We start from the raw sequence: 57,671 nt of genomic DNA on the forward strand, positions 1-57,671 counted from the left end.
GCCGGTCTGGAGATACTGCTGCACCGCGTCCAGCCCGTGTCCCGCCGCGGCGGCCACCTCATGAACAGGCACGTCGGGCGCCACCGTCCGGATCTGGGCCATCCACCGCGCGGGGTCGTTCACCAGATCCGTCTTGTTCAGCAGCACGACCGGCTGTGCGCCGCTCACGTGAACGGCCGTGACGTAGCGGCCCAATCGGGGCAGATCCAGGTCAGTGCCGGGTGTCGTGACGATGAACACCACGTCCACGTTCGCGGCGATGATCTGCTCGGACATGCCACCGTTCACGGCCCGCGTGAACTGCGTGCGGCGCGGCAGCAGTTCCACGATCCGCAGGGTCGGCTCGCCAGGGAGCCGTTGGACGATGAGCCAGTCGCCGATGACCGGCTGGGGCGGCTGCGCTCCGGCCGCCTGTCTGAGGGTGCCGGCCAGCAGCGCCTCCTCCGGCCCGCGGGCGGTCCAGACCTGATAGGTTGCGCGTTCAACGCCCACCACCCGGCCCAGTTCATGTTCAGCCTGCGAGGCCGGGGGAAGGGCGGCCAGGAACGTGCGGGCGGCATCGACAAAAAAGTCGGTCAGACCCAGGTCCTGAAGCGAGCGGCTCACGGACGACATGGGGACGGCGCACCGAGGAAAGCGCGGGATGTTCGAGGAAGCCACATATCCTCAGGGTACGCCACCGCCAGAATGCAGGCGGAAGCGTCACCGGGCGATTTGCTCATTCGGGCTCCAGCGGGTCGCGGTGGGCCGCCGCCTGCCGGGCCTGCGTGATGGCCTCGCGGTGCTGCTCGGCCCATTCCCACACGCCACAGAAGGCGGCGCTGAGGCTCCGCCCGATGTCCGTGAGCTCGTACTCAACGCGTGGTGGGACCACCGGATAGATGGTCCGGACGACCAGCCCGTCGCTTTCCATCTGCCGCAGCGTTTTGGTCAGCATTTTCTGGCTGATATCGCCCACCAGGTCTCCGAGGCGCGTGAAGCGCAGCCGTCCGTGCTCTTCCAGGGTCTCCAGAATCAGCATGGTCCATTTGTCCGCCACCCGTCCGATGATCTCCCGCACCAGGGCCGCCAACGCCGCGTCAGCCGGCGTTGGGGAAGGCGCCGGGTCTGCGGCCGCGTGGTGGGTGTGGTCCGTCCGTGTCTCCAGCATGGCTTCACTCTCCCTCAGGTAAGTATAGAACTTTCGGGTGCCTACTTTCCAACGGTAAGTGTGGAGGCTAAGCTGATCAGCAGGAGGAACAGCATCATGCAGATCACCGGAAACACCATGCTCATCACCGGGGGCGGCTCCGGCATTGGCCGCGCGCTCGCGGAAGCCTTTCACCAGCTCGGCAATACGGTCATCATTGCGGGTCGTCGGCAGCAGGCGCTCGATGAGGTCACGGCCGCCAACCCAGGCATCATCCCGGTCGTCCTGGACGTGAACGATGCCCACGCCATCCATGAGGTCGTCGGCCACCTGGTGCAGACCTACCCCGCGCTGAACGTGCTGGTGAACAACGCCGGCGTGATGCGCGCCGAAAGTGTCCATGATCTGCCGGGGATGCTCCGCGTGGCTGAGGAGACCGTCACCACCAACCTGCTCGGGCCGATCCGGCTGACCAACGCGTTGCTCGGCCATTTTCACCAGCAGGCGCAGCAGGACCCCCATCACCGCGCGGCGATTCTGAACGTCACGTCGGGCCTGGCGTTCGTTCCCCGGGCCGACACGCCCACGTACAGCGCCACCAAGGCGGCCCTGCATTCCTACACCGAAGGGCTGCGGGCGCTCCTGCGCGGCACCACCACCCAGGTGATTGAACTGATCCCGCCGCTCACCGCGACCGAACTGACGCCGGGCCAGTCGGCCAACCCACGGGCGTTGCCGCTCGAGGCCTACATCCGTGAGACGATGGCGCTGCTGCAAAGCCAACCGGACGCCACCGAGATCATCATCGAACGGGTCAAGTTCCAGCGGTACGCCGAGCGCGAGCACCGCTATGACGAGGCGTTCCGCACCATCAACCCGTGAGAGACGGCCACTGGAAGTGGGCGTCCGAACCCGGATACCGCTCATTGCTCAGATGACGGCGTGGCGGGCAGGAACCAGGACGAGGCAGGATGAACCGGCGTCAGCCTGGGGCCGGGTCCGTCAACCCTGGACGTCGATTCTGAGCTGTTGCACCACGTGGCCTGCCGGACAGATCAGGCGACACTGAATCGCCGGCTCTGCGGTCCGGACAGCCGCACCGGGCGGCTCTGACTTCAGCACGGCGCGGTGCCGTTATCCCACCTGGTCCGCCGGCGGATCATCCATCAGGGTCACCAGGCGCTCTGCCGCGTCAAACCCTTTCACGACGTACGCGTGCGCGCCCATCTGCACCGCCTGCGCCGCCACGACCGGGTTGTCCTGGCCGCTCAGCACCACCACGGGCGCCCCTTCCACCAGCGCCAGGGCCCGCTCCAGCAGCTCCAGCCCCCACCCGTCCGTGATGTCGAGATCCAGCAGCAGCAGCTCGTAGGGCCCGGCCGTCCAGCACTGCACGGCGTGGGCGAAGGTCTGGGCGTGTCCCACCTGCCACTGCACGCCGGCCAGCTCCAGCAGTTCCGTCAGCAGCAGGGCGTCCGGCAGGTGGTCCTCGACCAGCAGGACCCGCTTCACCCTCGGCCCCAACAGCTTCCCGGAGGCTGCTTCACCGTGGAAGTTCCCTGGCGCCACGTTCGGGGCGGAAGAGAGGCCGTTCCATCGCGGCGCATGTCCGGCACGGTGGCGCTGAGCTGACCCTCGGCCCAGCCTCCTGCGTCGGCGGGACGGCAGGCCCTGAGCCGTCCCTTCCAGCGCACGTTCATGGTGTGGGGCCTTTTGGCAGGGTCAGAAAGAAGGTCGTGCCTTCGCCCTGGCGACTCTCCAGCCACAGCTGGCCGCCGTGCCGTTCGACGATCTTCCGGGCGATCGAGAGGCCGATGCCGCTGCCTTCGTAGCGGTCACGGTTGTGCAGCCGCTGGAAGATGGTGAAGATCCGCTCGAAGTACACTGGCTCGATGCCGATGCCGTTGTCCCGCACCGCAATCCTGACGTGATCCCCCAGGTCCTGCGCCTCCACCTGCACCAGCGGCGCCCGGTCCGCGTGGCGGAACTTCAGGGCGTTGCCGACCAGATTCTGAAACAGCTGCCGCAGCTGCGTGCCCTCGCCGGTCACGCGGGGCAGCGGACCCACCTGCACCTGCGCCGCGCTGAGCTGCACCTGTGCCTGCAGGTCCTGCTGCACCTGCGTCAGGATGACCTGCAGGTCAACGATGTCCTGCCGGGGGACGCCCGCCCCCACCCGCGAGAAGGCCAGCAGGTCCTGCAGCAGCGTCCCCATCCGGGCCGTCGCGTCGCCGATCACCCGGATGTACATGTCGGCCTTGTCGTCCAGCTGCCCACCGTACTTCATCGCCAGCAGCTGCGAGAAGCTGGCGATGGTCCGCAGCGGCTCCTGCAGGTCGTGGCTGGCCACGTACGCGAACTGTTCCAGCTCCTGGTTGCTGCGCTCCAGGTCCCGGGTGCGCTGCATGAGCTGCGAGGCACTCGCCGCGCGTTCCAGGGCCAATGTGAGGCTGCGGGTGGTCGACTCCAGCACCGCGCGGTCGACGCCGGTCCAGGCCCGCTGCGCGAACAGGACCGTGATGAACACGCCCACCACCTCCCCCTGTCGCAGGACCGGCAGGGAAGCGGTGGTCCCGACGTGCTGCACCATCGACTCGGGCGTGTCGCTGCCCCGGGCGTACTGGTCCTGGTACAGCGCCTGCCTCGTGAACCACGGCACGTCCACGCTGGGCGTCTCGCCCACCGGGGGGCCGGCGTCGATGAACGCCTGCAGGTCCGGATGGCCGACCGTGCCCACCTGCACCCGGTTGCGCCAGCGCGCCCCGTCCCGCTCGTAATACAGCGCGTAGCCGTCGCCCAGCAGCGACATCACCACCTCCTGCGCGCGCCGCACCAGCTCGTGGCGGTCCGCGTCGGCGCTCAGGTCCCGGGTCAGGTCGGCGAAGCCCTCCAACGCCCGGGTGCGCGCCTCGAGTTCCGCGTTCCGCTGCTCCAGCTGCCGGGCATTCCCGGTGCGCTCCAGCGCGAGCGTGAGGCTGCGCCCCAGTGCGTGCATCAGGGCGCGGTCGCGGGACCGCCACTGATCCCCGACCCGCAATCCCACCGTGAAGATGCCCAGCACCTGACCGTCCACCACCAGCGGGTAGATGCACACCGGTCCGAACATCTCGGTGTGCTCGACGCCGTCCCGCTCCGGGTCCCACCCGTCGATGAACACCGGTTGCCGGCTCTGGAACGCCTGGGCGAAGGACGGCACGTCAAGGGGCAGGCCCGCTCGGATCTGCTGCACAAGCACCGTTTCGAGGTTCGGCGTCCACACCCGCGCCTTCCACAGCGGCCCCTCGCGTTCGTAGTAAGCGCTGCTGTACGCCTTGAAGTGCGCGTCCATCACCTCGAACGCCTTGCGGCTCAACGCAGACACGTCCGTCTCGTTGGCGACCAGCTCGGTAAAGGCCGTGAACACGTCCAGCGCGGCAGCCTGATCGTCGAGCTGCCGGCTCCGCTCCTCCAGGCCCAGCAGGTGGACCTGCCGTTCCAGGGCGAGTTCAAGCGTGCGGCCCACAGCGCGGACGACCGCCTGATCGCGCGGCACCCACTCGCGGCGCCCGCGGACGACCAGGCTCAGGATGCACGTCACCGCGCCGTTCACGGTGATCGGGACGTGCGCGGCCAGTCCATCCGCCCCGGCAATCTGCCGCTGCTGCACACTCTCGTAGGTGGTGAACACCGCCCGGCCCGCCTGCACCGCGCTGGCGACGAACAGGGCACTGCCGGGCATACCGGCGGTCAGACGGGTAACCGCGTCAGGGCTGAGATCTTCGCTCCAGGCCCGCAGTGTCCACCGCTCAGCGTCCGGCTCGGAGTACATCACGCTGCTGTCCGGGAACTGCGCGCGCAGCGCCGCGATCGCCAGCTGGACGAGCGCCGGCCGGTCGGTGCCCTCGCCCACGGCCTCGCTGAAGGCGACGAACGCCTGATAGGCGGAGGCGTCCTGCTCCATCGCCTGACGGCGGTCATCGAGCTGACCTTGCAGGGTGCGGGTGAGCGTCGCCCGGCTCAGCGCGATGGCGCACTGGGCACCCAGGGTGCGCAGGAAGTAACGTTCCTGCCGCGTGAAGCGGTGCGGTTCACTGAAATCCAGCACGATCACGCCCAGCGGCCGCTCACCCAGCAGCATCGGGAGGACGGCGGTGGCCACGGGCGTGGCCGCCCCGGAATGCCCTTCCAGGTCCGGGTAGGCGCGGGTCAGCTCTCCCTGATGCTCGAAGAACAACGGCTGCTGCCGCCTCAACGCGTCCACGCTGGGCCCGTCCCCGTTCAGCGGCCTGTCCTGCCAGATGGTCGGCGCTCCCGCCTCTGCGCCCCGGGTGGCCATACGCTGCAGGTGCTCCCCATCCGCGCTGACCAGCAGCACGGTGCCTGCAATGGCGTTCAGGGCATGCAGGGCCGGCTCCAGGATGATGTCGAACACCTCCTGAGGCGTGGAACTCGCGGCAAGTTGCTCCGTTACACGCTGCAACTGGGCGATCAGCTGATCCGGGGCGGTCTCCGCCCCGTCGCCTTCAGCGTGCGGCACGGCACTCCGCTTCCGAGTTCCGGGTGCCAAGGGCAGCGGTGTCCAGTCCGCTGGCCCGGCGCGGGACGGCCGGCCAGGTGCTGGAAGATCTGAACAGATCCTGAAACGTGTATGGACCATCAGCCGCGCCGAGATGGCTTGGTTGCTGGGCTGAGGGCCGCGGCCGGTTACGGTCGGGGTGGCGCGGCGACCCGGTGTGGACAGGAGCCCGAACGCAGGCGGGTGAGTTCACTTCTCTGAGATGACCTTTCAGAGCAGGGGCCAACCGACATGCGGTCCGGGGCAGAGGTCGAGACGGCGACCTCCGGTCCTGGTTGCCAGGCCGCGCGTGATCCTCACCTTTCCTTGCCGTCACTGGCACGCCCGCGTAGGGGGTAGCAGAGCGTGTGTTCTGTGCTGGGCCATCCGATTCGCTTCCCTTTCCGTCCGCCGATTGCTCCGGCCGAGCATAGCAAGTCCCTCAACATCACCGGGTGGGCACTTGGGCGCCATCAGGACACGGTTAAGACTGCTCCAACGTTGGCACAATCTGGTGCATCCCCTGACCTGCCGGGCCGGCACTGAGCGGCAGCAGCGGGCAGGGGTCGGCCAGTCGGACGCGCATCGCGGTGGGTATCTTCAGAACCGCCAGGGGCAGCAAAACCAGCGATGATGACAGCCATTGAGGCTGCCGCAGCGTCTCTTACTCGCCCAGGACAGGCTTGGATGGCCCTGCTGATGTCCAGAGCTCCTTCTGGTGCCGTCCTACGGGCAACGGGCCTTCAGCCCTCCACACGCCCATACCGCGTGAGCAGCAGGTCGCTCAGCGCCTGCCATTCGGCCTGCTTCCCGGCCGGCAGCTGACGCCCGACGGTGGTTAGAAAAGCGCCCAGGTCGCGGGGCGTCAGGGTGGCCGGGGTATGGCCCAGCTGACCGGCGGCCTCGGGGATCAGCACCTCGGCCATCGGGCCGATCAGGCGCGTCAGGTTCCAGTGCAGGTCCTCGGCAAACGCCTCTCCCAGCGGGGCGTCCTGCGGGGCCGCCCGGCCCAGGGCCAGGGCCAGGGTGTCTCCGCCCACCACCGTGCCCATCATGGTGTCGAAGGCGGCCAGGGCCCCGGCCGCATTGCGGTCCAGGATGGCCCCCACCAGCGCCTCGTGGATCACGTAGAGCTCGCCGAACCGCCCCTCGGCAATCAGCTGATGGCTGACGTAGCGCAGCACGTGCGACACCGGGGTGTGAATGGCATGCAGCAGCCGCACCATCACCGGGTTGCCCGCCGCCCGGGCGATGGCAAAGTGCAGGGCCAGATCCGCCTGTACGAACCGTTCGGGGTCGCCGCGGGCCTCCTTCATCTGGGCCAGCACCTGCCGCAGTTCCTGCTGGTCGTCCGGCGAGGCCCGCTGGGCCGCCTGGGCGATGGTGTAATGCTCCAGCGCCTGCCGGGTCTCCAGAAAATCGAGGGCTTGCTGCTCGCTGGTGACCGCCCCCAGCCACAGGTTCACGCTGGGCGGCTGCTCGGCGGCTTCCAGGATCAGGGTGCCGCGTCCCGGCCGGGCGTCCACGAGCCCCGCCGCCGACAGGATACTGATCGCCTCACGCACCGCTGAGACGCTGGTGCCGTACTGCTGGGCCAGTTCGCGCTGGGTGGGCAGCGTATCGCCCGGGCGCAGCTTGCCCTGGTGCAGCAGGCTCTGGATGTGATGGGCGATGTTCTCGCCCAGCGACAGTTTCTCCTGTGGGTCGAGATTGAAGGGCGAGGCGGTCATGGGTCCCGCCTCCCGCCGGGCGGCACCGGCCCCGACTTCAGGGCTCCCGGGTGCGGCCTCAGGCGGCTCATGGCCAGCGCCAGGCTGGTGCGCAGGCGATCGAGCGCCTGGGCCAACTCGCTGAGTTCAGTGATCGAGCGGCCCGCGAGCGCCAGCGACACCGGCTCGCCCAGCTCCCCCAGGCTCAGGCGGTCGGCGGCCCGCGTGAGCTGAACGATCGGCCGCACGATGCGCCCGGTGGCGCGCCACGCCAGCCCGGCCGCCAGCAGGGCCGCCAGGAGGCACGCGCCGACCACCAGCCACTGCTGCCGGCCCAGCAGCCGTTCGATCACCGCGTTGTTGACCCCCACCCCCAGCTCGAAGATCAGTGGTCCGGCCGGAGCCGCGTCGCCGGGCAGGCGCACCAGCCGCTGTCCCTGGCGGTTCTCGTAGACGCCCACCCGGACCACCTGATAGACCCGCTCGCCCGGCGTCATGGCGGCAGCTACCCGGTTCAGCCGCTCGCGCACCGCCGGGTCCTGCACCTGCTGGGCGGCCTGCCGGTACAGCTCGGCCCGCCGGTCATCAAACACGAAGCGGTGGTCGCCGGGGTCGGCGGCTTCCGCCGCGTCGTAGGCGGCGCGTAGCGCCCAGTCGGTCTCGGGGGACTTGGACCGGAAGAACCTGAGGCTGTCTCCGGCGGGCCGCACGTCCACGAACGCCACGTTCTCCGCCGTCACCGCTGCCTGCAGCTGCGCCGCGACCTGCGAGAGGTCCGACACGTCCAGGGTGGTGGCCAGGATGCGCGCCACGGTCCCGGCCAAGCTGTCATCAACGGCGCGCAGGGCACTCATCCGCTGGGCACCCAGCAGCAGCGCCACGAACAAGCCCACCGCCATCACCGGCAGCACCGTGATGGCGAGCAGGCGGGCCAGCAGCCCCCGGCCGGCCGGCGTGGCGGTCGACCTGAGCTGGGCGGCCTTGGCCTGCCCTTCCTGGGTCCGGATGGTCTGGAACACGCCTCATGGTAAGCCCAGGCGCGCCCCTCACACCACTCAAAACATTGAACCGAGTTCAATCATCTGAACAACGGACCGATTGACTTAATCAGGCGTTGGCGCATACACTCATTCAAATTCAATCCAGTGTTCTTTCCGCTCCCAGCGGCGCTCTGTGGTGTCTGTTGGGCTCGCCTCCCGTGCTGTCTTTACCTAAGGAGTCCCATGCGTCACCTGACTGCCGTTCTCGCCCTCGGTCTGTTGAGCGTCACCCTCGCGGAGAAGGTGGCCACCCCCATCCCTATTGGCATCGCGGTCGCGCAGACCAGCAACACGGCGCTGCTGGGCCAGGAGCAGGTGATCGGGGCCCGCTTCGCCGAGAAGTACATCAATGCGCGCGGCGGCATCAACGGCACGCCGATCAAGCTGGTGTTCCAGGACACCGGCGGTGACGAGGCCGGGGCCATCAACGCCTTCCAGAACCTGATCACCAAGGACAAGGTGGTGGGTATCGTCGGGCCGACCCTCTCCCAGCAGGCCTTCAGCGCCGACCCGATCGCCGACCGCGCCAAGGTCCCGGTGGTCGGCCCCAGCAACACCGCCAAGGGCATTCCGCAGATCGGCAACTTCGTGGCCCGCGTCTCGGCGCCGGTCTCGGTGGTGGCGCCCAACGCCGTCAAGCAGGCGCTGAAGCTCGACCCCAAGATCAAGAAGGTAGCCGTGCTGTACGCCCAGAACGACGCCTTCTCGACCTCGGAGACCACCACCTTCCAGCAGACCGCCAAGGACCAGGGCCTGACCGTGGCGACCGTGCAGAAGTTCCTGACCACCGACAGCGACTTCACCACCCAGGTGACGGCCGTGCTGAACGCGGGCGTCGACCTGGTGATCGTCTCGGGCCTCGCCAACGACGGCGGCAACCTTGTCAAGCAGCTGCGGCAGCTCGGCTACAAGGGCAGCATCATCGGCGGCAACGGCCTGAACACCAGCAACATGTTCCCGGTCTGCCAGCAGTACTGCGACGGCATCATCATCGCGCAGGCGTACAGCCCGGCCCAGCCGAGCGCCAACAACCAGCTGTTCGTCAAGGACTACACCGCCCAGTACAAGAAGGCCCCGCCGCAGTTCGCCGCCCAGGCCTTCACCGGCGTGCAGGTGGTGGTGGACGCCCTGCGCGTCATCGACCGCAAGAAGAAGCTCGGCGAGTGGGAGCTCGCGGACCTGCGCGTGGCGCTCAACACCCAGATTCTGGCTGGCAAGTACAACACCCCGCTGGGCGCCATCTCCTTTGACAAGGAGGGCGAGCTGCAGCAGCAGGACTTCTACGTGGCGCAGATCAAGATGAAGGACGCCAAGACCGGCAGCTTCGTCTTCCTGAAGTAAAGAGCGGCCGGTGGCCTGCTCCCCGGCCCAGGCGTCGCGGGGAACAGGCCACCTTTCTTGAAGCGCCTCGTCCCTTCGGAGGACTATGACGGACCTGCTGCAGAACCTCATCAACGGGCTGGCCATCGGCAGCGTGTATGCCATCTTTGCGCTCGGCTACACGCTGGTCTTCTCGATTCTCGGCATCATCAACTTCGCGCACGGGGCGGTGTTCACGCTCGGCGCGTATTTCACCTACACGCTGGTGGTCGGGCAGTTCGAGAACAACGGGCTGATCAAGGGCCTGAACCTGTTTCCCGTCGGCTCACCGTTTCACGGCAGCGCCTGGGCCTTCGCGGCGGCGGCATTGATCGGGGCGGTGCTTTCAGGGCTGATCGCCGTGGTGATCGAGCGGCTGGCCTTCCGGCCGATGCGGTCACGCGGCGCCGACCCGCTGCTCGCCCTGGTCAGCAGCCTGGGGGTGGCCCTAGTGATCGTCAACCTGATCCAGATTCTGGTGGGCGCCGAGAGCTACAGCTTCCCCGGTGACATCTACGGCGACCTCAAGCCGGCCATCATCTTGCATGTGGGCGGCAAGCTGGTCGTGGTGCGCACCGTGCAGGTCATCATCTTTGCGGTCAGCATGCTGCTGCTGCTGGTGCTCGGGTACGTGATCGGGCGCACCCGCGTCGGCAAGGCGCTGCGGGCGGTGGCCGAGAATCCCGGCACCGCGTCGCTGCTCGGCATCAGCGTCAGCCGCTTCATCGTCATCACCTTCTTCCTGTCGGGCTTTCTGGGTGGCCTCGCTGGCACGCTGGTGAGCACGGCCTTCAGCGTGGCCGGGCCGTACTTCGGGGTGGCCTACGGCCTCAAGGGGCTGGCCGTGATCGTGCTCGGCGGCCTGGGCAGCATTCCCGGCGCGGTGGTGGGCGGGCTGGTGATCGGCCTGTTCGAGGCGTTCGTGCCGGCCGAATACAGCGCCTACAAGGAAGCGGTGGCCTTCGCGCTGCTGTTCGTCATTCTGCTGTTGCGCCCCCAGGGTCTGCTGGGCCGCGCGCAGGTCCAGAAGGTCTAGGGCATGGACTTCCTGCAGACCTACGGCTTCCTGATCGTGACGATGCTCCAGCAGGGCCTGCTGGGCCTGAGCCTGTACTTCCCGCTGATGGCCGGGCAGCTGAGCCTCGCCTCGCCGGGCTTCTATGCACTGGGCGGCTACATCGCGGCCATCATCCTGACGCAGCCGCAGTTCGCCGGCTGGCGAGACGCGCTGGGCAACTGGGTCTTTCCGGTCACCTGGCTGCTCGCAGCGCTCGCCTCGGCACTGCTGGGCCTGATCGTCGGGGTGCCGGCGCTGCGGCTGCGCGGCATCTACCTCGCGCTCGCCACCATCGCCTTCGTGCAGATCCTGCAGGTGCTCAGCCTCAACCTCAGCATCACCGGCGGGGCCATCGGGCTGTTCGGCATTCCGCAGGCGTTCGGGTTCGGTGACCGCTGGCAGTACATCTGGATTTTTCTGCCCACCGTGATCGTGGTGCTGCTGTTCGCGCACAAGTTGCAGGGCTCCCGGGTGGGCCGCGCCTTCCGCGCCATCCGTGAGGACGAGCTGGCCGCCGACGCGATGGGCATCCCGCCCACCCGCTACAAGGTGATGGCCTTCGTGATCGGCGCGGTGCTGGCCGGGGTGGTGGGGGCCATGAGCGCGCCGTTCCTGAACACCTGGAACGCCCGCCAGGGCACCTTCGACGCCTCGATTGCCTTCCTGGCCTACACCCTGATCGGCGGCAGCCGCAGCATGTGGGGCCCGCTGCTGGGCGGCGCGCTGCTCGCCAGCCTGCCGGAACTGCTGCGCGGGCTGGCCGACTGGCGGCTGGTCATCAACGGGTTGGTGCTGGTGGTGGCGAGCCTGTACCTGCCGCAGGGCATCGTGGGGGCGCTGCTCCGGCTGCGGCGCAAGGCCCCACCGAAACGGCCCGCCACCGGCCCGGCCCCCCTGGGAGACACGCCATGACGGCTGTGGAACAGGAAGCGGTGCTGAGCGCCAGCGGCCTGACCCGCCGCTTCGGTGGGCTGGTGGCGGTCAACAACGTGTCGTTCGAGGTGCGGCGCGGCGAGATCTTCGGGCTGATCGGGCCGAACGGGGCCGGCAAGACCACCCTGTTCAACCTGATGACCGGCCTGACGCCGCCGTCCTCCGGGCGGCTCAGCTACGCGGGCCAGGACATCACTGGGTTCGCGCCGCACCGGGTGGCGGCCCTGGGCATCGGGCGCACCTTCCAGAACATCCGGCTGTTCCGGATCCTGAGCGCCCTGGAGAACGTCAAGATCGCTCAGCACGCGCGCACCCAGGCCGGCCTGCTGCGCGGGCTGACCGGCCGGGACCGGGCCGAGGAACGCAACGTCGAGGAACGGGCCTGGGCGCTGCTCGACCTGGTCGGCCTCACCGATCGCGCCGGGGAAGAGGCGGGCAACTTCAGCTACGGCGATCAGCGGCGGCTGGAAATCGCCCGCGCCCTGGCCCTGCAACCCCGGGTGCTGCTGCTCGACGAGCCCGCCGCCGGCATGAACACCAGCGAGAAGGGTGAGCTGACCGGCTTTATCCGGCGGGTGCGCGACGAATTTGACCTGACGGTGATGGTGATCGAGCATCACGTGCCGCTGGTGATGAACCTCTGCGACCGGGTGGCCGTGCTGAACTTCGGTGAGCTGATCGCGGTGGGCGACCCGGCCAGCGTGCAGAAGGACCCGAAGGTGATTGAGGCCTACCTGGGCGGATGAAGGCCTCCACCCGCTGCCGGTCGAACAGGGGAGAGCGCCTTCTTCCCATCCCCTCTCTGAAGGAGATTCACGCGTATGGCTCTGCTGGACATTGAAAACCTGAGCGTCAACTACGGGGCCATCCAGGCGGTGCGCGGCCTCTCGCTGAGCGTCGAGGAGGGCGAAATCGTGACCCTGATCGGGGCGAACGGAGCGGGCAAGACCAGCACGCTGCGGGCCGTGTCGCGCATGCTGCGCGCCCGTGAGGGCAGCATCCGCTTTGCCGGGCGCGAGCTGAGCCGCCTGCCGCCCGACGAGGCGGTGCGCCTGGGCGTCGCGCAGAGTCCGGAAGGGCGGCAGGTGCTGGCCCGCCAGAGCGTGCAGGACAACCTGGAACTTGGCGCGTACACCCGGCGCAACGCGGCGGAGATTCGCAGCGACATCGAGCAGCAGTACGCCCGCTTCCCCCGGCTGCGGGAGCGGCGGCACCAGATGGCCGGCACCCTCTCCGGCGGGGAACAGCAGATGCTCGCCATCGCCCGCGCCCTGATGAGCCGCCCCCGCCTGCTGCTGCTGGACGAACCGAGCCTGGGCCTGGCCCCGATCATCGTGCTGGAGATCTTCGGCATCATCCGGGAACTCAACGCCCAGGGCGTGACCATGCTGCTGGTGGAACAGAACGCCAAACTCGCGATGCAGAACAGCCACCGCACCTACGTGATGGAGGCCGGGCAGGTCACGTTCAGCGGGCCGTCCCAGCAGATGGTCAGCGACGAGCGGGTGCTGCACGCCTACCTGGGCGGCTGAAGAACCGGTGAGGCTCTGCCCGTGCCCGGTGTGGCCGCGTAGAATCGTGCGGTGAACGAGCGGGCGCTGGTGCTGGGGGGAGGCGGGTCGTCCGGCCAGGCCTGGTCGATCGGGGTGACCGCCGGCCTGTATGACGCTGGGCTGGACGTCCGACAGGCCGATCTGATCATCGGAACGTCCGCCGGGGCGACAGTGGCGGTTCAGCTCAGCGGCGCGGACGAGCCGCCGTCGCTGCTGGCGTCCATCCTGGCTGCGCCGGGTCCGGTCACCGCTGGGGGCCGTGTCCCGAACCGGCCGGTGATCGAACAGCTCGAGCGAACCGGCCGGATCATCGCCGCCGCCGAGGATGCGCCCGACATGCGCCGCCGGATGGGCGCGGCGGCGCTCGACCTGGAGGCCGCGGCGGACGGCTCCTGGGCACCGCGCTGGCGCGCCATCGTCGCCGCCCGGCTGCCCAGCGCGCACTGGCCGGCAAGGCCCCTGCTGATCACGGCGGTGAACGCCCGCACCGGTGAACCGGTCGTGTTCGACCGTCACAGCGGCGTGGACCTCGCGGACGCGGTGGCCGCCAGCACGTCCAGCGGCCTGCCGTACCCCATCGGGGGCCACCGCTACATCGACGGTGGGTACCGGCGCAACGAGAACGCCGATCTGGCTGCAGGATACGCGCGGGTGCTGGTGCTGTCCCCCTTCGGTGGCCGGTCGCGGCACCCGCTGGAGTGGGGCCTGCACCTCGCCACGCAGGTTGAGGACCTGCGCGCGGGCGGCAGCCGCGTGGAACCCATCGTCCCGGACCCCCAGGACGAGCACTTGTTCGGCGCCCAGGCCATGGACCTGTCGCTGCGGGTGCCGGTCGCCCAGGCGGGGTACCGCCAGGGACACGCCCTGGCCGGACCGCTCACTGAATTCTGGCGCTGACGCCTGTGCGCCGGTGACGTGGGCCTCCAGGTGCAGCCGCAGTGAGGTGCGCGGTCACGGGTCTCCATGCCGGGCCCACCGTCACTGGGTCCGCAGCACCGGTGCATCCTGCCTCGTCAGGTGATTTTGTCCACCTGAGTGGGTGCTTTTGATGGTTTCGGGCCTGCGCCTGAGCACCTACAGTGCAGGCATCTCGATCTGCGCCAGACAGGGGTGGACCGCGACACGCACCACATGGAGGGATTCATGGCGACACTGACACCGGAACAGACCGCGGCATACCATGAGCAGGGCTATCTGCATGTCCAGGGTTTCCTGAGCCCGGAAGAGGCCAGGGCCCTGCGGGAGGAATGCCATGCGCTGGCCACGCGGCTGCAGGCACAGCGCAGCATCGAAGCGACCTGGGGCAGCGCCCAGCAGGTCACCATGGTCAAAACCCAGCTGCTGCACTGCCATGACGTGCAGTTCCACGCCGCCGCCTTCACCCGGCTGCTCGCCGACCCCCGTATCGGGGGCGCCGCCGCGGACCTGATCGGCCCGAACGTGGAACTGCACCACAACAAGATGTTCATCAAGCCGCCGGAGAAAGGCTCGCCGTTCCCCCTGCACCAGGACCACCCGTTCTTCCCGCACGAGAAGCACAGCATGATGGCGGTCATCCTGCATTTCGATGACGCGCCCGAGGAGAAGGGCTGCCTGCGGGTGGTGCCCGGATCACACCACCAGGGGCCTCTGGAGCACATCGAGACGGGCGGCTGGCACCTCTCCACCGACGAGTATCCGCTGGAATCGGCGGTGGCGGTGCCGGCCAGGGCGGGCGACGCGGTGTTCTTTTCATACCTGACGATTCACGGCTCGGGAGTGAACGTCAGCAACGAAGCGCGCACAACGCTGCTGATTCAGATGCGCAGCGCGGACGACCGGCCGACCGTCGACACGCACCCGTCCCGCGGACAGGGCATGATGCTCGCCGGCATTCACTGAACCCCGGCGGGGAACGGCAGGGTGGTCCCAGGGAGGGGTGGGCGACCCGCTCTGAGGTCTCCCATGACTGGGAGCGGCTGAACGGAAGCGCAACGCTGCTCAGGGTGGACGCCGGCGGATTTCGGTGGGCGCGTGCCCCAGCGACGTGCGGATGACGCGGCTGAACAGCCGGGCATCCGGAATGCCGACCTGCTCGGCGATAATCCGGATTGGCAGCGTGGTGTTGTGCAGCAGGTGCCGGGCGCGTTCGACCCGCCGCTTTCGGATATAGGCGACCACGGTCATGCCGAGCGAGGCGCGAAACTGCCGGGTCAGGTGATTGTGCGACACGTGTACGGCCGCCGCGAGGTCACGGACCGTCAGCGGCTCGTTGAGGTGCAGTTCGATGATCGCGCGCGCCCGCACAACGCACGGGGGGTGGGCGTGCACCTCAACCGTTCCGAGCGGCGTGCGGTCCGCGATCTGCCACAGCACGTCCCACAACCGCACGTCGGCGCGGGTGGGATTCATGGAAAAGGCCCTGGACGCGTCCTCTAGGGCCCGGTTGACCGCTACGAAATCCTGGCCCAGGTCCTGCATGGCGGGCACCGTGACGGCCGGTGCCAACTCGGTGGTCTGAGCGAAGTGAAAATGGGCGCAGAGGTGTTCTGAGCGGTGCGGGAAGGTATAGACGGTTTCCACCCCCGGCGGGATGAGGCTGACATGTCCGGGCCTGATCGGCAGGTCGTGCTGCTGAACGGTGACGGTGCCGTGATACCGGTAGATGTGCAGCGCCCAGTTCCCGAGCAGCTGGTGGCGTTCTGTTCTGTTCGGCCCGTGAATCCCCACGCCGATGAAGACCGCTTCGGGCCGCAGGTGCAGCGGAATGGAGACGTGAAGCGGCGTGGAGAGCATGCGGTTCCTCAAGGGTGGCGGTGGGTGATGGAGCCGAAGAGCGCGTGACGGTGACCGCTCCACTCTAGGACAGCGGCACCTGCGCTCAGTGAGTGGGAGCGCTCGACCGGCCAGCGACTTTGCAAAGGGGCCGCGCGTGGTCAGGATCAACGCGGCCAGCGCAGGGGAGATTGCTTTTGAGCATTTGCCCGGTTTTCGGCAGCAAGGTGGCATTTTAACTTTTCCATCTGTGCTTTTGACTGGCAGCATCATTCCCGGAAATGTGGCCCTGCGGGATGCGCCCTCCCCGTCACGTTCTGGCGTCCGGGTGCACATTCTTGGCAATGTTGCAGACGTTCGCCGCGCTGCTGGCGCTTCAGTCCTGGCCCCTGTCCTGGGTGGCTGATTCCGCTCACCCACCCGGGGCTCTCACTTCGGCCCTCCTGGGCTGGCGATAAAGCTCCACTGGCCGCTGAGGGCCCCCGACATGTCGCTCAGCGCATCTTTCGAGCCGCTGATCGAGCCTTTCGTGACGCCTATCTTCACGCTGGTCGTGATGGAGACCCCCGCGTCCACCAGGCCGTGCTGACCCCAGGTGACGTAGGTGCCCTGCTGGGAACTCACCCCGGTGGTGGTGCCCGGCACGCTCACGCCCTCCTGAATGCCCACTGTCACGGTGTATTCCTGGCGCCCGAACTTCTCGGAGATCTGCCCGAAGGCGCCGATCCAGCCGGGCGAGGTGGCACTCAGGGTCAGCGTGTCGCACGAGATTTCGAAGCTCAGGACGCTGACGCTGTAGGCGAGGCTCAGGCCGTCGAAGACCGCCTTGCACGGATCGGCGCGCTTCAGCGTCAGGTCGCCGGCGACCTGCTCCGCCGTGCCGGATACCCCGCCGTCCACGCAGAACGACTGCACCGTCTGCACGTCGCGCGCCCACGCCGCCGCAAGCTCCACATACCCCAGCCAGCTGCTCACGGCGGCCGCTTCCGCCTGCAGCGAGGCCCGCTCGTGCCACAGGCCGTCACTGTAGTTCGCGGCGAGCGCGCTGACCAGCCGGTACCGGGCCTTCATCAGGGCCCCGAGGTTCGGCGCGTTGCCGTGCATCGCCTCACGCCAGCGGTCGTTCTGGGTGGCGAGCGCCGCCGCACACGCCGAGAGGTTGCCCTTCAACTGATCCAGGATGCAGCCGCCTTCACAGTGGAAGAAGTCCATGTCCACCTGCGTGACGGCGAGGTCGGACTGCTGCCACGCGCTGAGCAGCGTCCGGACCTCCGGTTCGTCGTCCACAGAGAGCACGGCCCGCCAGATCGCCGCCCGCCGCTCCTGCACCAGTGGGGAGGCCGGCGGCCGGGCACGCAGCCGCGCCTCCACATCGCTCTGCCGCTGCGTGATGGCGACGAGGCGCTGTGCGAGGTCGGCCGCCAGCTTCCGGTACGGGTCGGCGAGGGCCGCCGCATCGGCACCCGAGCGGGGCAGCCGGAGGTTCGGCAGCGAGACGTCCTGCCCGTGGGTGAGGTCGAACGTGAAGGCGGCCGGCAGGTGCGACTCGGCGGCCGGGCGGCTGGCGGTTGCGCCCGGCGTGCCGGACGATGGGGCCACCTCGCCCGCCGGACCGGTCGGCGTCTTCGGGGGCGGGGTGCGGCGCAGCCCCGCGCGGGCAACGGTCGCGGCCTGGGCCGGCTTCCCCTCACAGGTCAGCACGCGCGCCAGCCCCAGACGGGCCTCGGCCAGCCGCGGCTCGGCAGTTGTGGCAGCGGTCAGGGCAGTCTCCGCTTCCTTCCAGCGGCGCAGGTCAGAGAGGGCCAGGCCACGGTTGGCGTTCAGCGTCGCTGTGGACGACCAGCCGAGCGCGCCGGGGCCGCCCTTGCCGAGCTTCCCGGCCGCCTCCAGCACGACCAGGGCCTCGCCCGGCATCCCGAGCGTTTCGAGCACGCCGCTGAGATTGACGAGGTGCTGGGGATTGTTCGGCTCCAGGCGCTGGGCGGTCAGGAGCGCGGCAAGCGCCGCGTTCGGCTTGCCAAGCATCGCGGCGGCGAGTGCGGCCCGGGACGCGTTCCCGGCATTCCCCGCGTCGCGGCTGCTCTGGAAGGCGTTCCACCCCGCCGCCTCATGCTGCTCCAGCCAGCCCTGCGCGTGCTTGAGCGCCTCAGCCAGCGATGTGGGAACCTCCGGCGTGGCCAGGGGAGCGGCGTTCGCGTAGTTCGCGCGCATCTGTGCGAGCGTGTGTTCCATTGTGGCGCGGTTCGGATCGTCGGCCTTCATGGACGCGACGAGCGCTTCCATGCCCCGGTAGGCCTGCAACGCATCGGGCGACACCTTCGACGTGTCGAAGCCGCTGGGCTCGCAGGCGGCGAAGCTCGGCAGGACCGCGACGTAGCTCGCCTCGGGCGGCAGGGAACGGGCGTCACTCCAGGCGCGGGACGGGACCGGGGCGGCGAGCGCGGTGGAGGTAAGCGCCAGAACCAGCAGGAGCCTTCGCTTCATGCCCGTACCGTATTCAGCTGGGCATGGCTGCGGGATGGCATCAGGGGCGTGCCTGAGCACGAGGGGCAAGGCGCGCCTTGTTCCAGGGGTGGCACCGCACAGGCAGCCTCTGCGGTTGTCGGGCATGCCGCTTCTCCAGGCAGATCTGCTGATTTCGGCCGGCAATCATGATCAACCCCGGTCTTGACAGCCCAAAGGTTTAGGCCTAAAGTCTCGGCATGTCAGACGAGGGACACGACAGGCGGCGCGAGCAGAGCTTCCGGCGTCCTGCCATCCTCAGCTGGCTGCGACTCGCCCTGGTCGTTCAGCGGACCACGAACGACGCACGGCCGCTGTTCCGGACCTTCGACCTCACGGGCGCCCAGTTCGATGTGATCGCACAGATCGGCGCCCACCCCGGCCTGCCCCAGCATCAGCTCGGTGCCCAGCTCCGGGTGACGGAGGGCAACGTCAGTCAGCTGATTCAGACCCTCGAACACCGGGGCCTGGTGGAGCGCCGTGTGGACGGCCGGTCCAAGCGCCTGTTCCTGACCGCGCGAGGCCGCGCCCTCTTCGATCAGGTGGTGCCGCAGCACGAGGACTGGGTGGCCGAGCGCTTCAGCGTGCTGACGGCGGAGGAGCAGGCGGAGTTGCTGCGTCTGCTGCACAAGCTCGACCGTGCGCACCGGGCGGATCCGCAGCTGGACCCCGCCCCTTCCTCAAGCGGCCCACCACCTTCCGGCCAGCTTGCTCACCAGGATGACCCCGCACCGCGCGGCTGACCCCAGCCAGTTTCCTTGCCTGCGCCGCCCCCCGAAGCCCTCATCAGGAGTCTCCATGCAACTTGGCATCGACAGTTTCGCCGCCGTGGTCTCGGACCCGGCCACCGGGGTCACCCTCGGCGCGGACACCCGGCTCGCTCACCTGCTCGAAGAGATCACGCTCGCTGACGAGGTGGGTCTGGATTCCTTCGGGGTGGGGGAGCATCACCGGCAGGAATACCTGGACGCGGCGCCCGCCCTGATTCTCGCAGCGGCGGCGGCCCGGACCCGGCGCATCCGCCTGACGAGCGCAGTCACGGTACTCAGCGCCGACGATCCGGTGCGCGTGTTCCAGCAGTTCGCCACCCTCGACCTGCTCTCGGGAGGGCGGGCCGAGATCGTGGCGGGGCGCGGCTCCTCCATTGAGGCCTTTCCGCTGTTCGGCTATGACCTCGGCAACTACGACGCGCTGTTCGAGGAGAAACTGGGCCTGCTGCTCGCCCTGCGGGAACAGACCCACGTCCACTGGTCCGGCCGCTTTCGCGCGCCGCTGACCGGACAGGGGGTGTACCCCCGGCCGCTTCAGAACCCGCTGCCGATCTGGCTGGGCGTGGGCGGCACGCCCGAGTCCTTCGTGCGTGCGGGGACGCTGGGCCTGCCGCTGATGGTGGCGATCATCGGCGGGGACTTCCGGCGATTCCGGCCCTTAGTGGAGCTGTACCGCGAGGCGGGCCACCGGGCTGGGCACCGCTCGGAAACGTTGCGGGTCGGTGTACACGCCTTCGGCTTCGTGGGGGAGACGGCACGGGGGGCCGCCGATGACTTCTACCCCGGGTACGCGCGCCTGCTGACCACCATCGGCCGCGAGCGCGGCTGGGCGCCCCCCAGCCGCTCAGCTTTCGATGCCGCGTGCGGACCGGGTGGGCCCTACCTCATCGGCGACGTGGCGGCGGTAACCGACAAGGTGCATTACGTGAGGGAGGCGCTAGGGGGCGTGAACCGCCTGACCTTCCAGATGACCAATGTGCTGATGCCGCACGACCGGATGTTGCGGTCGATCGAACTGCTCGGCAGCGAAGTGGCTCCGCTGGTGCGTCAGACGGCACCGCATCCGGAAGCTGTTCGTTAACCATACTGGACCCCACGGTCCCGTACTCTCAGCCCATAATCTCGACTGGACCTCCATTCCTGGGGCTCATCGCCACCCGGTTCGGCGATGCCTGCCTCTGTTCTGAACGCCCTTCCGCGCCGCCACCGTTTGCCCGCCCACCCACGACCAAGGAGAGCACCATGACGAACCCCAGAATCGCCGTCATTATCGGCAGCACCCGCGACACCCGCTTCGCCGACAAGCCCACCGAGTGGTTCATGAAACGCGCTTCGGCCAGGACCGATCTTGACTTCGAGGTGCTGGACCTGCGCGACTTTCCCCTGCCGTTCTTCAACGAGGTGGCGTCCAACGCCTGGGCGCCCACACAGAACGAGGTCGGGCAGCGCTGGCAGCGCACGCTTGCCGAGTTCGACGGCTTCGTGATCATCACGGCCGAGTACAACCACGCGCCCACGGCTGCCCTTAAGAACGCCCTGGATTACGCGTATCCGGAATGGAACAAGAAGCCGGTGTCTTTTGTCGGCTACGGATCTGTGGGCGCGGCCCGGGCCATTGAACACCTGCGGGGGATCGCGGTGGAATTGCAGATGGCACCGTTGCGCACCGCCGTGCACATCCAGGGCGGTGACTTCATCGGAGTGTGGCAGCAGGGCAAAAGCCTGGAGGAGCTGACGTACCTGGAGCCGGGGGTCACGGCCCTGTTCGAGGAGCTGGCGTGGTGGGCAAATGCCCTCAGGACAGCGCGAGAGATGACGACCCCGCCCCAGGAAATTCAGGTGTCCTCCTCCTGAACTTGAGGTCAGCCGCCTCCGATGGAAGAGCTGCATTGCTGGAGCACGGCGTGTTGTGCTGCGTTTGGGCCCGGGGAGGGGCGCGGCACTGTGGGGCTTGGCAAGACCTTCCAATCCACACGACCGGAAGAGTGACGGGTTTCAGGCCATCAGCTGCATAGGCGTGTCAGGACGTCCCGCTCCTTCCCGGAGCGGGACGCTCATTTTTTGTCCTGCAGCGTGTAATCGCGCCCGCCGATGCGGACGAAGCCGGTGCTCATCTTCTGGCCGTCGGTGTCGGCCAGGAACGCAAAGGAGCGCACCACCCGGCCATCTGCATACTTCAGTTCCAGCGTGTTGCCCACAAAGCGGTAGGTGCCGCTGCTGCTGCGGCTGCTCTGGGCGGTCACCCCGCCGGTCGTGGTGCCGCTCGAGGTGCCAGTGTCGGTGAAGGTCGAGCTGAACCCGCCGGACGAATCTCTCGTGAAGCGGCCGTCCGGCGAGAAGCGCAGGAAGGCCTCGGAATAGCTGCTGGTCATGCCGCCCATCCCGACCGAGCCGGAGAAGCTGCGGTACGCGCCGTTCAGCTTCAATCCAGCGACACTGCGGATGGGAATCAGGGTGGTGCCGCCCAGGTCATACCGCCCGTCCGTTGTCTTCCTTAGCGGCCTGGGCTTTCCCGCGCCGATCCTGAGCTGACCGCCCTGAAGACTGTAGACCTCGCACAGCGGCAGGCCGTTGAGCTTCGTGCGCGTGCAGTCGGCGTCCCCCAGCCCGGTGTCCGGCTCGCGGGTGTACACGTACCCGCTCTTGTCGAAGATGTAGAAGTCCCAGCACAGGCCGCCGCAGTACCCGCCCACGTCCATCTGCCAGCTGGCGTAGGCGCCCGAGAGGCCCCCCGATCCCTTGGGTGGTGCGGGCGCCTTCGCCGTGCCGTAGCGGGGGAGAGGTGTGGGTTTCACCACCGTCGTGCAGTCCACCTTCCGGGCATCGACGCGCCGCTGGCCGTCCTCACTCTCCTGATAGGTGGCGCTCTGACCGTCCCAGGGGCCGCCGGTGAAGTCCACGTCGCTCCAGTCCTCGTCCTGGTCGCTCAGCACGTCCACGGTGTAACGGCCCTCACCGCCGCCCACCCGGTACCGTCCGCCGGTGAGAAATTCCAGCGTGCCGGCGCTGGTGCCCTTCCCGTCGGAGGCGACACAGGGGTACTGGCCGACCTTGGGGGTTTTGAGCCCGAATTCAAGTTTCGCGAGGTTCTCGCGCGCGCCCGCCTGATAACACACGTAATCGCGCTCCTGTGCCCCGACGTTTCGCAGGCTGAAGTCCTGCCCCTCATCGCCGAAACTCAGGTAGCCCTCGTCGGACCCGCCGAGCGGACCGCCCTGCCAGCCAATCTTGCGCAGACTGCCGTCCTTGCGCACCGCGAAGGTGCCACCGCCCGCGGCCGTGCGGTACGCCGTGCCGTTCAGGATTTGCACGATGAGGTGGGGCCGCGCCACATCGTCGCCCTGCCGCTCCTCGTAGCAATGGAACTCACCGGGGATCAAGGCGTCCTCGGGGTGACCCCCCGCCTTGACGAACTCGGCGGCGTTGAGCGTTTTGATGGCGGGTAGGGTGGCGGGGCCCGGCGTGGGCTGGGGTGCCGGTTTCGCCTGCGTGGTCGCGGTTGAGGCATTCGGCGTGGTGGAAGGTTTTGCCGTTGCCGCACCCTTCGCCACGTCCACCGAGTCTGCGAGGGCGTTCAGGCCTGCCTGGTATTTCTCCACGAGGGCGAGGCTGGACGCCTGATAGAGCAGCAGCACTGCCCGGCGCGTCTGTCCCTGCCCGAAGGTGCCCGCCACGTAGAAGCGGTACTGTGGCTCGCCCGATTGACCCATGATCACGGCGGCCTGTGACAAGACCGTCTCGCCATCCTGCGCCGTATTCGTCTCGATGGGCGTGGTGTTCAGCACCTGCACGTTCTGGTGCAGGCCTGCCACGCGCGCCTCGAACCAGGGACGCAGGTCCCCTGTGAGTGGCGCGTCAGGGGACAGCAGAATGAAGGCGGTCTGGCCAGCGGGCAGGTCACGGGGTGTGAAGGCCAGGACGCCTTTCTGGAGTTGCGCTGTCCAGCCTGCCGGCACACGGTACGTGAGGTTCCCCAGGGTGGGCGTAGACTGTGCAAGGGCTGTTGCAGACAGCCACGCAAGCACCAGGCACCACATGAACCAAAACCGCCAAGCACGCCGCATTGAATTCATCCTGTCCTCCAGCATGGGCACGTTCGTTCAACGGTACCCACCAACGACGCCGATGAGGTGAGAGTCCGTGACCTGCCAATGACATGGCAGCCATTGGTCCGAGGCTTTATGTGCGTCACACTGGATTGAATAATCTATGAAACAGCTGATTCCTTGGCCTTTATACCTCGTGTTTATGGGCGATGGCTTTATTGAAGTGTTGATTGCGTCTGTTTTGCTTGGTTCAGCTTTTACTCTGCATGTGCTAGGGCTTAAGCAGAAGAGGGACAAGCAGGAAGCGTCGAAGATCTATGTGTCGTAGGTTTCTCTTAATTCGTGAAATTTTCATTTTTAACCTACCGTTGAGACCGGCCAGTCAAGGTGATTTTATCCACTTGCATCTGGCTTAAGGAACCTTCCGTGACTCCCCACATCCTGCCACCGCTCTTGACAGTTTGAGAGGGTTACCACTCGAGTACACTGCACTTTGTCTCCGACAGAAAACGCATTTTGGGCTCAGGCCGGCGGATTCGCTATATTTTGCACTAAGTCTGATTAGTGCGAAAAAGGAAGCGGGAGGCGAAAGTGCCCTTCTTCCAGTCCCCCCTGCACCCCACGCACGAAAAAACACCGTCCAGGACGCACTCCAACATGCCTCCCTCACAGGAAGGTCAGGAAGGGGCCTCGGGCACGTTCCGAGGGGTACAGGATGGTCCGCCGTATGGATCGTTCTTGTGTCTACTTCCCCACGCCCTGAAGAACACGGCAGCCGGCGTCGCCCATTCCGGCACTGTCACCGAACCGATCGGACCGCTGGAGCCCTGCGGCCAGATTTGATTGAAGCGCGACACCAGCGTACGTCGTGGGATACGCCGGCGAGCTCCAGGTGGCCCTCAGCACCCTGGGACGCTTCGCGGGGATGCATGGTTGGGCCGGAGATGACCGATTGCCTGAAGAGCAGCAGCGCGGTATACGCCAGGCCCTCGCTGAGACCGGCTGGACCTGGCTGGATGGCGATTTCCTGTAGGTCACCTTCGAGGGCCTCAACGTCTATTTCTTCGGTGACTGTGAGCCGCTGATGGTTCTGGATCTCCTGTTCTACTGGCAGGACTGAACATCCGGTTTCGTGTTCGGAGCGCCTCGTTTTTGGCGGGTGGAGTGCGCTTGATCATGGGATGCGTCGCGGAGGGGGTGCTCGTCTACCTTGTCGCAATGGCATTCGTTTTGTCGTCGCGATAGTAAGCTGCGAACATTTTCACGAGCTGGAAGATGCTGCTCACCACAGAACCGCGCGCTGTGCTCTCTCCTTTTTCCTCTCTCATGCTTCTGCTCGCGCTGAAGCATGGTGAACCCACTACAGCAACACAGAGGGGCCGACCACCCTCCCCTCCGCCATGCCGTCACCCAATCCATAACCAGCGTCATCCGTACAGGTGTATCGTTGTTAAGATTCTACAATCCCTCCTATCTAACCACACCTAAATTGGCAGGCAGCAACCCCACCCCAGATCACCGGAGGGCAGCGCGCCATCATCGGCAACCTCCTCAGGCTGGTCGAGCACGTGGATCAGCGGTACAGCACCACGCTCACCACCGACCTGGCCCGCCTGCGCGCGCTTGCCGGTTGGATGAACCAGGTGATTCAGCATTTCCGTGTGTCTCCTTGAAGAAATCAGCGGTGCTCAGACCCTGGTACGTCCCCATCACGCAGCTGATCCACGGCGGTTCCCGAGTCACCGCACGTCCTGTCAATGAGACTTCCACCGGTCTTCACGCCGGGAACACCGTGACCTGACGTCCGAAAACCGGGAGATGCGCGAGGGTTTTCAGCTGGTTTCACGACGACCGGACGCCCGAGCGAGGGGCAAGTGCGGGCTGTTTCTGGGAGGCCGCTTCCCCATGATCCTGTGAGGACGTTTTGACCGGGCGGCAGCAGCAGCAGGGGCACTTCGGCAGCAGCAGCGGCCCGGGGCCTCGGACGATGGCGGGTCTTCTGTTGTCCGATCGGAAGGCTGGATTCAAACCAAGATCAATTAGTGAAAACCCGTTGTGGTTCTTGAGCTCAAATCTAAATTTGAAGGTATAACGTCCACACGTAGTACGGAAATATTTCAGAGGCGATCAAAGCTGTCTCACAGGAAGGCCAGCAAGGTCCCTCCAAACGAACCTGAAGGGTAAAGGATGGGGCAAAATAAGCAGCTACAGTCCTGGAATTAGCTCTTGCTCGAGCAGAGCAGCGAGGGGTTTTCCCGCAAGCATCGGACGCGTTGGACTTGCCGTCCTTTCCGCATTTAGCACTTCGCTTAGGCTATGCAGAGCTGCAAAATCATGAAAACGCTCCGAGGCTATCGGACTCCTGGATATCCATCTGTCCTGGTGCACTCATCTTCACGCTCTGAATCCGTCAGACCTAGCCAGCTGAAGCAGAGGCTCTGAAGTTGCCCGCTTCCGCCCCTATCTCACAGCATGTACTGTGCTGGCGCAGTCAGGGACCATCGAACTGCCTTACTGCCTCTTGATCAATCGATCTTTGATCACCATACCTATAGACGTTTGTCTACGGGTATGGTGAGATACGTTCAGGAGGTTCAGTTATGTCCTGTCGCTCTCCTTTTTTCCTCTCCAAGGTCGGTTGACATGCCGCCCAGCTTGACGCCCCGGCGGCTGGAGCTGCTGACCGCCCTGCACCGCCTGCAGCAGCAGCAGTGCGGCGTTACCCTCGGCGACCTGGCCAGCGCCCTGAACGTCAACCGCGCCCGCGTCCACGTGCAGGTCAAAGCGCTGCGCGGGCTTGGTCTGCTGACGCCAACCACCGGCCGACACGGCGACCTGTGTCTCACCGACGAGGGCCGGGCCGCCATTCAGAGCGGCATCCCCGTCTACGGGCACATCGCCGCGGGTCCGCCCGGACACGCCGAGCAGGTCCCAGACCGGGCGGTGCGGCACCTCGAGGACCTGCTCGGTCACCGGGACGGCGACTACCTGCTCACCGTCCGCGGCGACAGCATGACCGGCATCGGCGTGCTGGACGGCGATTACGTGCTGGTCCGACCCACCCCGGAAGTGCTCGACGGTGACGTCGCGGTGGTCTCGATCCCTGGAGAGAACAGCGCGACCCTTAAGCGGCTGTACCGGCTGGGCGACGAAGTGATCCTGCTGAGCGAAAACCCCACCTACCCCCGCATGGTCTACCCGGCCAGCGACGTGCAGGTGCAGGGCCGCATGCTCGGCGTGATCGGCCTGCCCCGCCCCCGCGCCGCCCGCCCGGCCGAACCGGTCCGGAACAGCTGATGCCCGGCCCCCTGATCGCCTGCGTGCACCTCGCATCGTGGGCACTGAGTGTCGTGTCTCGCGAACACCCTGGACTGCCGGTGGCGGTGCTCAGCGAGACCACCCACCGGGTCCTGCAGGTCAATCACCTGGCCCTCGGGGCTGGGGTTCGCCCGGGGCTCCGCTACGCGGCTGCCGTGTCCCGCTGCCCCGACCTGCACGCAGAAGTGGCCGCCGGTCCCCGGCTGGCCACCGCGTGGCGGGAACTGCTGGACCTGCTGTACAGCCGCTTTAGCGACCGCATCGAGGGGCCCCTTCCCGGCACCGTCTTCCTGACCTGCACGCTCCGTCAGGCACAGGAACTGGCCGCCAGCCTGAACGCCCCGGTCGGTCTTGCCGCTAGCCAGGAGGTCGCTCAGCTGGCCGCCCTCCGCGCACAGCCTGGTCAGGTGCGGGAGATCACCCCGGACGTGGAACACGCCCTGCTGCCGATCACCCCCCTCGCCCACCTGCACGTGCTGGGCCTCACCGACGAGCAGCTTCAGCAGCTGGCCTTCCTGGGCCTGGCGTGCCTGGGCGACCTGCTGAAGTGGAGCGCCGCCCAGCGCAGCGCCTTCCTCGGCAGCGCCCTGGGGCGACGCCTGTCCTCGTTCCTGAAAGGCGAGCGGCGAACGACCATCCAGCGCTGGACGCCCGGCGAGGTGATCAAGGAGACGTTGACCTTCGACCTGCCGCTGCACGAACCCGGCCAGCTGCAGGCCGCCCTGCAGGACCTGATGCCGGCCGTGTACCGGCACCTGCGCGGCCGCACCGCCGCCTACCTCACGGTGCACGCCGATACGCCCGGCGGCCGCCTCACGGCCAGCCGCAAGCCGAAGTGGCCACTTGACGAGCGGGGCCTGTGCCGGGTCGCGGGGCTGGCCGTGGGCGACGCGGATGCCCTCGTCTTGGGCATCGACCGCCTCACCGTGCAGCTGAGCGGCTTCGTTCAGCCCAGCCGGCAGGTGGGCCTCTGGGCGGGTTTGCAGGAACTGGACGTGATCCGCGAGGTGCTGGACCGCTACCCGGCCGCCTTCGTGCGCGTGCAGTGGGGCAACCCGCACGCCCTGACCGCCGACCAGCAGTACCACTGGGTCGACTGGCTCACCGGGGAAGCGCAGCTGCGCCCACTGACCCCCACGCCGAATGTGCAGGGCGAGCCGACCGCCCTTCCTGTCTCTGGGCGCTACTCCGAGGCGGGGGACTGATGCGCGACACGCAGATCCCACTGGACGACGTCACCGTGGACCGCAGTGGGCGCCCCGTGCGCTTCCGCTATCAGGGCCGCCTGCAGGTGGTGCGTCAGCAGCTGGACGACTGGCGGACCGGTGGGCGCTGGTGGCTGGACGAGCCACCCCGCGACTGCTACCTCGTCGAGACGGCCCAGGTGCTGGCGGAGCTGCACCGCGAGGATCCCCCATCCAGCCGGTGGTGGCTGGCCCGAATCCAGGACTGAGCCGTGACCCCGCCCCCAACGCGCCTCACCGCCCTGCTGGACGCCCACAGCTTCTTCAGCGAAGGGGCCAGCACCGTCAGCCCCACGCGGCTGGTGCAGCTGGCGAGCGCGCGGGGCTTCACCGGTCTGGCGCTGACGGACGACGCGTCGGTGGGCGGGGCGGTAGACCTGTGCCAGCAAGGGCGAGAGGCGGGGCTCAAGACGCTGAGTGGCACGACCCTGCCACTCCTGGTGCCGCGGGGTCGGGACCGCGCGGACGTGTTCCCGGTGGTCCTGCTGGCGCACAACCGGGCCGGCTACGCCCGACTGAACGTCCTGCTCACCCAGCTGAAAGCAAAAGATCAGCCGGGGTTGCCCCTCAGCGAACTCCTGAGCGACACCTCGGGTCTGGTACTGCTGACCGGCGCACGGAAGGGCTTCCCGACGGTGCTGGGCGAAGCACGACGACTCACTGAGCTGGATGACCTGCTCGGCAGGTTCAAGGCGGCCTTTCCAGGGCGCCTGTATGTCCAGCTGTACCACGACCTGTACCCCGGCATGCGGCGGACCCTCGGGTTCCTGCGGGCGGTCGCGCGGGACCACGGCCTGCCGTGCGTGGCCGCCCCGGAAGTCCGGCTGGCCAGCCCCGAGGAATACCCGCTGTTGGACGCGCTGAGCTGCGCCCGCCTGGGCATCGATGTGATGACGCCGCACCCCGACCGGCCCAGGAACGACGCCATGCACCTCAGAAGTCCCGAGGAGTGGGGCCGGCTGATTCCGTACGGCGACGCGCTGCTGAACGCCCAGAAGCTCGCGGAGCGCTGCCACCTGGACCTGCGCCCGGACCGCCTGACTCCTCCCCCACCCGCCCTTCCAGACGGGCTGGACGCCCGGACCTACCTGCGCCGCCGGGCCGAGGCGGGGCTGAACGTGATGTACCGACCCCAGGAGCGGGAACCGGCCAGGGCGCGCCTGGAGACCGAGCTGGCTACGGTCGAGGACCTGCAGCTGGAAGGGTTCTTCCTGTCGGCCGCCGAGATCACCGATTACTGCCAGGACCACGGCATCCTCGCGGCCGGGCGGGGCAGCGCCGCGGGGTCGGTGCTGTGCTACGTCCTGGGCATCACCCTCTCGGACCCGGTCCGGCACAACCTGCTGTTCGAACGCTTCCTGCACACCGGGCGGCACAGCATGCCGGACGTGGACATCGACATCGCCAGCAGCCGGCGCGATCAGGTGCTCGCCTGGGTCGAAGAGCGCTGGGGCGCGGACGGCACCGGGGAGGCGATGGTGGCCAACCGTATCACCTACCGTCTGCCCAGCGCCGTGCAGGACATCGGGCGAGCGCTGGGGGTGCCGCCGGAGGTGCGTGACCGGCTCAGCCGGGCCCTGGGGCGCGACTACCGCCACCTGAGACCGCACCGGGCCAGCGAAGCAGACGCCGTCTTTGCTGAGGTGTTGGGGTCGGCGCCGGTGAAACGCCAGTTGATGCGGCTGCTGTCGCTGTTCGACCGGGCCTTCTTCCGGCATCACGCGCCGCACTCCGGGGGCACGATTCTGTCGGCCCATTCACTGACGCACTATGGTCCGCTGCAGCGCAGCAGCGGCGGCATCCGGATGCTGCTGTTCGACAAGAACGACGTCGAACACCTGGGGCTGATCAAACTGGACCTGCTGGGGCTGCGGATGCTGGGGGTGCTGGAGCGTGCCCGCGAGGACGTGACCCGGCTGACCGGCAGCTGGCTGGACTTCGGCAACCTGCCGGACGACCCTCAGGTGTGGCGGCGGCTCCGGCTGGGCGACACCATGGCGCTGTTCCAGATTGAGAGCCCGGCCCAGACCGTCATGACCGCCCGCCTGCGCCCGGAGAACATGACGGACCTGGCCCACCAGATCGCGCTGGTGCGGCCCGGCCCGATTCAGAGCGGCACGGTGCATCCCTATGTGCGCCGGCGGCTGGGCGAGGAGCCGGTGCCGGTGCTCCGGGAGCCGCTGCAGAGCATTCTGCAGCCGTCTCTGGGCGTGCTGCTGTTCCAGGAGCAGGTCCTGCGGCTCGCCGTCCACTACGCCGGGATGAACTGGACCGAGGCCGACCGCTTCCGCAAGCAGGTGAGTTCCGTGGAGGACGAGGACGAACTGGAGGCGTTGAAGCGGCAGTTCGTGACGGGCGCCGCAGCACGCTGTCACGCGTCGCCCGAGGAAGCGAGTGAGGTCTTCTCCTGGTGCAGCACGTTCCGGGGCTACGGGTTTGCCGAATCACATGCCTGGGCGTTCGCGCAACACAGCTACGCCTCAGCCTACCTGAGGCACCATTTCCCGGCTCCATATCTGGCGGCCGTGCTGACCGAGGCCCCAGGCATGTGGCCGGCGCAGACCATCGCGCAGGAAGCGAGACGCTGGGGCGTCAAGCTCGCCCCCGTCCACCTCAACCGCTCTGAAGTCGGATACGTGGCGGAGAACCTGCATACTGTCCGAATCGGGCTGGGGGCCATTCAGGGGCTGGGTGAGGCGGCGGCCCGGCGGATCGTGCGAGAACGCGAGCTAGGGGGCCCGTACACCAGCATCCAGAACGCCTACGACCGGCTGCCACTCACGTCCGCGCAGCACATGCAGATCGCGCAGGCGGGCGTGTACGGCGACCATCCCCGGCGCAAGGCCGTGTACCTGCTCGGCACCCTGGCCCAGGCCCGTCCAGCGGGGCAACGGGCCCTGCTGGGACCAGAAACGGCGGCCCCAGACCTGACTGCGCTGACCACCGACGAACTGCTGCAGCTTGATGTGCAGACTACCGGACTGACTGCGGGTGTCGGAGACGTGCTGGACCCGCACCGGTTACACCTCAGGGCCCTGGGCTGCACACCGCTCGCCCGGCTGCGACACGGGGATCAGGTGTGGACGGCCGGCACCATCGTGGCGCGGCAGCGACCACCGACCGCACGTGGCTTCGCGTTTTACGTGCTGCAGGATGGACCGGAGCGGGTGCAGGTGATCATCAGCCCGGACCTGTGGGAAGCGCACCGTCAGCTGCTCCGGGACGCGTCCATGCTCTTGGTGTACGGACAGGTCACGCGGCAGGGCCGAGCGGTGACCCTGCGAGCCGACCAGTTGGCAGACATCAGGGTGGCCCTGCCGCGTGAAGAGAGAAGGAAGCGGCCCTCTCCGTGAGCAGTGCGCATGGGAGAAAAGCATTGTTGTTGCTATCTGACTGGAATTATACAATCCCAGTCAGATAGTCGCGACTGGCAGTAGGCGTCGCACCACCAGCCAGCGTGTCTCCGCCACCCGCCATACAAGTAGATCGAGGACACCTGCCACGAAGTGGAGCCGCACTCGGGCAGACTGCCGCTGCCGCGGATGCCCATTCACAGGTGAGCAGTCTGTTCATCACCGTCCGCCTCGCCATGACGCCTGAAGGGTGACCAGCATGCCAATGCCGCTCGCATGAATGCCTCCTTGCGGGAGAGCGACACGGCCTCCTACCGGTTAAGGTTTCGGTATGCAAAGTCAGGCGAAGCTGCTCAACCTGCGCGCCGGCCACCTAGCCCCTCAGGTCGGCCGGACCTCCTACAGCCAGGGTTCAGAGCTTCGACCGTCCGCTCTCCGGTGCCTGCCATGACCACAGCTGAGCGGCTCGTGCAGGACCTGTGTGGAAGCACCGAGCACCCGCTGGCCACTTCTCTGCGGGAGTGGTGCACATCCCGCCCGTTCCTGAGTTTTGCCGGGGCGCACGCATCAAAGCTGCGCAAGAAGGTGCGGGAGGCAGCCAACTCCGAACAGCAGGCCGACCTGCAGGCGGAACTGCAGGTCGCGGCCTGGCTGCTGCGGTCCGGCGGCGCGAGCCTGATCTACGAGCCGCTCAAATCCGGTGGAGGGCGAGGGCCCGACTTCGCCCTGGTGCTGCCGAACAAGAGCCTCGTGTACGTCGAGGTTGCCCGGCTGCGTGCTGGACCTCAGGACCCGGTCTACAAGCTGGCGCGGGTGCTTGCGGACAAGGTCGGGCAGCTGCCGGCGGGGGCTGCGGGCGTGCTGGCGGCGGTGCTCCCCATGGACACGCCCGCCAGCGCCCTGGCTCCGGACGCTATGCGCTTGCTCGCCCGCACCGCACAGGGCGACCCGCTGCTCGGCGTTCCACTGGAGCGGGCACGCACGTTTGAACGGTTGCGGGTCCGCCTGAGCGGCGTGCTGCTGTTCGGGACCGGCGAGGGACCGCCCGTGACGTTCTGGCCGCATGGGGGCGCGGCCCATCCGGTCTCTCCGGCGGCGCAACGGGTCCTGCGCTGACCGCCGTGGCGACACCTCACACACAGGACGGATGTTGGGTGAGGCACTTTCCCTCGTCACTGGCCCGCGTTCAGACACCGCAGCCGGTTTCCAGCCGCAGCTGCGCACCCTGGCGAGGCGTCCACTCATAGACGCCAAAGCCTGACCCCTCGTAATAGGCGCTGTAGGTCACCAGTTCCATGCGCCCGTCGCCATTCACGTCCGCGACGTCCACCAGGCGGTACAGGGTGGCGAGCGGCATGGGGGCGCTGCTTTCGGGGTCCCAGCGCCGGGCCGGACCGAGGTAGGCCCCGAGCGTGGACGTCACGGCCTGACCATTCCATACGGAGCGCAGCAACAGCACGCTGTAGTCCCCAGGCTGACCGGTCGGCGGCGGGTACAGGGCGCTGCCCTGCTGGGCCTCGCCCTGAAAGTGGCGCGCTTCGATCAGCACCTCCTGCGTGCCGTCACCGTCCAGATCGGCGCGCACCAGCCGGGTCAGCTGGACCTGAGGGCGTGCGATGCCCCGGCGCCGCAGTTCGGCCCGGACCACCTCGGCATAGGCGGGGTTGGCGGTGGGCAGCACCTCGACCGGGCGCGGCGCCGCCTGCACCCGCTCGGGGAGGTACAGCCGAAGGGCACCCTCCGGACCCGGCAGGTGCAGTTCCGTGCCCAGGGTGGCGTCGCAGGGTTCGCCCAGGGAGGTGGGACGCGCCCCGCGCGCGGACGTGACCGCTTTCCCCAGAGACCAGGACCGGTAGCGCGTGGCCGGTTCGAGCTGGGGCACCGCTGCATGGTCAGCGAGCCAGCGTCCGCCCGCCCACGCGCCCAGCAGGTAGGCGACATCACCGCCGCTGCCCGCCAGGATCGGCACGGCGGGTGTGGGCGCCGCCGCATGCCCCAGCAGGCTGCTCAGGAGCGTCACCGCCAGGGCATAGCGCAGCCGAGGAAAGCGTGTGGACATGGATTCAGCGTACACCCGCCCCGGTACCGCCCGGGCGCGAAGACATCCGCAGATTCCACCTGTCTTCCGCACCGATCCAGGCGGGGTTCCAGGGCAGGGCGAGCCGAACCCGGTTCAGAGGGAGCGGCGGCCAGAAGCAGTGCGGCCAGCACTGACCTTGCCTCAGCCTGTTCCGCCACGCGTCCCCGACTGTCTGGGCGGGTCTTGGGTCCTCAGTGCATGTACTCTTCGCTGAGCTGGGTGGCAATCTGTTCGAGGTTCGGCAGGGCTTCCAGCACGAAGGGCCGTTCATGGGGTCGGCGGGCCAGGACGCTCAGGTTTTCCACGGCGGCCAGCACGCGCAGAGCCCGCAGAGGCAGAGCGAGGCCTGGCGGGAGCAGTCGAACCCGGGCGTACTCCGCAAGGAAGACGTCCCGCTCCGTCTGATCAAGCGCCAGCGTGACGCCCGCAAGGTCCAGAAGAAACGGTCCCCACCCGCAGCGGTCCCAGTCCAGCAACCCCAGCGAGCCGTCCTGCTGCACGAAGTTGCCCGGGTGCGCGTCGGCATGAATCAGACCATGGCCGCCGGGCAGGGCCTGCCAGTCGCCCAGATGCGTGTAGAGCGCCTCCAGGCTGGCGTGCAACGTTTCGGCCCGTTCCTGTGACCATAGCCCGGCCGTCAGCTCCTGGCGCAGGTCCAGCCAGCACTGACGAAAGTACGGTGCGTCATAGCGGGGCCGTTCGAAGTCGGGCGGGGGCAGGAAGCGTTCAGCGAGGCGGTGCATCTGCGCGAGGAGCCTGCCCGCCTGCGCCGCCTGTTCTCTGGAGAACTCCACGCCCTCCCCCAGCGGCGTTCCCTCAGTCCAGCTCAGGAGGCTGCAGAGCAATGGCGCCACGTCTCCTGCATCCACCTCCACCGTCCATTGCCCTGACCGGGCGGGCCGGGGCTGAGGCACGGCCCCGGGGAGATGCGAACTGAGGTACGCGAGCCAGGTCAACTCTGCGTCGAGCGTCCGGCGCGTGTGCCGCCTGGCCGTATGGAGCCGCAGCACAAAGCGGCGTCGCTGCGGGGTGTCGACGCGGTACACGGTGTTGTCCCCCTGACGCAGCAGCACCGGCGACACTTCAGCCTCCCCGAACTGCAGGAGGACCTGTGCAAGGAAGTCGTTCGAGGACACGAGCGAATCAGACTGGGGCACAACCGGGAGTGTAGGGGCCGGGACGCCCGGCCAACACCGTCAGATGGCGTATGCCTGAGCGGGTGACCCGGCATCCTGGCCAGAGCACGATTTGTAAGGCGCCTACGGTGTTCATCAGCGAGGCCGAGTGGCCCCACCCACCATGCTGGATCAGCCGTGACCACCGGCTTCCTGATGACGGCGAACTCTGAATTCGGACGTCCCGGTTGACCGGCCCCTGGTGGCCCGGCAGGCGCCTTTCACTCCGCCGATCATCCCATGCTAGCCCAGGCGCAGGCCCACCCAGCGCCCCAGCAGCACCGCCACGTAGCCGCCCAGCAGGTTCCCCAGCAGATACAGAGCGGCGCGTCCCGCTTCGCCATTTCGCAGCAGCAGGTCGCTCTCCCATTCAAAGGTGCTGAAGGTCGTGAACGCCCCGACGAACCCGGTGCCGAAGGCCAGCCGGAGCGCCGGACTGAGCAGGCCCCGGAGGTTCAGCGTGATCACCAGACCCAGCAGGAAACTGCCCAGCACATTGATCACCAGGGTCCCGAGCGGGAAGGCCGCCCAGCTGCCCTGACCGAGCCGGGTCTGGATCAGCACGCTCAGGGCATGGCGGGCCAGCGCGCCGAGCGCACCACCCAGGGCAATTCCAGTCCAGATCGGCATAGACGCTCCTGAGACGGCGGCGCAGCATCACTCGGCAGAGAGCAAGGGTGCCCGCTGTCGTCTGGGCGCCAGAGTAACACGGCGGAACGGGACATCGGAGCGCCGGTTCAGGAGTCAGGCTCGGCGTGATTCCAGACCCGGCGTTAACGTCTTCCGAACAGGCACGACCGACTGCCATTGGAAAGGATGAGCGCTTTTCCGATGGACTGAAAAACCCTGAATCTCCGGCCCCGCTCTTGACCGTGAACGATCACATTATATACTGCGGGGGTCAGATCGCTTTATTCGCTGTCACTTTTCCGCCCGGAGAGTGTCGGTCGGTCCGTTATGGCGGCCCGGACCGGCTGCCGTTCCCATCCCCTGTGACCGCACGCACCGCCGGCGGCCACGCCAAGGAGTTCCGTGAACCACACACGTTCCAGACCCGGTCACGCCACCGTCCGCCTCAACACCCAGCGCACCGTGAGCGAGATCTCGCCGCTGATCTTCGGGGGCTTCGCGGAACACATGGGGCGCTGCATCTACGAGGGCATCTATGACCCGGCCTCTCCCCTGGCGGACGAGCGCGGGTTTCGCAGCGACGTGATGGCCGCCCTCAAGGAGACCAACTACCGGATCATGCGCTACCCGGGCGGCAACTTCGTGTCCGGCTACCGCTGGACCGACGGCATCGGCCCCCGGGAGCAGCGTCCGCGCCGCCGTGCGCTGGCGTGGCGCAGCATCGAGAGCAATCAGTTCGGACCCCACGAGTTCATGGAATTTGCCCAGGAACTCGGCACCGAGCCGATGTGGGCCGTCAACCTCGGCACCGGCAGCATCCAGGACGCCGCCGATCTGGTGGAGTACATGAACCTGCCCACCGGGACGCTCTACAGCGATCTGCGGGCCAAGAACGGCCACCCCGATCCCTACGGCGTGAAGTACTGGTGCCTGGGCAACGAGATGGACGGGCCCTGGCAGATCGGGCAGATGGAGGCGGTCGAGTACGCCGACAAGGCGGTGCAGGCGGCCAAGCTGATGCGCTGGATGGACCCCGGCATCAAGACCATCGCCTGCGGGTCGTCGGCCACCTCCATGCCCGGCTACCCGGACTGGGACCGGGTGGTGCTCGAGCGCAGCTACGCGCACATCGACTACTTCTCGATGCACCACTACGCGGCCAATCCCTACCCGACCATCTCCAACACCGAGCGGCTGCCGATCGACACCGACTCGTACCTGGCGAGCAGCGTTCATTTCGAGGAGCACGCCGATACGCTGGCGGCGGCGATCCGGCTGGCCAAGGCCAAGAACCGCAGCAAGCGCGACGTGCACCTGTGCTGGGACGAGTGGAACGTGTGGTACCGCGCCAAGGGTGGGGACGGCGAGTGGTCCGAGACCCCGCACATCCTGGAGGAGCAGTACAACCTCGAGGACGCGCTGGTGGTCGCCACCTGGCTCAACACCTTCCTGCGCAAGGCCGACGTGGTCAAGATCGCCTGCATCGCCCAGATCGTGAATGTGATCGCGCCGATCATGACCCGCACCGACGCCATGTACAAGCAGACCATCTTCTACCCGCTGACCCTCTTCAGCAATCATGCCAGCGGTGAAGCCCTGGACGTGCTAGTGCAGGCGCCTACCCAGGACACCAATCGGCACGGGCCGGTGCCGCAGCTGGACGTGTCGGCCAGTCTGGAGCCGGACACCGGCCACGGCGCGGTCTTTCTTGTGAACCGGTCACAAACGGAGGCGCTGACCGTCGACCTGCACTGGGAGGACGTGGCGCCCCGGGAGCTGGCCCAGGCCTGGCAGATGAGCGGCGCCGATCCCTTCGCCGCCAACAGCTTTGAGCAGCCGGATCACGTGACGGCCCGCCCGATTCCCGTGCCCACCCTGGACGGCGCACACGTCTCGATTTCGCTGCCTCCGCTGTCGTTTACCACCCTCACCACCCGCCACCAGGCGCCCTGACGTTCCACCGGCAGGCTTGACAGCCTGCCCGGTCATCTCGTATGATGTGACCGTTCACACAGTCCAATCATTGCGCCGCCCGCCCGACCATGTTCGTGCCGACCGTTTCTTGGCGTTGTTCCCTGGCCGGCCGCTCCGTCACCCCTTACTCGGTCTGTACTGACTCGGAGGACATATGCGTATACCCCGGATGCTCGCCCTCGGCCTGGCCCTCTCCAGCGTGGCCCACGCCCAGACCACCATCGTGTTTTGGGACTTCTTCGGCGGCGGTGACGGCGTCCGCATGAAGCAGATCGTGGACGACTTCAACAAGTCGCAGAAGGACATCGTGGTGCAGCGCACCACCCAGACCTGGGGCAACCCCTTCTACACCAAGGTGCACACCGCCGTGGTGTCCGGCCAGACGCCCGACGTGATGACCTATCACCTGTCGGCGGTGCCCGCCGGCCTGCAGAAGAAGGACCTGCGGCCCTTCACCACCGCCGACCTCGCGGCGGCCGGGCTGAAGGCCAGCGACTTCCAGAGCAACCTGGTCAGCACGCTCACCACCGATGCCAAGAACGCCGGGGGCGCCAGCGGGCTGTACTCCATTCCGCTGGACACGCACACCTTCGTGGTGTACTACAACAAGGACCTGCTCAAGAAGGCGGGCCTGCTCGGCGCCGACGGCAAGCCGCTGCCCATGAAGAGCATCGCGGCCATGACCAAGGCGCTGCAGGACATCAAGGCCAAGACCGGCGTGACCCCGGTTGCCTTCAGCACCAACCAGGACTCGGCCACCCCGTGGCGGCTGTGGTACAGCCTGTTCCTGCAGCAGGGCGGCACCATGGTCAAGGACGGCAAGCTGTACCTGGGCGACCTGGACACCAAGGGCAAGGCCGCCCTCCAGGCGATTGCCGACTGGACCAACCAGGGCCTGCTCACCAAGAACGTGACGTACCCGGCGGGCGTGGCGCTCTTCACCGCGGGCCGCGCCGCCCTGATGTTCAACGGCAACTGGGAAGTGCCGACCATGGTGGACGCCAAGGCCAAGAACCAGCTGAAGTTCGACTACGGGATCATGAGCTTCCCGTCGCTGTACGGTGGCAACACCAGCACCTGGGCCGACTCGCACGAACTGGCGATTCCCAACAACAGCAAGAACCCGATCAGCCCCGCGAAGCTCAAGGCCGTGATGACCTTCATCGGCTACGTGAACAAGCAGGGCGGCAGTGCCTGGGCTGGCGGCGGCCACATTCCCGCCTACCTGCCCACCCAGCAGAGCAGCGCCTACAAGAGCATGCAGCCGAACGGCGAGTACAGCGCCACGTCCGCCAAGAACGCGCGGCTGGAGCCCAACGTGCCGATCTTCGGTGTGGGCGGCCCGGTGTACGACGCGGTCGGCGTGAACTTCACCCCGGTGCTGCTGGGGCAGGCCACCGCCGATCAGGGCATCGCCAAGTTCAAGGCGGCGCTGCAGGGTTTCGGCAAGTAACGTGAGCCGCAGGTCCGGCAGCTGAACTCGGCCGGAGTGGCGTCCCAGCGCTGGGATGCCGCTCCGGTGTTCGTATGCAGACCGCTTGCGCCAGGCTGCCTTGGCACCCCGAGAGGAAGACGCACATGTTGAACACGGTTCCCCCAACCCGTCAGGAACAGCCGGCCCCCAGCCGGCAGGCCCAGGTCCGCAAACGGCTGATGACGGCGCTGCTGCTGGTGGCCCCCTTCACGCTGGTGTACCTGGTGTTCCTGATCTACCCGACGCTCCGGGTGATCCAGCTGAGCTTCACGAACGCCGACCTGCTGGGGGCCGGCACCTTCACCGGCCTGCAGAACTACATCAAGCTGTTCCACGAGCCGACCTTCTGGACCGCGCTGCTCAACACGGTGTATTTCATCCTGCTGACCGCCGTGCCCAACACCCTGCTGGGCCTGGGGCTGGCGATGCTGGTGCTGCGGCTGCGGCGGCTGCGCAACCTGGTGCTGGCGGCCTTCTTCATGCCGTTCGTGCTGCCGGTCAGCGTGGTCACCAACGTCTGGAACTGGGTGCTGGACTCGAACTTCGGGCTGGTCAACTTCGTGACCGGCAGCAACATCACCTGGTTTCAGGACCCGGTGTGGGCGCTGCCGTCGGTGGCGTTCGTGACCATCTGGTGGACCGTGGGCTTCAACGTGCTGCTGTTCATCGCCGGACTGCAGAGCATCTCGGCCGAGATCTACGAGGCGGCGGCGCTGGACGGCGCCAGCGGCTGGCGGCTGTTCTGGAGCATCACCTGGCCGAACCTGTGGCCGGTCACCAGCCTGATTCTGCTGCTGCAGCTGATCGCGCAGTTCAAGATTTTCGATCAGATCTACCTGCTGACCCAGGGCGGCCCCTTCGACAAGACCCTGGTGCTGCTGCTGTACTCGTACCGGGAAGGCTTTCAGCAGCAGCACGGCGGCTACGCCAGCACCATCGGCGTGGTGCTGATGGTCGTGATTCTGCTGGTGTCGGCCATTCAGATCCGCGTGCTGAACCGAGGTGACCGCGCATGACCACCACTCCCCTGTCCACCACCTCCAGCCGGGCGAGGCCCGCCCGCTCGCTGCGCACGCGCCTCGCCCGCCTGCCTGGCATCCTGGTCACGGCCCTGACGCTGGTGCTGGCCCTGGCGTGGGTGTTCCCGCTGTACTGGGCCCTGATCACGTCCTTCAAGCCGGAGAACGACACGGTCTCCAATCCGCCCACCCTGTGGCCGCAGACCTTCGACCTGGGCGCGTACACGTACATCTTTCAGAACAGCCCCATCGTGCGCTGGTACCTGAACAGCATCGTCAGTTCGGTGGCCATCACGGTGCTGGTGCTGCTGCTCTCGATGCTGTGCGCCTACGCGCTGTCGCAGATCGACTTCCAGGGCCGCCGCTGGCTGTACTGGCTGATTCTGGCCGGGTTCATGATTCCCTTCCAGGCCAGCCTGATTCCGCTGTTCATCTTCGTCAACCAGCTGGGGCTGGTCAATAACTACATGGGTCTGATCCTGCCGCAGCTGGCCGCGCCGCTGGCGGTGGTGATCTACAAGCAGTTCTTCGATCAGATTCCACCGGAGCTGGCCGATGCTGCCCGCATTGACGGGGCCAGCGAGTGGCGGGTGCTGTTCGGCATCTTCCTGCCGCTCAACTGGAGCATCACCTTCTCGCTGGGCATCGTGACCTTCATCGCCGCCTGGAACAACTTCCTGTGGCCGTTCATCGTGATGAACGACACCTCCAAGCTGACCATCCCGGTGGGCATCACCCAGGTGCAGTCGGCCTACGGGGTCGCGTACGCCAAGACCATGGCCACCGCCGTCACCGCCGCCGTGCCCACCATCGTGGCGTACCTGCTATTCCAGCGCCGCGTGACGGAGGGTGTGATGGCCACGGCCGGGCTGAAGGGATGAGGTGGGGCCGGCTGCTCGGCAGCCTCGCCACGCTCGGCTGGGCCATCGCCGGTCCGTCCCAGCCGCTGCTGAAGGGCGACCTGCAGATTCATGACCCCACGGTCCTGAAGGTGGCGGACGGCTACGTGGCGATGGGCACCGGCTACGAGGGCATTGACGGCGGCACCCTGCGGCTCAGGACCTCCCGCGATGGCCTGACCTGGACCGACGCCGGCCACCTGGGCACCACCCAGCCCGCCTGGGTGGGAAAACTGCTGGGCCAGGAGCCGCCGAACCTGTGGGCGCCCAGCCTGTCGCGGCATGGGAGCACCAGTTACCTGTACTTCGCGGCCTCGACGTTTGGCAAGAACAGCAGCGGCATCGGCCTGATGACCAACCCTGCTCTGAAGGCCAGCGCGCCGGACCAGGGCTGGGTGGACCGGGGGCTGGTGCTGTCCAGCACGCCAAGCGACAACTTCAACGCCATCGATCCGGCGCGCATCGACACGGCGGACGGCCGCGCGTGGCTGGCCTTCGGGTCGTGGTGGGACGGCATCCGGCTACGTGAACTGGACCCGCAGAGCGGGCTGCTCCAGAAGCAGAACTCCAAGGTGTACGCGCTGGCGTCACGCGGCGGCGGCGCGATTGAGGCGGCCTCGCTGATGCAGCACGGGAAGTATTACTACCTGTTCGTGTCGTTCGACCGCTGCTGCGCGGGCCTGAGCAGCACCTACCGCATCATGGTGGGCCGCGCCAGCAAGGTCACCGGGCCGTACACCGACCGCAGCGGCCACGACATGATGAAGGGTGGCGGCACCGAGCTGCAGGCCAGCCAGGGCCGCTACATCGGGCCGGGGGGCCAGGAGGTCTACCAGGATGGCCGGGAGGTGCGGCTGGCCTACCACTACTACGACCGTGACCAGGGCGGCGTTTCACAGCTGCAGACCTCGACGCTGCTGTGGGACGACAGCGGCTGGCCCCGGCTGCCGGCGCTGCCGACCGGCGGTTCGTGATGCTCGCCCCAGCCGTCCGGTAGACTCGGGCCATCGACGCACGCCGCCACCCCCACGACCTGCCACCGGCCGCCCCCGCTGAGCTGGGCCTGGACCCGTTGTGGTTGGACTCGCTGGCCGCCCGGGTGGCCGACACCCTCCCCGACGTGACCAGCCTGCTGGTGGCCCGCCGGGGGCAGCTGGCCTTCGAGCGCTATTTCGGCATTCCGGCCGATGAGCCGCAGGACATTCAGTCGGTGACCAAGAGCGTGCTCTCACTGCTGGTGGGGGTGGCGGTGGAGCGGGGGCTGCTGCGCCTGGACCGGCCGGTGCTGGACGGCTGGCCCGAGGCCGCGGCCCTGGTGCAGGACCCGCGCTGGTTCCAGGTGACGGTGGAGCACCTGCTGACCATGACCTGCGGCCTGCCGTCCGAAATCACCGACCCGGTGTATGACGACGCCTGGTGGCTGAATCCTGACCCGCTGGCCTTCACCCTGGCGCAACCGCTGAAGGCCGCGCCCGGGACGGTCTTCCACTACTCCAATGCCGGGACCCATCTGCTGGGCGTCCTGCTCGCCCGCGTGATCGGTCAGCCGCTCGAGACGTTCGCCTGGGAGGCGCTGCTGGCACCGCTGGGCATGCCGGCGCGGCCGTGGGCCAAAGACCCGCAGGGGCGGGTCTGGGGGTCCGGCATGCTGCAGCTCACCCCGCGCGAGATGCTGCGGCTGGCGCAGCTGGTGCTGCAGCAGGGCCGCTGGCAGGGTCACCGCGTGGTGCCGTCCGCCTGGATTCAGGCGATGACTCGGCCCCGCGTCAGCGGCTACACTTTCATGGAAGGCCTGCCCCAGTACGGCTGGCTGTGGTGGCTGCCGGGGCCGCAGGAGCCGGACGGTGCCTATGCCACCGGCTACGGCGGGCAGTACATCGGGGTGTTTCCCCACCTCGATCTGGCCGTGACGATGACGGGCCGGGTGCAGCACCACCCGCCTCACCGGCACATCATCCGCGAGATTGCCAGCCGGGTGGAGACAGAAGGCCAGTCAAGCTGACTGACCCGGCCCGCACCGGTCTACATCGGCAGGCGCAGGACCGCCGGGCCGGGTGTATGTTGCGGCGGTGCATGTCCTGAGGTTGTTCCGCTGTCTGCCGCCGTGTTGGCCGGCCGAGTTCCATGCCGGCTGAGGCCTGGACCCTCGGCCTCGGCGCCGTGGCCGCCGCGATGGTGGGTTTTTCCAAGACCGGCGTTCCCGGCACCGGCATCCTGGTGATTCCGCTGATGGCCGCGCTCTTTGGCGGCCGGCTCTCGGTGGGCGCGACCCTGCCGCTGCTGATTCTGGGGGACGTGCTGGCCGTGGCGCTCTACCGGCAGCACGCCCAGTGGGCCCGCCTGCGTACCCTGGCACCGTGGCTGCTGCTGGGCCTGCTGCTCGGCAGCGGGCTGCTGAAGCTGCTGGGCGACCTGCGGCTGAAGGCCGACCCCCTGTCGCCCATGATCGGCGTGCTGGTGCTGGTGATGCTGGCGCTGAACTTGCTGCGCGGCCGGCTGGGGCAGCGGCTGGTGCCGCACTCGCGCGAGGGCACGGTGGTGACCGGGGCGCTGGCCGGCTTCACCACCATGGTCTCGAACGCCGCCGGGCCGATCATGTCCATCTTCCTGAACTCCAGCGGCCTGCCCAAGGACCAGCTGATGGGCACCACTGCCTGGACCTTTCTGCTGCTGAACCTCGCCAAGGTGCCGTTTCTGGCGCTGCTGACCGCCGACAATCCCCAGGAGCCGCTGTACACGCTCGCCACCCTGCGCTTCGACCTGCTGATGGTGCCGCTGGTGCTGGCCGGCGCGTGGGCCGGCCGCGCCCTGCAACGCCGGCTGCCGGAGCAGGCCTTCAGCGGCGCGCTGCTGTCGCTGGCGGCGGTGAGCGCGGTGCTGCTGATCGTGCGGCACTGAGCCCGCCGTCTCGGCAAAAAAGTCCCCGGGACCGACGGATCAGCCACGGGGACGGAGAGGCACCGGCAACACACGGCCGGGTTGAATTGGTGGTACGCCCTGACTGTATCGGTTCAGAGGTGGGGCCGGATGATAAAGCCCTCACGGTGGATTTAGACGGCCAGCCGCCCGCGTCCCCGGGTCAGCCGCGCAGGTAGGCCACGCTGCGGTGCAGCGTGTCCAGCGTGCCGCCGTGGTCCTGCTCGTAGTAGGCCTGCGTGTGGGCGGGGAGCGCCGCGATGATCGCCTGCAGCGGCACCTCGCCCTCGCCCAGCGCCACCGTCTGCCACGCGTCGCCGTCGCGGCTCACGTCCTTGAGGTGCACCAGCGGCAGCCGGTCGGCGTACCGCTGCACGTAGGCCACCGGGTCCTGGCCACCCGCGTGGATCCAGGCCACGTCCAGTTCGGCTTTCACGCTGGGCGCGCGCTCCAGCAGCAGGTCCAGCACCGGCTGACCGCCGAACTGCTGGGTCAGCTCGTGATCGTGGTTGTGGTAGCCGAGCGTCAGGCCCTGCTCCCCCAGCGGCCCGGCCAGCCGCTCCATCCGGTCGGCCAGCGCCAGCCACTCGGCCTCGCTGTCAGCGCGGTGGTACGGATAGACCACGTGCTGCACGCCCAGCGCCCGCATCTCGGCCACCCGGCCGGCCAGATTGTCCTCGAAGGACTGCAGGGGGAGGTGGGCGCTGGGTGCCTGCATCTGGCGCTGGTCCAGTTCGGCGCGGAGCTGCTCGGCCGACAGGCCGCCCCAGTTCTGGGTGAGTTCCACCACCCGCACGCCCGCGGCCGCCACCGCGTCCAGCGTGCCGAGAAAATCCTGGGTGAACAGGTCGCGCAGGGTGTACAGCTGAAGTCCGACGTTTTGCATAGGGACCATCCTTCCGCCCCGGCCAGCGCTGGCCGTCCGGCGCATTGACTTGCTGTGTGTACCGCTATAATGTAACGGTATAAATCGCAGTCTGACAAGCCCCGCCTCACCTCGCCTGCTGGAAAGGGATGTGTTGAACCCGTGTTGCCGCCTGCTCCTGCCGACACTCCACTGATCACGCTGGCCGATGTGGCGCGGACGGCGCGGGTGTCCAAGATGACCGTCTCGAACGTCATCAACGGCAAACCCAACGTCCGGCCGCACACCCGGCAGCGGGTGCTGGACGCCATTGAGGCGACCGGCTACCGGGTCAATCCGGTGGCGCGGGCGCTGGCCGGCGGGCGGCAGCGGCTGCTGAGCGTGGTGGCGCGGCGCAGCAACCTGCCGTACGCCACCGAGGTGATCCGCGGGGCCAGCGAGGCGGCCGAGACGCTGGATTACGATCTGGTGGTGATGATGATCGGTGGGCGCGAGACCTCGGACCTGTCGCTGTTCCTGCGGCTTTCCCAGGGAGCGCTTCTGGTGCAGCCGGGGCGGAGTGGCCGCCTGCGCCCCCAGGACCTCCCCGCGCATCACGTCAGCGTGGACGGTCCCAGCGTGGACTCGCTGACGGTGGACAACTACGCCGGGGCCTGCGCCGCGATGCAGCATCTGCTGGCCCTGGGCCACACCCGCATCGCGTATGTCAGCGGCCTGCTGGCCCCGCACGGGGAACGCGACGACGCCTCGGAGCGGCTGCGCGGCTACCAGGACAGCGTGGAGGCGGCGCAACTGAGCCTGCCGGACGGCTACCTGCAGCACGCCGACTACTCCTCGCGCAGCGGCGAACAGGCCGCCCGCACCCTGCTGGCGCTGCCGGAACCGCCCAGCGCCATCTTCGCGGCCGGCGACGCGATGGCCGTGGCGGTGATCCACGCGGCCCAGGACCTGGGGCTGCGGGTGCCTCAGGACCTCTCGGTGGTGGGCTTCGATGACCTGCCGTACTTCCGCGGCGTGCGCCCGGCGCTCACCACCGTGCGTCAGCCGCTGGACGAGCTGGGGGCCGAGGGGGTGCGGATGCTGGTCGCGCTGGCGGAAGGCCAGCCGGCCCCGCTGCCGCCGCCCTTCCCCACCGAACTGATCGTCCGGGAGTCCACCGCCCCGCCGCCCTCTCCCAGTTCACGCTAACCAACCAGCCCCTCACCCCCCATCCGCGTTCAGGAGGACACACATGCACACCATCGGCATCATCGGCACCGGCGACATCAGCGCCGCCTATCTGCGGGTCGCCCGCGACCAGCGTCTGTTCCAGGTGGCCGGCATCGCCGACCTGGACGTCAGCCGCGCTCAGGCCCGCGCCGAGGAGTTCGGCGTGCCGGCCATGACCCCCGCCGAACTGCTGGCCCTGCCGGACCTGACGGCCGTGGTGAACCTGACGCCGCCGGCCGCGCACGCCGCCGTCAGCCTGGACATCCTGCGCTCCGGGCACCACGTCTACAGCGAGAAGCCGCTGGCCGTCACGCTGGAGGACGGCGCGGCGATCCTGGCCGAGGCGCAGGCGCGCGGGCTGCGGGTCGGCTGCGCCCCCGACACCTTCCTGGGCGCCGGGCTGCAGACGGTCCGCGAGCTGCTGGACGCCGGGCTGATCGGTCGCCCGGTGGCCGCCACCGCCTTCATGATGAGCAGCGGCCCGGAAAGCTGGCACCCCAATCCGGCGTTCTTCTTCCAGCCGGGCGCGGGGCCGCTGTTCGACATGGGGCCGTACTACCTGACGGCGCTGGTCAACCTGCTGGGGCCGGTGAACCGGGTCGGTGGCAGCGCCATCCGCGCCTTCGACGAGCGGGTGGCCGGCCACGCCTCGCGCAAGGGCGAGCGGATTCCGGTCAACACGCCCACCCACGTCACGGCGCAGCTGGACTTCGAGGCGGGGCAGGTGGCCACCTTCATCGCCAGCTTCGACACGCCGGCCAGCGAACTGCCGCGCATCGAGATCTACGGCACCGACGCCACCCTGAGCGTGCCGGACCCGAACACCTTCGGCGGCCCGGTGCGGATCCGCCGCCGGGGCCAGCAGGAGTGGGAGACGCTGCCGCTGACCCGCCCCTTCCAGGAGAACTCGCGCGGCATCGGGCTGGCCGACCTGCTGGACGCCACCGCGCAGGGCAGCGCCCACCGCGCCAGCGGCGACCTGGCCTACCACGTGCTGGAGATCATGCACCGGGTGCTGGAGTCGGCGGAGCAGGGGACCCCGCTGGCGGTGCAGAGCCGGGTGGAGCGCCCCGAACCGCTGGACGTGAAGCCCGGCTGGCTGGCCGAGGCGGTGGGCTGATGCCGCGCCCGGTCACGCTGTTCACCGGCCAGTGGGCCGACCTGCCGCTCGCGGAGCTGGCGCCACTGGCCCGGCAGATGGGCTTCGACGGCCTGGAACTCGCCTGCTGGGGCGACCACTTCGACGTGCAGCGCGCGCTGAAGGAGGACGGGTATGTGCAGGGCCGGCTGGACCTGCTGGCCGAGCATGGCCTGAAGGTGTACGCCATCGGCAACCACCTGGTGGGTCAGGCGGTCTGCGACCTGATTGACGAGCGGCACCGCAGCATCGTGCCGGAGCACGTCTGGGGCGACGGCGATCCGGAAGGCGTGCGCCAGCGCGCCGCCCAGGAGCTGATGGACACCGCCCGCGCCGCCCGCAAGCTGGGCGTGAGCGTGGTGACCGGCTTCACCGGCTCCAGCGTGTGGCACAGCATCTACGCCTTTCCGCCCACCGATCAGGCGTACTGGGAGCGCGGCTTCGAGGACTTCGCCCGCCGCTTCGGCCCGATTCTCGACGTGTTCGAGCAGGAGGGCGTCAACTTCGCGCTGGAGGTGCACCCCACCGAGATCGCCTTCGACACCGCCAGCTCCGAGCGGGCCCTGGCCGCCGTGAGTCATCACCCGCGCTTCGGCTTCAATTACGACCCGAGCCACCTCGCGTATCAGGGCGTGGATTACGTGGGCTTCCTGCGCCGCTTCCCGGACCGCATCTTCCACGCGCACATGAAGGACGTGTGGTGGGGGCACGGCAATGGCGAGGTGGGCGTGTTCGGCGGCCACACCAGCTTCGGGGACGCTCGCCGCTACTGGGATTTCCGCAGCGTGGGGCGCGGTGACGTGCGCTTCGAGGACATCATGGTGGCGCTGGGCGACATCCGCTACAGCGGCCCGCTCAGCATCGAGTGGGAGGACGCGCGCATGGACCGGGTCCACGGCGCCACCGAGAGCGCGGCGTTCGTGCGCCGCCTGGACTTCCCCGCCTCGGCGGTCGCCTTCGACGCGGCTTTCGCCAAGGACGCCCAGTGACGGCCCCCGCCCCGCTGCGGCTGGCGATGGTGGGCGGCGGCCAGGACGCCTTCATCGGCAACGTTCACCGCATGGCGGCCCGCCTGGACGGCCACTACACCCTGGTGGCCGGCGCGCTGTCCAGCACGCCGGAGAAGGCGCTCGCCTCGGGGCTGGCACTGGGCCTCAGCCCGGAACGCAGCTACCCGAGCTACACGGCGCTGATCGAGGGCGAACTTGCCCGGCCCGAGGACGAGCGGGTGCAGGTGGTCAGCATCGTGACGCCCAACCACATGCATCATCCGGTGGCGCTGGCCTGCCTGCAGGCCGGGTTTCACGTCATCTGCGACAAGCCGCTGACCCATACCGCCGAACAGGCGCGTGAGCTGGCCCGGGCGGCGGAGCAGGCGGGCGTGGTGTTCGCCGTGACGTACAACTACAGCGGCTACCCGCTGGTGCGGCAGGCGCGCGAACTGGTCCAGCAGGGCGAGCTGGGCGAGATCCGCAAGGTGATCGTGGAGTACCACCAGGGCTGGCTGGCCACCCAGGTCTCGGAGGCCGACAACAAGCAGGCCGGCTGGCGCACCGACCCGGCCCGCAGCGGCCCAGCCGGGGCGCTGGGCGACATCGGCACCCATGCCGAGCAGCTGGTGAGTTTCGTCACGGGTCTGGAACTCGAGTCGGTCCTGGCGGAGCTGAGCACCTTCGTGCCGGGCCGCGCGCTGGACGACGACGCCACCGTGCTGCTGCGTTTTCAGGGCGGTGCAAAGGGCATCCTGACCGTGTCTCAGATCGAGATCGGACGCGAGAACGACCTGCGGCTCTCGGTGTTCGGCACCCTGGGCAGCCTGCACTGGCAGCAGGAGAACCCCAACGTGCTGCTGCTCGACCGCCTGGACCAGCCGCGCGTGCAGCTGACCCGCGGCGGTCCCGGGCTGGGCACGGCGGCGCAGCGGGTGACCCGGCTGCCGGCTGGGCATCCCGAGGCGTTTCTGGAAGCCTTCGCCACCATCTACACCGCCGCGGCCGAGCACATCCGGGCCGGGACCGGCAGCGAGCCGCCCGTCTACCCGACGGTGGTGGATGGCCTGCGCGGCGTACAGTTCGTGGAAGCCGTCATCCAGAGCCAGCAGGAAGGCGGCTGGACCAGGGTATCCACACCTTAAGTCGGGATGTTCGGAAGGCCGCTCAAGCGAGATCTTGAGCGGCCTTTTGTTGACGCCTCCACGCGTACACGTGTCACGTTGTCCACACCGCTGGTTGCTCTGGGTGGGCTGAGCGGTCCATCACGGGCTTTTCATGCCTGCGGGCGAGGTTGACGTATGGGCCACAAGCGACTTGGGAAGGGACTCGGGCGGTACTGGGAAGCGCTGCAGACGGGTGAGCCGGAGGCGGTGCATGAGGTCCGGAAGCTGACCCGGCGTGTCCAGGCCGAGCTGCACGTGGCCGGCATGCATGGACGCACCCAGCGGGAGTGGCGGGACCTGCGGCGTGCGGTGGCCACCCTGCGGGACCGCGACGCTGTGGGCGCTCACCTGCGCGAGGCGCTCCGGTCCCTGCAGGTGCCGGAGGAGGAAGTTCGTCAGTTCGAGGCCGACTGGCAGCACATCCGTGACGCCCAGTTCCAGGCGCTCAAGCTGCCGGAACGGCCGGGCAGCCGTCCGCGCCCCGGTCACTGGAAACGCCGGATCCGCCAGACGCTCGCTCAGGACCGGGAGCAGTTGCGGCGCGAGGGCGAGCAGGTGATGGCCTCAACTGACCTGGACGTCTGGCACGGGTGGCGCAAACACCTGAAACGCTACCGCTACACCCTGGCCCTCCGTGACGAGGTGCCGGGTGAGGTGCTCCGGATGCTGGAAGCGCTCGGGCACCTGCAGGACGCCCGCGTGGCCGAGCACCTGCTGCAGGACGAGCAGTGGCTCCCCGGCCACCATATGGTCCTGCTCGCCCGCGAGCAGGCCGCGCAGATGACGGCCATGGAACAGGCTCGCCAGCTGTGGCCCGACCTGGAACGGCATCTGCGCAGCTGACGGTGGTCAAGAAAGAGGGGGGGCCGCTGAGTCAGCGGCCCCCCCTCCTTGTGGCCTGCCGGCTCAGTAGGTGAACGTGAGCGGGCGGCTGAAGTGAATCTGGGCGTCGGTGGCGCCGCTGGCCGTATTGCCGGTCTGCGGCAGGATGATCGCGCCGCCGTAGTTGTCGCCGCCCAGAATGGCAGCGGACAGGCGGAGTGTCTGCCCGGTGCCGAGGGTCGCCTTGCTGATGCGGGCCTTCAGGAAGCGGGTTCCGTCCGCCGCGGCGCTGACCTTGAGCGCGCCCGGCTGCAGGACGGCCGTGGCGCCGCCCGCCTGAATCTGCCGCAGCTCCAGGGTGTTGCCCTGCTGCACGATCAGGAAGTTGGGCGCCACGCTTGCATCGAACTGCACGTTGCGCTTCCAGCTGTCGAGCTGCAGCAGGTCGCTGACCGGACCGGCCTGCTGGCCGCCCAGGAACGCCATCAGCGGGTTGCTGTCCTCAGCCTTGTACTGCAGCCCCAGGTAGATGTTGCTGGCATCCTGAGCCGAGCATAGGGTGGACAGGTGGTTGGCAGCCCCCCAGGGGTCGCCCTGGGTGGCGTCGGTGCTGCAGCCGGCCGCATCGAATTCGTTCAGGTTGGCCGAGTCGACGCTCAGGGCCGACTTCAGGGCGGGCAGGGCCGGGTTGGCGGGCGGCGGGGTGAGCGTGTCGGCGGTGGCGATCAGGGTGGACAGGCGGGGCACCGTGTAGCTGCCCGACACCGTCTCCAGCGGGGTGCTGCTGAAGGTGTCGACCTTGACCATCACCTTCCAGCTGCCGCCCGGGAGCGTCACCTGCTGGTCGGCCTCATTGGCGTTGAAGATCACCAGCGTGTGCTTCCAGCTGTCGGCAGCGCGGGTGCCGTCCAGCACGAACCCGATGACGCCCTTGGCCGGGTTGAGGGTCAGCGGGCTGAAGGAGGCGGTCACGTCGTCGCGGGTGCTGTAGCGGAACGACGGGTGCGCCTGCCGCAGCCGGATGATGTTGCTGTAATAGCTGTTCACGTCCGCGAACTGGCCGGGGGCCAGACGGGTCCAGTCGAACTGGTTGACCGTGTCGCCGGAGTTGTAGGAGTTGCCGTCGCCCTGCTTGGTGCGCGCGAACTCCTCGCCGCCCGCCATGAAGGCCAGGCCCTGGGCCGTCTGAACCAGCGCGGCGGCCATCTTCTGCATCTGCTTGAGGGTGGCGGTGTCCTTGCCCTTGCTGGCGCCCAGCGTCAGCCGGTCCCACAGCAGGTAGTTGTCGTGGCTGGTGGCATAGTTGACGCTCTCGCCCGGCTCCTGCGCGAAGTCCGAGAGGCTGCCGGCCAGACCGGTCTGCACCGCCGGCGCGAGGTTGAAGGCCCCCTGGATGAAGCCCTGGGTGCCCACGTCAAACACGCCCCCGATGATGCCGTTGCGGAAGTTGTCGTTGAAGACGCCCACGTTCAGGCCCTTCTGGTCGCCCTTGCCGAAGTGGGTGGGGCCGCCGCCGGTCCACGGCTCGCCGTACATCACGACCTTCGGGTTGACCTTGCGCACCTCCTCGCTGATCTGCTTCACGTCCGCCGGGTACGCGGTGCCGAGCAGGTCGAAGCGGAAGCCCTGGATGTGGTACTCGCTCACCCAGTACTTCAGCGAGTCGGTGATGAACTTGCGGACCATCGGGCGTTCCGGCGCGATGACGTTGCCCACCCCGGTGTCGTTCAGGTACGCGCCGGAGTCGTCGGTGCGGTAGTAGTAGTACGGCACCAGCTGGTCGAAGGGGGAGCGCTCGCCGGTGGATTTGGTGTGGTTGTACACCACGTCCATCACCACGTTCAGGCCGGCGTCCTGCAGGCCCTTCACCATCGTCTTGAATTCGCGGATGGTGCCGGCCGGGTTGTTCGGCTGGGTGGAGTACTGTCCTTCCGGCACGTTGTACAGCACCGGGTCGTAGCCCCAGTTGTACGCGCCCTCGGTCTGGTTGCCGTAGTCGAACACCGGCATCAGCTGCACCGTGTTCACGCCCAGCTGCTTCAGGTGGTCCAGGCCGGTGGAGATGCTGGTGCCGGGCACGTGGGTGCCGGCCTGCACCATCCCGAGGTACTTGCCGCGCTTGTCCGCGTCCACGCCGGAGGAGGGCGAAACGGTGAAGTCGCGGACGTGCACCTCGTACACCGAGGCGTCGGTGGCCCGCTGCAGGGTGGTGGGCAGCGCCGGGCTCCAGCCGGTGGGGTTGGTGCCGCTCAGGTTCACCACCGCCGACTTCATCTGATTGAGCGGCAGGTTCTCGAAGTAAGTGCTCGCTCCGTGTGAGTAGGGGTCGGCGGTGGTCTTGGTCACGCCGTAGTTGGTGGCTTGCAGCAGGTAGTAGGTGCCGTCCAGGTTGCCGGCGACGCTGCCGCTCCAGACACCCCGGTCGCCGCGCGTCAGGTCCAGGGTCTGGTACGGGGTGGGGTCGGCCGCCGCGTGGAACAGCTGCACCCGCACCGCCGACGACACCGGGCTCCACACCTTGAAGGTGGTCTGCCCGGCCGAGACGGTCGCCCCCAGATCGTCGCCGCTGTAGGTGTAGGCGTCGCCGGACAGCACGTCGCGCAGATACACCGTCAGCGCGCCGGTGATCCCGGTGCCGCTGACCGTGATGGCCTTGCTGGCGTCGGCGGGGTTCAGCGGCGCGGCGAGGGTCAGGGTGGCGGTGGTGCCCTTGACCGAGACGCTGCTGACCGTCTGGGCCGCGCCACCGATCTTCACACTCAGCTTATCGGCGCTGAGGCCAGTGGGCGGGCTGGAGTACGTCACCTTGATCTGGGTGGGGCTGTCCATCACCGCGAACTTGCCGGAACTGGTCAGGTCAATCTTCTTGGGATCGGTGTAGAAGTCCTTCTGGCCGCTCACCACCCAGATCTCGCCCAGGCCGCTGGCGGGGATGTCCGCGAGGCGATCCTCGGAGATGTCCTTATCCTCCCAGTCGCCCTTGCGGATGATGAAGCCGCGCTGGGTGGCCGGGCTGTCCGAGCCAATGATGGCGATTTTGCCGTAGCTGTCGTCCTCGGTGAAGAGGGTGGCGCTCCCGTCCTGCGGCGGAATCCAGGACCAGACATTCCAGTTGTTGTAGTCGCCGTCGAAGCGGTGGTAGTGAACGATCAGCACGCTCTTGAGGTTCGGGTCCTCCAGCTTCTTCTGAAAGAACGCCAGGTCCTTGCCGGCCAGGTAGCTGGAGTAGCTTGGGGTGACGGGCGGCTTGACGACGGGGGGCTGGGCGACGTTACAGGCGACCAGCCCCAGCATCACCGTACTGAGCAACAACGGACCTTTGAACATGGAGCCTCCTGGGCAGGAACAGAAACGAAGCACCGTCAGAAGCGAGGCGGCTGCCCCGGTTCCGGAAACGATTCCAAACGTGTTCCTGCCAACTCTACTGAGCAGCGAAACCGAATTCAAGCGGTGGCGGATACGGTGCTTGCCGGCTTCCGTTCTGGAGACATGACGGCACTTTGACCAGCCTTATGGCGTGACCCCATCCCCTGTGGTCCTGCCTTCCGCTCCACCCCCTACGATGGAGCAGGATGAGCAAAGTCACGATCAAGGACGTGGCCCGGCACGCGGGCGTGCAGCCGAGCACCGTGTCACGGGCCATCAACAACCACCCGCACATCCGGGCCACCACCAAGGCCCGGGTGCTGAGCAGCATTCAGGAACTCGGCTTCGTTCCGGACCGGGCCGCGCAGAGTTTCCGCACCGGCCGGACCCGCAGCATCAGCCTGCTGCTCCCGATCACCGGCACCGACTTCTACGACCGCCTGATCAACAGCATTGACGAGGCGCTCGAGGCGTACGAGTACGACGCCGGCATCTTTCCGCTGCTGTCCGAACGACGGCTGGCCCGCTATCAGAATCCGGCCGCTCTGCCCTACCACACCGACGGCCTGGTGTACGCCTCCCTGAACCCCGAACAGCTGTACCACGACCCGCTGACCATCCAGGGACTGCCGGCGGTGGTGTTCGAGGTGCCGAGCTCCCGCTACGACCACGTGACAGTCAACAACGAACTGGGCGGCAGCCTGGCGGCGCGCCACCTGCAGCGCCGGCCGGCCACGACGTTCGTCATCAATGTGGAGGAACGCTTCAACACCCCGTTCGCCAGTGGGGTCTTCCGGGAGCGGGTCCGGGGGTTCCGGGCCGCGCAGCGGGACGCCGGGCTGGACCTCCCGGATACGCACATTTTCACCAGCGACTTCACTCCGGAACGCGCCCATCAGGCGGCACGCCGGGCACTGCAGCAGCGCACCGGCCCGGTGAACATCTTCGTGACCTGCGACGTGTTCGCCCGGGCCCTGCTGGAGGAGGTCCGGCTGGCTGGCCTGACCCCCGGCGACGACGTGCGGATCGTGGGCTTCGACGACGACCGGCAGGCCGAGGCGTCGGGGCTGACCACCCTGCACCAGCCGGTTGAGGAGATGGGCCGCACGCTGACCCGGCTGCTGATGGAGCGGATCGCCGACCCCAGCCTGCCGGTGCGGAGCGTGCAGTTCGACCCGGTGCTGAAGGTGCGCGGAACGGCCTGAGCCGCCGAACAGAAGAAGAGCACAGACCTGCGGGCCTGTGCTCTTCTCCTTCTGCCGTTCAGCGCGGCAAGGCGCTCTGGCCCATCAGGAATTCGTCTACGGCCCGGGCCGCCTGCCGGCCCTCGCGGATGGCCCACACCACCAGCGACTGGCCCCGGCGCATGTCCCCGGCCGCGAACACCCCCGGCACGTTGGTGACGTAGCCGCCCTCCTCCTCGGTGCTGGCCTGGGCGTTGCCGCGCGGGTCACGCGCCACGCCGAAGGCCTCCAGCACCGACCCCACCGGGCTCACGAAGCCCATCGCCAGCAGCACCAGGTCGGCGGGGAGCACCTGTTCGCTGCCCTCCACCTCGGTCATCCGGCCGCCCTCCCAGGCGAGGCGGACGGTGCGGATGCCGGTCACGCGGCCGTTCTCACCGATGAACTCCTTGGTGCCGATGGCGAACTCGCGGGCGCCGCCTTCCTCATGGCTGCTGCTGGTGCGCAGCTTCTGCGGCCAGTACGGCCAGCTGAGCGGCTTGTGCTCCTGCTCCGGCGGCTGCGGCAGCAGCTCGAACTGCGTGACGCTGGCCGCCCCGTGGCGGTGGCTGGTGCCCATGCAGTCGCTGCCGGTGTCGCCGCCGCCGATCACGATGACGTGCTTGCCCGCCGCGTGGATCTGCCGCTCCAGCCGGTCGCCGGCATTCACCCGGTTCTGCTGCGGCAGGAACTCCATCGCAAAATGCACGCCGTCCAGCTCACGGCCCGGCACCGGCAGGTCGCGCGGCTGCTCCGCTCCGCCGGCCAGCAGCACCGCGTCGAACTCAGTCCGCAGGCGCTCGGGGCTCACCGTCTCTGTTGAGAGGTTGCCCACCCGGCTGCCCACCGGCCAGTCACCGACCAGCACGCCGGTCCGGAAGGTCACGCCCTCCTGCTCCATCTGCCGGACCCGCCGGTCAATGCTGGTCTTCTCCAGCTTGAAGTCGGGGATGCCGTAGCGCAGCAGGCCGCCCACCCGGTCGTTTTTCTCGAAGACCGTCACGTCGTGGCCGGCGCGCGCCAGCTGTTGCGCGGCCGCCAGCCCCGCCGGCCCGCTGCCGATGACCGCCACCCGGCGCCCCGTGTTGACGGCGGGCGGCTGCGGCACCACCCAGCCTTCCTCCCAGGCCCGGTCGATGATGCTGCGCTCGATGCTCTTGATGCCGACCGGCTCATTGTTGAAGTTCAGGGTGCAGGCGGCCTCACACGGCGCCGGACAGATGCGGCCGGTGAACTCCGGAAAATTGTTGGTGCTGTGCAGCACGTCAATGGCCGACTTCCAGTCGTCGCGGTACACCAGATCGTTGAAGTCGGGAATGATGTTGTTGACCGGGCAGCCGTTGTTGCAGAACGGAATGCCGCAGTCCATGCAGCGCGCCGCCTGGGTGCGGGCGTCCAGCACCGGCAGGGTGCTGACGAATTCCTGGTAATGCCGCAGCCGGGCCTCGGCCGGCTGATAGGTCTCCTTGACGCGCTGGTGCTCCAGAAATCCGGTGACTTTTCCCATGGGTATGCTCCTGCGCTCAGTGCGTGCTGGGCGTCACGGCCACGCCGCCCTGCGAGGCCGGCTCGGTCGCGTGGTCGATGCGCTCACGGTTCAGTTCGGTCAGCGCGCGGCGGTACTCGTGCGGGAAGACCTTGACGAACTTGGCGAGCGCCGCGTCCCAGTGATCCAGAATCTTGCGGGCCCGCAGCGAGCCGGTCCAGCGGTGGTGTTCTTCCAGCAGGCGGCGCAGCTGGTCCTCGTCGGTCTGACCCTGGTGGAAGGTGGCCGGGTCCTGCTCGGCGCGCTGACGCTCGCCGCTGAGCAGCGGCTCCACCGCCACCATGCTGGGGTTGCAGCGGCTGCGGAACTGACCGTCCTCATCGAGGATGTACGCCACGCCGCCGCTCATGCCTGCCGCGAAGTTGCGCCCGGTGCGGCCCAGCACCACCACCGTGCCGCCGGTCATGTATTCGCACCCGTGGTCGCCGGTGCCTTCCACCACCGCCGTGGCCCCGGAGAGCCGCACGGCGAAGCGCTCGCCGGCCACGCCCCGGAAGAAGGCCTCGCCGCCGGTCGCGCCGTACAGCACCGTGTTGCCCACGATGATGTTCTTCGGCGCGTCGCCCCGGAAATCGATGCTGGGCCGGATGGCAATGCGCCCGCCCGACAGCCCCTTGCCGGTGTAATCGTTGGCATCGCCGATCAGGTAGAGCGTAATGCCGCTGGCCAGGAAGGCGCCGAAGCTCTGGCCGCCGGTGCCCTCCATCTGAATGAAGATGCTGTCGTCCGGCAGCCCCTCGGGGCGGCGGCGCACCAGCTCGCCCGAGAGCATCGCGCCCACGGTGCGGTTGACGTTGCGGGCGTCCTGCAGGATCTTGACCGGCTCGCCGCGCTCCAGCGCCGGCCGGCACTGCTCGATGAGTTTATGGTCCAGCGCCCGGTCCAGCCCGTGGTCCTGGGTGCCGGTGTGGCGGTGATCCACCTCGCCGTCCAGCGCGGGCCGGTAGAAGATGCGGCTGAAGTCCAGGCCCTGCGCCTTCCAGTGCTCGATGCCGGGGCGCAGGTCCAGCAGGTCGCTGCGGCCCACCAGTTCCTCGAAGGTGCGGACGCCCAGCTGCGCCATGATCTGCCGCGCTTCCTCGGCCACGAAGAAGAAGAAATTGATGACGTGCTCCGGCCGGCCAGAAAATTTGGCGCGCAGCTCCGGGTCCTGGGTGGCCACCCCCACCGGGCAGGTGTTGAGATGGCACTTGCGCATCATGATGCAGCCCTCTGCGACCAGCGGCGCGGTGGCGAAGCCGAACTCGTCGGCGCCCAGCAGCGCCCCGATCACCACGTCCCGGCCGGTCTTCATCTGGCCGTCGGCCTGCACCCGGATGCGGCCACGCAGGCGGTTGAGCACCAGCGTCTGCTGCGTCTCGGCGAGGCCCAGCTCCCAGGGGGTGCCGGCGTGCTTGATGCTGCTCCAGGGGCTCGCGCCGGTGCCGCCGTCGTGGCCGGCGATCACCACGTGGTCGGCCTTGGCCTTCGCCACGCCCGCCGCGATGGTGCCCACGCCGACCTCCGAGACCAGCTTGACACTGATGTCGGCGCGCGGGTTGACGTTCTTGAGGTCGTGGATCAGCTGCGCGAGGTCCTCGATGCTGTAGATGTCGTGGTGCGGCGGCGGCGAGATCAGGCCCACGCCCGGCACCGAGTAGCGCAGCATCCCGATGTACTCGCTGACCTTGCCGCCCGGCAGCTGCCCGCCCTCGCCGGGCTTGGCCCCCTGCGCCATCTTGATCTGAATCTGGTCGGCGCTGGACAGGTACTCGGCGTTCACCCCGAAGCGGCCCGACGCCACCTGCTTGATGCGGCTCCTGAGGCTGTCGCCGTCCTGCAGTTCGTAGTCGGTGAGCAGGCGGCCCGCGCCCAGCACGTCACCCACGCGGGTGCCGGC

At 68.1% G+C, this 57,671-nt stretch carries 47 protein-coding genes (2 of these 47 cut by a window edge); 30 read left to right on the top strand and 17 right to left on the bottom strand.

Going from position 1 to position 57,671, the window contains the following annotated elements; all coding sequences use genetic code 11:
• A protein-coding gene (rsgA, locus tag ABOD76_RS21610; protein ID WP_350245430.1) for a ribosome small subunit-dependent GTPase A crosses the window boundary here: on the bottom strand, positions 1-606 show its 5' portion. 402 nt of this gene lie to the left of the window's left edge; 606 of the gene's 1,008 nt are visible here — the first part of the coding sequence; its start codon is at positions 604-606; its stop codon lies off the left edge, out of view.
• Positions 607-718: 112 nt separating this feature from the next.
• Positions 719-1,150, bottom strand: coding sequence for a winged helix-turn-helix transcriptional regulator (locus ABOD76_RS21615; RefSeq protein ID WP_380129769.1), 432 nt, complete (start codon positions 1,148-1,150; stop codon positions 719-721).
• Positions 1,151-1,246: 96 nt separating this feature from the next.
• Between ABOD76_RS21615 and ABOD76_RS21620 the strand changes: the two genes are divergently transcribed.
• Positions 1,247-2,011: an SDR family oxidoreductase gene (locus ABOD76_RS21620; protein ID WP_350245431.1), complete on the top strand. Its 765-nt coding sequence runs from the start codon at positions 1,247-1,249 to the stop codon at positions 2,009-2,011.
• A 252-nt stretch (positions 2,012-2,263) separates the two neighbouring features.
• Here the strand turns inward: ABOD76_RS21620 and ABOD76_RS21625 are convergent, their stop codons facing one another.
• From ABOD76_RS21625 to ABOD76_RS21640, 4 genes are all read right to left on the bottom strand, one after another.
• On the bottom strand, positions 2,264-2,641 hold the full coding sequence (locus tag ABOD76_RS21625; protein WP_350245432.1) for a response regulator: 378 nt from the start codon (positions 2,639-2,641) through the stop codon (positions 2,264-2,266).
• A gap of 184 nt (positions 2,642-2,825) precedes the next feature.
• The gene (locus ABOD76_RS21630) at positions 2,826-5,645 is read right to left on the bottom strand and encodes a GAF domain-containing protein (protein WP_350245433.1); all 2,820 of its coding nucleotides are present in this window, start codon (positions 5,643-5,645) and stop codon (positions 2,826-2,828) included.
• 761 nt (positions 5,646-6,406) lie between these two features.
• Positions 6,407-7,393 (bottom strand): FadR/GntR family transcriptional regulator, encoded by a 987-nt coding sequence (locus ABOD76_RS21635; RefSeq protein WP_350245434.1) that lies wholly within the window; start codon positions 7,391-7,393, stop codon positions 6,407-6,409.
• Positions 7,390-8,391 (bottom strand): HAMP domain-containing protein, encoded by a 1,002-nt coding sequence (locus ABOD76_RS21640; RefSeq protein ID WP_350245435.1) that lies wholly within the window; start codon positions 8,389-8,391, stop codon positions 7,390-7,392. Before ABOD76_RS21640 ends, ABOD76_RS21635 begins: the two co-directional genes overlap by 4 nt.
• A gap of 204 nt (positions 8,392-8,595) precedes the next feature.
• Between ABOD76_RS21640 and ABOD76_RS21645 the strand changes: the two genes are divergently transcribed.
• From ABOD76_RS21645 to ABOD76_RS21675, 7 genes are all read left to right on the top strand, one after another.
• Positions 8,596-9,753, top strand: a complete 1,158-nt coding sequence (locus ABOD76_RS21645; protein WP_350245436.1) for an ABC transporter substrate-binding protein — start codon at positions 8,596-8,598, stop codon at positions 9,751-9,753.
• An 85-nt stretch (positions 9,754-9,838) separates the two neighbouring features.
• Complete coding sequence (locus ABOD76_RS21650) at positions 9,839-10,807, top strand: branched-chain amino acid ABC transporter permease (RefSeq protein ID WP_350245437.1); 969 nt, start codon at positions 9,839-9,841, stop codon at positions 10,805-10,807.
• Between the two features lie 3 nt (positions 10,808-10,810).
• A complete protein-coding gene (locus tag ABOD76_RS21655) occupies positions 10,811-11,740 on the top strand; it encodes a branched-chain amino acid ABC transporter permease (protein ID WP_350245438.1) in 930 nt (309 codons plus the stop codon).
• On the top strand, positions 11,737-12,507 hold the full coding sequence (locus tag ABOD76_RS21660) for an ABC transporter ATP-binding protein (RefSeq protein ID WP_350245439.1): 771 nt from the start codon (positions 11,737-11,739) through the stop codon (positions 12,505-12,507). Before ABOD76_RS21655 ends, ABOD76_RS21660 begins: the two co-directional genes overlap by 4 nt.
• A 75-nt stretch (positions 12,508-12,582) precedes the next feature.
• Complete coding sequence (locus ABOD76_RS21665) at positions 12,583-13,293, top strand: ABC transporter ATP-binding protein (RefSeq protein ID WP_350245440.1); 711 nt, start codon at positions 12,583-12,585, stop codon at positions 13,291-13,293.
• A gap of 51 nt (positions 13,294-13,344) precedes the next feature.
• Positions 13,345-14,211, top strand: a complete 867-nt coding sequence (locus tag ABOD76_RS21670) for a patatin-like phospholipase family protein (protein ID WP_350245441.1) — start codon at positions 13,345-13,347, stop codon at positions 14,209-14,211.
• Between the two features lie 246 nt (positions 14,212-14,457).
• Positions 14,458-15,195 carry a phytanoyl-CoA dioxygenase family protein gene (locus tag ABOD76_RS21675; RefSeq protein WP_350245442.1) on the top strand — a complete coding sequence of 246 codons (738 nt, stop codon included), beginning with the start codon at positions 14,458-14,460 and terminating at the stop codon, positions 15,193-15,195.
• Between the two features lie 99 nt (positions 15,196-15,294).
• On the opposite strand, the gene ABOD76_RS21680 is transcribed toward ABOD76_RS21675, so the two are convergent.
• On the bottom strand, positions 15,295-16,089 hold the full coding sequence (locus ABOD76_RS21680) for an AraC family transcriptional regulator (protein ID WP_350245443.1): 795 nt from the start codon (positions 16,087-16,089) through the stop codon (positions 15,295-15,297).
• A 408-nt stretch (positions 16,090-16,497) separates the two neighbouring features.
• Positions 16,498-18,552, bottom strand: a complete 2,055-nt coding sequence (locus tag ABOD76_RS21685) for a hypothetical protein (protein WP_350245444.1) — start codon at positions 18,550-18,552, stop codon at positions 16,498-16,500.
• Positions 18,553-18,770: 218 nt separating this feature from the next.
• On the opposite strand from ABOD76_RS21685, the gene ABOD76_RS21690 reads away from it, so the two are divergent.
• The 3 genes from ABOD76_RS21690 (at position 18,771) to ABOD76_RS21700 (ending at position 21,194) form a co-directional block, all read left to right on the top strand.
• Entirely contained in the window at positions 18,771-19,313 is a 543-nt protein-coding gene (locus ABOD76_RS21690; RefSeq protein ID WP_350245445.1) for a MarR family winged helix-turn-helix transcriptional regulator, read from the top strand.
• Between the two features lie 55 nt (positions 19,314-19,368).
• Positions 19,369-20,421, top strand: a complete 1,053-nt coding sequence (locus ABOD76_RS21695; RefSeq protein ID WP_350245446.1) for an Atu2307/SP_0267 family LLM class monooxygenase — start codon at positions 19,369-19,371, stop codon at positions 20,419-20,421.
• A gap of 161 nt (positions 20,422-20,582) precedes the next feature.
• A complete protein-coding gene (locus tag ABOD76_RS21700; protein WP_350245447.1) occupies positions 20,583-21,194 on the top strand; it encodes an NADPH-dependent FMN reductase in 612 nt (203 codons plus the stop codon).
• Between the two features lie 200 nt (positions 21,195-21,394).
• On the opposite strand, the gene ABOD76_RS21705 is transcribed toward ABOD76_RS21700, so the two are convergent.
• Positions 21,395-23,152: a hypothetical protein gene (locus ABOD76_RS21705; RefSeq protein WP_350245448.1), complete on the bottom strand. Its 1,758-nt coding sequence runs from the start codon at positions 23,150-23,152 to the stop codon at positions 21,395-21,397.
• 397 nt (positions 23,153-23,549) lie between these two features.
• Here ABOD76_RS21705 and ABOD76_RS21710 point away from each other — a divergent pair, with 397 nt between their 5' ends.
• Positions 23,550-23,714: a hypothetical protein gene (locus ABOD76_RS21710; protein WP_350245449.1), complete on the top strand. Its 165-nt coding sequence runs from the start codon at positions 23,550-23,552 to the stop codon at positions 23,712-23,714.
• 1,156 nt (positions 23,715-24,870) lie between these two features.
• On the opposite strand, the gene ABOD76_RS21715 is transcribed toward ABOD76_RS21710, so the two are convergent.
• Entirely contained in the window at positions 24,871-25,041 is a 171-nt protein-coding gene (locus ABOD76_RS21715; protein WP_350245450.1) for a hypothetical protein, read from the bottom strand.
• A gap of 988 nt (positions 25,042-26,029) precedes the next feature.
• Here ABOD76_RS21715 and ABOD76_RS21720 point away from each other — a divergent pair.
• The 5 genes from ABOD76_RS21720 to ABOD76_RS21740 all read left to right on the top strand — a co-directional run bounded on the left by ABOD76_RS21720 (position 26,030) and on the right by ABOD76_RS21740 (position 32,417).
• Positions 26,030-26,683, top strand: a complete 654-nt coding sequence (locus ABOD76_RS21720) for a LexA family protein (RefSeq protein WP_350245451.1) — start codon at positions 26,030-26,032, stop codon at positions 26,681-26,683.
• Positions 26,683-27,909, top strand: coding sequence for a Y-family DNA polymerase (locus ABOD76_RS21725; RefSeq protein WP_350245452.1), 1,227 nt, complete (start codon positions 26,683-26,685; stop codon positions 27,907-27,909). The genes ABOD76_RS21720 and ABOD76_RS21725 overlap by 1 nt, the downstream gene beginning before the upstream one ends.
• The gene (locus tag ABOD76_RS21730; RefSeq protein WP_350245453.1) at positions 27,909-28,157 is read left to right on the top strand and encodes a DUF6504 family protein; all 249 of its coding nucleotides are present in this window, start codon (positions 27,909-27,911) and stop codon (positions 28,155-28,157) included. Before ABOD76_RS21725 ends, ABOD76_RS21730 begins: the two co-directional genes overlap by 1 nt.
• A gap of 3 nt (positions 28,158-28,160) precedes the next feature.
• Positions 28,161-31,301: a DNA polymerase III subunit alpha gene (dnaE, locus tag ABOD76_RS21735; protein WP_350245454.1), complete on the top strand. Its 3,141-nt coding sequence runs from the start codon at positions 28,161-28,163 to the stop codon at positions 31,299-31,301.
• A gap of 447 nt (positions 31,302-31,748) precedes the next feature.
• On the top strand, positions 31,749-32,417 hold the full coding sequence (locus ABOD76_RS21740) for a hypothetical protein (protein WP_350245455.1): 669 nt from the start codon (positions 31,749-31,751) through the stop codon (positions 32,415-32,417).
• Positions 32,418-32,487: 70 nt separating this feature from the next.
• Here ABOD76_RS21740 and ABOD76_RS21745 read toward each other — a convergent pair whose 3' ends face one another.
• The 3 genes from ABOD76_RS21745 to crcB all read right to left on the bottom strand — a co-directional run bounded on the left by ABOD76_RS21745 (position 32,488) and on the right by crcB (position 35,186).
• Positions 32,488-33,360, bottom strand: coding sequence for a hypothetical protein (locus ABOD76_RS21745; protein WP_350245456.1), 873 nt, complete (start codon positions 33,358-33,360; stop codon positions 32,488-32,490).
• Between the two features lie 212 nt (positions 33,361-33,572).
• On the bottom strand, positions 33,573-34,538 hold the full coding sequence (locus tag ABOD76_RS21750) for a phosphotransferase enzyme family protein (protein WP_350245457.1): 966 nt from the start codon (positions 34,536-34,538) through the stop codon (positions 33,573-33,575).
• 261 nt (positions 34,539-34,799) lie between these two features.
• A complete protein-coding gene (gene crcB / locus ABOD76_RS21755; RefSeq protein WP_350245458.1) occupies positions 34,800-35,186 on the bottom strand; it encodes a fluoride efflux transporter CrcB in 387 nt (128 codons plus the stop codon).
• Between the two features lie 402 nt (positions 35,187-35,588).
• Between crcB and ABOD76_RS21760 the strand changes: the two genes are divergently transcribed.
• From ABOD76_RS21760 to ABOD76_RS21790, 7 genes are all read left to right on the top strand, one after another.
• Complete coding sequence (locus ABOD76_RS21760; RefSeq protein ID WP_350245459.1) at positions 35,589-37,139, top strand: alpha-N-arabinofuranosidase; 1,551 nt, start codon at positions 35,589-35,591, stop codon at positions 37,137-37,139.
• Positions 37,140-37,314: 175 nt separating this feature from the next.
• Positions 37,315-38,613, top strand: a complete 1,299-nt coding sequence (locus ABOD76_RS21765) for an extracellular solute-binding protein (protein WP_350245460.1) — start codon at positions 37,315-37,317, stop codon at positions 38,611-38,613.
• Between the two features lie 125 nt (positions 38,614-38,738).
• Positions 38,739-39,650 carry a carbohydrate ABC transporter permease gene (locus ABOD76_RS21770; protein WP_350245461.1) on the top strand — a complete coding sequence of 304 codons (912 nt, stop codon included), beginning with the start codon at positions 38,739-38,741 and terminating at the stop codon, positions 39,648-39,650.
• Positions 39,647-40,534 (top strand): carbohydrate ABC transporter permease, encoded by an 888-nt coding sequence (locus tag ABOD76_RS21775; RefSeq protein ID WP_350245462.1) that lies wholly within the window; start codon positions 39,647-39,649, stop codon positions 40,532-40,534. Before ABOD76_RS21770 ends, ABOD76_RS21775 begins: the two co-directional genes overlap by 4 nt.
• The gene (locus ABOD76_RS21780) at positions 40,531-41,526 is read left to right on the top strand and encodes an arabinan endo-1,5-alpha-L-arabinosidase (RefSeq protein WP_350245463.1); all 996 of its coding nucleotides are present in this window, start codon (positions 40,531-40,533) and stop codon (positions 41,524-41,526) included. Before ABOD76_RS21775 ends, ABOD76_RS21780 begins: the two co-directional genes overlap by 4 nt.
• A 104-nt stretch (positions 41,527-41,630) precedes the next feature.
• Positions 41,631-42,554, top strand: coding sequence for a serine hydrolase domain-containing protein (locus tag ABOD76_RS21785; protein ID WP_350245464.1), 924 nt, complete (start codon positions 41,631-41,633; stop codon positions 42,552-42,554).
• Positions 42,555-42,676: 122 nt separating this feature from the next.
• Positions 42,677-43,450, top strand: a complete 774-nt coding sequence (locus tag ABOD76_RS21790; RefSeq protein WP_350245465.1) for a sulfite exporter TauE/SafE family protein — start codon at positions 42,677-42,679, stop codon at positions 43,448-43,450.
• A 181-nt stretch (positions 43,451-43,631) separates the two neighbouring features.
• On the opposite strand, the gene ABOD76_RS21795 is transcribed toward ABOD76_RS21790, so the two are convergent.
• Complete coding sequence (locus ABOD76_RS21795) at positions 43,632-44,354, bottom strand: sugar phosphate isomerase/epimerase family protein (protein WP_350245466.1); 723 nt, start codon at positions 44,352-44,354, stop codon at positions 43,632-43,634.
• A 141-nt stretch (positions 44,355-44,495) separates the two neighbouring features.
• Between ABOD76_RS21795 and ABOD76_RS21800 the strand changes: the two genes are divergently transcribed.
• The 5 genes from ABOD76_RS21800 to ABOD76_RS21820 all read left to right on the top strand — a co-directional run bounded on the left by ABOD76_RS21800 (position 44,496) and on the right by ABOD76_RS21820 (position 49,678).
• Positions 44,496-45,521, top strand: a complete 1,026-nt coding sequence (locus ABOD76_RS21800) for a LacI family DNA-binding transcriptional regulator (RefSeq protein WP_350245467.1) — start codon at positions 44,496-44,498, stop codon at positions 45,519-45,521.
• Positions 45,522-45,564: 43 nt separating this feature from the next.
• Complete coding sequence (locus ABOD76_RS21805; RefSeq protein WP_350245468.1) at positions 45,565-46,662, top strand: Gfo/Idh/MocA family protein; 1,098 nt, start codon at positions 45,565-45,567, stop codon at positions 46,660-46,662.
• The gene (locus tag ABOD76_RS21810; RefSeq protein WP_350245469.1) at positions 46,662-47,669 is read left to right on the top strand and encodes a sugar phosphate isomerase/epimerase family protein; all 1,008 of its coding nucleotides are present in this window, start codon (positions 46,662-46,664) and stop codon (positions 47,667-47,669) included. Before ABOD76_RS21805 ends, ABOD76_RS21810 begins: the two co-directional genes overlap by 1 nt.
• 26 nt (positions 47,670-47,695) lie before the next feature.
• A complete protein-coding gene (locus ABOD76_RS21815; protein ID WP_350245700.1) occupies positions 47,696-48,814 on the top strand; it encodes a Gfo/Idh/MocA family protein in 1,119 nt (372 codons plus the stop codon).
• Between the two features lie 156 nt (positions 48,815-48,970).
• Entirely contained in the window at positions 48,971-49,678 is a 708-nt protein-coding gene (locus ABOD76_RS21820) for a CHAD domain-containing protein (protein WP_350245470.1), read from the top strand.
• Positions 49,679-49,741: 63 nt separating this feature from the next.
• Here ABOD76_RS21820 and pulA read toward each other — a convergent pair whose 3' ends face one another.
• Complete coding sequence (pulA, locus tag ABOD76_RS21825) at positions 49,742-52,984, bottom strand: type I pullulanase (RefSeq protein ID WP_350245471.1); 3,243 nt, start codon at positions 52,982-52,984, stop codon at positions 49,742-49,744.
• 245 nt (positions 52,985-53,229) lie between these two features.
• Here pulA and ABOD76_RS21830 point away from each other — a divergent pair, with 245 nt between their 5' ends.
• Positions 53,230-54,228, top strand: coding sequence for a LacI family DNA-binding transcriptional regulator (locus tag ABOD76_RS21830; RefSeq protein ID WP_350245472.1), 999 nt, complete (start codon positions 53,230-53,232; stop codon positions 54,226-54,228).
• A 58-nt stretch (positions 54,229-54,286) separates the two neighbouring features.
• Here ABOD76_RS21830 and ABOD76_RS21835 read toward each other — a convergent pair whose 3' ends face one another.
• Positions 54,287-55,753, bottom strand: a complete 1,467-nt coding sequence (locus tag ABOD76_RS21835; RefSeq protein ID WP_350245473.1) for a glutamate synthase subunit beta — start codon at positions 55,751-55,753, stop codon at positions 54,287-54,289.
• Positions 55,754-55,769: 16 nt separating this feature from the next.
• On the bottom strand, positions 55,770-57,671 hold the 3' end of the coding sequence (locus ABOD76_RS21840; protein WP_350245474.1) for a glutamate synthase-related protein. Its footprint extends 2,862 nt past the window's final position; 1,902 of the gene's 4,764 nt are visible here — the last part of the coding sequence; the start codon falls outside the window, past its right edge; the stop codon is at positions 55,770-55,772.

The organism is Deinococcus sonorensis KR-87 (genome assembly GCF_040256395.1).
Classification (GTDB): Bacteria; Deinococcota; Deinococci; order Deinococcales; family Deinococcaceae; genus Deinococcus; species Deinococcus sonorensis.

Excerpts from the sequence above, each read along its gene's own strand:
- ABOD76_RS21770 (WP_350245461.1), top strand. The coding sequence starts at position 38,739 with ATGTTGAACACGGTTCCCCCAACCCGTCAGGAACAGCCGGCCCCCAGC.
- ABOD76_RS21835 (WP_350245473.1), bottom strand. The coding sequence starts at position 55,753 with ATGGGAAAAGTCACCGGATTTCTGGAGCACCAGCGCGTCAAGGAGACC.
- ABOD76_RS21730 (WP_350245453.1), top strand. The coding sequence starts at position 27,909 with ATGCGCGACACGCAGATCCCACTGGACGACGTCACCGTGGACCGCAGT.
- ABOD76_RS21700 (WP_350245447.1), top strand. The coding sequence starts at position 20,583 with ATGACGAACCCCAGAATCGCCGTCATTATCGGCAGCACCCGCGACACC.
- ABOD76_RS21645 (WP_350245436.1), top strand. The coding sequence starts at position 8,596 with ATGCGTCACCTGACTGCCGTTCTCGCCCTCGGTCTGTTGAGCGTCACC.
- ABOD76_RS21780 (WP_350245463.1), top strand. The coding sequence starts at position 40,531 with ATGAGGTGGGGCCGGCTGCTCGGCAGCCTCGCCACGCTCGGCTGGGCC.
- ABOD76_RS21680 (WP_350245443.1), bottom strand. The coding sequence starts at position 16,089 with ATGCTCTCCACGCCGCTTCACGTCTCCATTCCGCTGCACCTGCGGCCC.
- ABOD76_RS21615 (WP_380129769.1), bottom strand. The coding sequence starts at position 1,150 with ATGCTGGAGACACGGACGGACCACACCCACCACGCGGCCGCAGACCCG.
- ABOD76_RS21805 (WP_350245468.1), top strand. The coding sequence starts at position 45,565 with ATGCACACCATCGGCATCATCGGCACCGGCGACATCAGCGCCGCCTAT.
- ABOD76_RS21650 (WP_350245437.1), top strand. The coding sequence starts at position 9,839 with ATGACGGACCTGCTGCAGAACCTCATCAACGGGCTGGCCATCGGCAGC.
- ABOD76_RS21720 (WP_350245451.1), top strand. The coding sequence starts at position 26,030 with ATGCCGCCCAGCTTGACGCCCCGGCGGCTGGAGCTGCTGACCGCCCTG.
- ABOD76_RS21635 (WP_350245434.1), bottom strand. The coding sequence starts at position 7,393 with ATGACCGCCTCGCCCTTCAATCTCGACCCACAGGAGAAACTGTCGCTG.
- ABOD76_RS21745 (WP_350245456.1), bottom strand. The coding sequence starts at position 33,360 with ATGTCCACACGCTTTCCTCGGCTGCGCTATGCCCTGGCGGTGACGCTC.
- ABOD76_RS21725 (WP_350245452.1), top strand. The coding sequence starts at position 26,683 with ATGCCCGGCCCCCTGATCGCCTGCGTGCACCTCGCATCGTGGGCACTG.
- ABOD76_RS21830 (WP_350245472.1), top strand. The coding sequence starts at position 53,230 with ATGAGCAAAGTCACGATCAAGGACGTGGCCCGGCACGCGGGCGTGCAG.
- ABOD76_RS21790 (WP_350245465.1), top strand. The coding sequence starts at position 42,677 with ATGCCGGCTGAGGCCTGGACCCTCGGCCTCGGCGCCGTGGCCGCCGCG.
- ABOD76_RS21740 (WP_350245455.1), top strand. The coding sequence starts at position 31,749 with ATGACCACAGCTGAGCGGCTCGTGCAGGACCTGTGTGGAAGCACCGAG.
- ABOD76_RS21665 (WP_350245440.1), top strand. The coding sequence starts at position 12,583 with ATGGCTCTGCTGGACATTGAAAACCTGAGCGTCAACTACGGGGCCATC.
- ABOD76_RS21675 (WP_350245442.1), top strand. The coding sequence starts at position 14,458 with ATGGCGACACTGACACCGGAACAGACCGCGGCATACCATGAGCAGGGC.
- pulA (WP_350245471.1), bottom strand. The coding sequence starts at position 52,984 with ATGTTCAAAGGTCCGTTGTTGCTCAGTACGGTGATGCTGGGGCTGGTC.
- ABOD76_RS21660 (WP_350245439.1), top strand. The coding sequence starts at position 11,737 with ATGACGGCTGTGGAACAGGAAGCGGTGCTGAGCGCCAGCGGCCTGACC.
- ABOD76_RS21715 (WP_350245450.1), bottom strand. The coding sequence starts at position 25,041 with ATGCTGAATCACCTGGTTCATCCAACCGGCAAGCGCGCGCAGGCGGGC.
- ABOD76_RS21795 (WP_350245466.1), bottom strand. The coding sequence starts at position 44,354 with ATGCAAAACGTCGGACTTCAGCTGTACACCCTGCGCGACCTGTTCACC.
- ABOD76_RS21815 (WP_350245700.1), top strand. The coding sequence starts at position 47,696 with ATGGTGGGCGGCGGCCAGGACGCCTTCATCGGCAACGTTCACCGCATG.
- ABOD76_RS21685 (WP_350245444.1), bottom strand. The coding sequence starts at position 18,552 with ATGAAGCGAAGGCTCCTGCTGGTTCTGGCGCTTACCTCCACCGCGCTC.
- ABOD76_RS21690 (WP_350245445.1), top strand. The coding sequence starts at position 18,771 with ATGTCAGACGAGGGACACGACAGGCGGCGCGAGCAGAGCTTCCGGCGT.
- crcB (WP_350245458.1), bottom strand. The coding sequence starts at position 35,186 with ATGCCGATCTGGACTGGAATTGCCCTGGGTGGTGCGCTCGGCGCGCTG.
- ABOD76_RS21695 (WP_350245446.1), top strand. The coding sequence starts at position 19,369 with ATGCAACTTGGCATCGACAGTTTCGCCGCCGTGGTCTCGGACCCGGCC.
- ABOD76_RS21710 (WP_350245449.1), top strand. The coding sequence starts at position 23,550 with ATGAAACAGCTGATTCCTTGGCCTTTATACCTCGTGTTTATGGGCGAT.
- ABOD76_RS21620 (WP_350245431.1), top strand. The coding sequence starts at position 1,247 with ATGCAGATCACCGGAAACACCATGCTCATCACCGGGGGCGGCTCCGGC.
- ABOD76_RS21775 (WP_350245462.1), top strand. The coding sequence starts at position 39,647 with ATGACCACCACTCCCCTGTCCACCACCTCCAGCCGGGCGAGGCCCGCC.
- ABOD76_RS21820 (WP_350245470.1), top strand. The coding sequence starts at position 48,971 with ATGGGCCACAAGCGACTTGGGAAGGGACTCGGGCGGTACTGGGAAGCG.
- ABOD76_RS21810 (WP_350245469.1), top strand. The coding sequence starts at position 46,662 with ATGCCGCGCCCGGTCACGCTGTTCACCGGCCAGTGGGCCGACCTGCCG.
- ABOD76_RS21655 (WP_350245438.1), top strand. The coding sequence starts at position 10,811 with ATGGACTTCCTGCAGACCTACGGCTTCCTGATCGTGACGATGCTCCAG.
- ABOD76_RS21765 (WP_350245460.1), top strand. The coding sequence starts at position 37,315 with ATGCGTATACCCCGGATGCTCGCCCTCGGCCTGGCCCTCTCCAGCGTG.